The sequence below is a fragment of the Candidatus Neomicrothrix sp. genome, from assembly GCF_035329545.1.
GTDB lineage: Bacteria > Actinomycetota > Acidimicrobiia > Acidimicrobiales > Microtrichaceae > Microthrix > Microthrix subdominans.
Genome location: NZ_DAOLGP010000013.1, coordinates 33,210 through 90,880, shown reverse-complemented (window position 1 = coordinate 90,880; position 57,671 = coordinate 33,210). Strand labels below are relative to the sequence as shown.

General features: G+C 68.8%; 47 protein-coding genes, 2 tRNA genes, 1 other RNA gene and 1 pseudogene (1 of these 51 only partly in view). 34 read left to right on the top strand and 17 right to left on the bottom strand.

Going from position 1 to position 57,671, the window contains the following annotated elements; genetic code table 11:
- Positions 1-1,386: the 3' portion of an ArnT family glycosyltransferase gene (locus tag PKD89_RS09605; protein WP_289010397.1), read on the top strand. 57 nt of this gene lie to the left of the window's left edge; 1,386 of the gene's 1,443 nt are visible here — the last part of the coding sequence; its start codon lies off the left edge, out of view; the stop codon is at positions 1,384-1,386.
- Between the two features lie 36 nt (positions 1,387-1,422).
- Complete coding sequence (locus PKD89_RS09600) at positions 1,423-2,499, top strand: DUF2817 domain-containing protein (RefSeq protein WP_287374065.1); 1,077 nt, start codon at positions 1,423-1,425, stop codon at positions 2,497-2,499.
- Positions 2,500-2,505: 6 nt separating this feature from the next.
- Here PKD89_RS09600 and PKD89_RS09595 read toward each other — a convergent pair whose 3' ends face one another.
- The gene (locus PKD89_RS09595) at positions 2,506-3,447 is read right to left on the bottom strand and encodes a hypothetical protein (RefSeq protein ID WP_287374067.1); all 942 of its coding nucleotides are present in this window, start codon (positions 3,445-3,447) and stop codon (positions 2,506-2,508) included.
- A gap of 91 nt (positions 3,448-3,538) precedes the next feature.
- Between PKD89_RS09595 and PKD89_RS09590 the strand changes: the two genes are divergently transcribed.
- Complete coding sequence (locus tag PKD89_RS09590) at positions 3,539-4,909, top strand: hypothetical protein (protein ID WP_287393395.1); 1,371 nt, start codon at positions 3,539-3,541, stop codon at positions 4,907-4,909.
- Between the two features lie 28 nt (positions 4,910-4,937).
- On the opposite strand, the gene PKD89_RS09585 is transcribed toward PKD89_RS09590, so the two are convergent.
- On the bottom strand, positions 4,938-6,800 hold the full coding sequence (locus tag PKD89_RS09585) for an NAD(P)/FAD-dependent oxidoreductase (RefSeq protein ID WP_287393396.1): 1,863 nt from the start codon (positions 6,798-6,800) through the stop codon (positions 4,938-4,940).
- 98 nt (positions 6,801-6,898) lie between these two features.
- Between PKD89_RS09585 and PKD89_RS09580 the strand changes: the two genes are divergently transcribed.
- Both PKD89_RS09580 and PKD89_RS09575 read left to right on the top strand, forming a co-directional pair.
- Complete coding sequence (locus PKD89_RS09580; RefSeq protein ID WP_289010396.1) at positions 6,899-7,498, top strand: pentapeptide repeat-containing protein; 600 nt, start codon at positions 6,899-6,901, stop codon at positions 7,496-7,498.
- Between the two features lie 135 nt (positions 7,499-7,633).
- Complete coding sequence (locus PKD89_RS09575) at positions 7,634-8,647, top strand: Rho termination factor N-terminal domain-containing protein (RefSeq protein WP_289010395.1); 1,014 nt, start codon at positions 7,634-7,636, stop codon at positions 8,645-8,647.
- A 73-nt stretch (positions 8,648-8,720) separates the two neighbouring features.
- Here PKD89_RS09575 and PKD89_RS09570 read toward each other — a convergent pair.
- Positions 8,721-9,764, bottom strand: a pseudogene (locus PKD89_RS09570) (1-aminocyclopropane-1-carboxylate deaminase).
- 56 nt (positions 9,765-9,820) lie between these two features.
- Here PKD89_RS09570 and PKD89_RS09565 point away from each other — a divergent pair.
- Positions 9,821-10,783, top strand: a complete 963-nt coding sequence (locus tag PKD89_RS09565; protein ID WP_289010394.1) for a sigma-70 family RNA polymerase sigma factor — start codon at positions 9,821-9,823, stop codon at positions 10,781-10,783.
- 18 nt (positions 10,784-10,801) lie between these two features.
- Here PKD89_RS09565 and PKD89_RS09560 read toward each other — a convergent pair whose 3' ends face one another.
- The 6 genes from PKD89_RS09560 to PKD89_RS09535 form a co-directional block, all read right to left on the bottom strand.
- A complete protein-coding gene (locus tag PKD89_RS09560) occupies positions 10,802-11,980 on the bottom strand; it encodes an ABC transporter ATP-binding protein (RefSeq protein ID WP_289010393.1) in 1,179 nt (392 codons plus the stop codon).
- Between the two features lie 9 nt (positions 11,981-11,989).
- Positions 11,990-12,835 carry a carbohydrate ABC transporter permease gene (locus PKD89_RS09555; protein WP_289010392.1) on the bottom strand — a complete coding sequence of 282 codons (846 nt, stop codon included), beginning with the start codon at positions 12,833-12,835 and terminating at the stop codon, positions 11,990-11,992.
- 1 nt (position 12,836) lies between these two features.
- Positions 12,837-13,676, bottom strand: coding sequence for a sugar ABC transporter permease (locus tag PKD89_RS09550; protein ID WP_349257338.1), 840 nt, complete (start codon positions 13,674-13,676; stop codon positions 12,837-12,839).
- Between the two features lie 65 nt (positions 13,677-13,741).
- Positions 13,742-14,998 carry an ABC transporter substrate-binding protein gene (locus PKD89_RS09545; RefSeq protein WP_289010390.1) on the bottom strand — a complete coding sequence of 419 codons (1,257 nt, stop codon included), beginning with the start codon at positions 14,996-14,998 and terminating at the stop codon, positions 13,742-13,744.
- Between the two features lie 167 nt (positions 14,999-15,165).
- A complete protein-coding gene (locus PKD89_RS09540) occupies positions 15,166-16,056 on the bottom strand; it encodes an ABC transporter permease (RefSeq protein ID WP_289010389.1) in 891 nt (296 codons plus the stop codon).
- Complete coding sequence (locus PKD89_RS09535; protein ID WP_289010388.1) at positions 16,053-17,039, bottom strand: ATP-binding cassette domain-containing protein; 987 nt, start codon at positions 17,037-17,039, stop codon at positions 16,053-16,055. Before PKD89_RS09535 ends, PKD89_RS09540 begins: the two co-directional genes overlap by 4 nt.
- A gap of 387 nt (positions 17,040-17,426) precedes the next feature.
- Between PKD89_RS09535 and PKD89_RS09530 the strand changes: the two genes are divergently transcribed.
- From PKD89_RS09530 to PKD89_RS09450, 17 genes are all read left to right on the top strand, one after another.
- Complete coding sequence (locus PKD89_RS09530) at positions 17,427-18,404, top strand: LLM class flavin-dependent oxidoreductase (RefSeq protein ID WP_289010387.1); 978 nt, start codon at positions 17,427-17,429, stop codon at positions 18,402-18,404.
- 126 nt (positions 18,405-18,530) lie between these two features.
- Complete coding sequence (locus PKD89_RS09525) at positions 18,531-19,151, top strand: TetR/AcrR family transcriptional regulator (protein WP_289010386.1); 621 nt, start codon at positions 18,531-18,533, stop codon at positions 19,149-19,151.
- Between the two features lie 43 nt (positions 19,152-19,194).
- A complete protein-coding gene (locus tag PKD89_RS09520) occupies positions 19,195-20,331 on the top strand; it encodes a nitronate monooxygenase (RefSeq protein ID WP_289010385.1) in 1,137 nt (378 codons plus the stop codon).
- Positions 20,328-21,656: a cytochrome P450 gene (locus PKD89_RS09515; RefSeq protein WP_287374096.1), complete on the top strand. Its 1,329-nt coding sequence runs from the start codon at positions 20,328-20,330 to the stop codon at positions 21,654-21,656. Before PKD89_RS09520 ends, PKD89_RS09515 begins: the two co-directional genes overlap by 4 nt.
- Positions 21,657-21,825: 169 nt before the next feature.
- Positions 21,826-21,993 (top strand): hypothetical protein, encoded by a 168-nt coding sequence (locus tag PKD89_RS09510; protein WP_289010384.1) that lies wholly within the window; start codon positions 21,826-21,828, stop codon positions 21,991-21,993.
- Positions 21,990-22,079 (top strand): K(+)-transporting ATPase subunit F, encoded by a 90-nt coding sequence (gene kdpF, locus PKD89_RS09505; protein WP_287374099.1) that lies wholly within the window; start codon positions 21,990-21,992, stop codon positions 22,077-22,079. The genes PKD89_RS09510 and kdpF overlap by 4 nt, the downstream gene beginning before the upstream one ends.
- Positions 22,079-23,827: a potassium-transporting ATPase subunit KdpA gene (kdpA, locus tag PKD89_RS09500; RefSeq protein ID WP_324332406.1), complete on the top strand. Its 1,749-nt coding sequence runs from the start codon at positions 22,079-22,081 to the stop codon at positions 23,825-23,827. The genes kdpF and kdpA overlap by 1 nt, the downstream gene beginning before the upstream one ends.
- Positions 23,824-25,929, top strand: a complete 2,106-nt coding sequence (gene kdpB, locus PKD89_RS09495) for a potassium-transporting ATPase subunit KdpB (RefSeq protein ID WP_324332405.1) — start codon at positions 23,824-23,826, stop codon at positions 25,927-25,929. The genes kdpA and kdpB overlap by 4 nt, the downstream gene beginning before the upstream one ends.
- On the top strand, positions 25,929-26,510 hold the full coding sequence (gene kdpC / locus PKD89_RS09490) for a K(+)-transporting ATPase subunit C (RefSeq protein WP_289012308.1): 582 nt from the start codon (positions 25,929-25,931) through the stop codon (positions 26,508-26,510). The genes kdpB and kdpC overlap by 1 nt, the downstream gene beginning before the upstream one ends.
- A 25-nt stretch (positions 26,511-26,535) precedes the next feature.
- Positions 26,536-29,127 (top strand): sensor histidine kinase, encoded by a 2,592-nt coding sequence (locus tag PKD89_RS09485; protein WP_289012307.1) that lies wholly within the window; start codon positions 26,536-26,538, stop codon positions 29,125-29,127.
- A 46-nt stretch (positions 29,128-29,173) separates the two neighbouring features.
- Entirely contained in the window at positions 29,174-29,869 is a 696-nt protein-coding gene (locus PKD89_RS09480) for a response regulator (RefSeq protein WP_289012306.1), read from the top strand.
- Positions 29,866-30,726, top strand: a complete 861-nt coding sequence (locus PKD89_RS09475; protein ID WP_289012305.1) for a DUF4118 domain-containing protein — start codon at positions 29,866-29,868, stop codon at positions 30,724-30,726. Before PKD89_RS09480 ends, PKD89_RS09475 begins: the two co-directional genes overlap by 4 nt.
- 234 nt (positions 30,727-30,960) lie before the next feature.
- A complete protein-coding gene (locus PKD89_RS09470) occupies positions 30,961-32,370 on the top strand; it encodes an ABC transporter substrate-binding protein (RefSeq protein ID WP_289012303.1) in 1,410 nt (469 codons plus the stop codon).
- Between the two features lie 5 nt (positions 32,371-32,375).
- Positions 32,376-34,688 (top strand): ABC transporter permease, encoded by a 2,313-nt coding sequence (locus tag PKD89_RS09465; protein ID WP_289012302.1) that lies wholly within the window; start codon positions 32,376-32,378, stop codon positions 34,686-34,688.
- The gene (locus PKD89_RS09460; RefSeq protein ID WP_289012301.1) at positions 34,675-35,427 is read left to right on the top strand and encodes an ABC transporter ATP-binding protein; all 753 of its coding nucleotides are present in this window, start codon (positions 34,675-34,677) and stop codon (positions 35,425-35,427) included. The genes PKD89_RS09465 and PKD89_RS09460 overlap by 14 nt, the downstream gene beginning before the upstream one ends.
- Entirely contained in the window at positions 35,424-36,128 is a 705-nt protein-coding gene (locus PKD89_RS09455; RefSeq protein ID WP_287379748.1) for an ABC transporter ATP-binding protein, read from the top strand. Before PKD89_RS09460 ends, PKD89_RS09455 begins: the two co-directional genes overlap by 4 nt.
- 12 nt (positions 36,129-36,140) lie before the next feature.
- Entirely contained in the window at positions 36,141-36,563 is a 423-nt protein-coding gene (locus PKD89_RS09450; protein WP_287379749.1) for a hypothetical protein, read from the top strand.
- Between the two features lie 81 nt (positions 36,564-36,644).
- Here the strand turns inward: PKD89_RS09450 and PKD89_RS09445 are convergent, their stop codons facing one another.
- Together PKD89_RS09445 and PKD89_RS09440 are read right to left on the bottom strand one after the other, a co-directional pair.
- A complete protein-coding gene (locus PKD89_RS09445) occupies positions 36,645-37,502 on the bottom strand; it encodes an META domain-containing protein (RefSeq protein ID WP_287379751.1) in 858 nt (285 codons plus the stop codon).
- A 50-nt stretch (positions 37,503-37,552) separates the two neighbouring features.
- Positions 37,553-38,797, bottom strand: a complete 1,245-nt coding sequence (locus PKD89_RS09440) for a cytochrome P450 (protein WP_287379752.1) — start codon at positions 38,795-38,797, stop codon at positions 37,553-37,555.
- Positions 38,798-39,042: 245 nt separating this feature from the next.
- Between PKD89_RS09440 and PKD89_RS09435 the strand changes: the two genes are divergently transcribed.
- Genes PKD89_RS09435 through PKD89_RS09425 form a run of 3 tightly spaced genes read left to right on the top strand, consistent with a single transcriptional unit; the run spans position 39,043 to position 42,823 of the window.
- Positions 39,043-40,308 carry an amidohydrolase family protein gene (locus tag PKD89_RS09435; RefSeq protein ID WP_289012300.1) on the top strand — a complete coding sequence of 422 codons (1,266 nt, stop codon included), beginning with the start codon at positions 39,043-39,045 and terminating at the stop codon, positions 40,306-40,308.
- The gene (locus PKD89_RS09430; RefSeq protein ID WP_287379754.1) at positions 40,305-41,327 is read left to right on the top strand and encodes an enoyl-CoA hydratase-related protein; all 1,023 of its coding nucleotides are present in this window, start codon (positions 40,305-40,307) and stop codon (positions 41,325-41,327) included. Before PKD89_RS09435 ends, PKD89_RS09430 begins: the two co-directional genes overlap by 4 nt.
- Positions 41,324-42,823, top strand: a complete 1,500-nt coding sequence (locus PKD89_RS09425) for an MDR family MFS transporter (protein WP_287379755.1) — start codon at positions 41,324-41,326, stop codon at positions 42,821-42,823. Before PKD89_RS09430 ends, PKD89_RS09425 begins: the two co-directional genes overlap by 4 nt.
- Here the strand turns inward: PKD89_RS09425 and PKD89_RS09420 are convergent.
- Together PKD89_RS09420 and PKD89_RS09415 are read right to left on the bottom strand one after the other, a co-directional pair.
- A complete protein-coding gene (locus PKD89_RS09420) occupies positions 42,811-43,530 on the bottom strand; it encodes a TetR/AcrR family transcriptional regulator (protein WP_287379756.1) in 720 nt (239 codons plus the stop codon). The two genes, PKD89_RS09425 and PKD89_RS09420, sit on opposite strands and share 13 nt — an antisense overlap.
- Positions 43,523-44,746 (bottom strand): acyl-CoA dehydrogenase family protein, encoded by a 1,224-nt coding sequence (locus PKD89_RS09415; RefSeq protein WP_287379757.1) that lies wholly within the window; start codon positions 44,744-44,746, stop codon positions 43,523-43,525. Before PKD89_RS09415 ends, PKD89_RS09420 begins: the two co-directional genes overlap by 8 nt.
- 273 nt (positions 44,747-45,019) lie before the next feature.
- Here PKD89_RS09415 and PKD89_RS09410 point away from each other — a divergent pair, with 273 nt between their 5' ends.
- The 3 genes from PKD89_RS09410 (at position 45,020) to ilvD (ending at position 48,367) form a co-directional block, all read left to right on the top strand.
- The gene (locus PKD89_RS09410) at positions 45,020-45,736 is read left to right on the top strand and encodes a metalloregulator ArsR/SmtB family transcription factor (protein WP_287393903.1); all 717 of its coding nucleotides are present in this window, start codon (positions 45,020-45,022) and stop codon (positions 45,734-45,736) included.
- Positions 45,733-46,299 (top strand): hypothetical protein, encoded by a 567-nt coding sequence (locus tag PKD89_RS09405; protein WP_287379760.1) that lies wholly within the window; start codon positions 45,733-45,735, stop codon positions 46,297-46,299. The genes PKD89_RS09410 and PKD89_RS09405 overlap by 4 nt, the downstream gene beginning before the upstream one ends.
- Before the next feature lie 361 nt (positions 46,300-46,660).
- The gene (ilvD, locus tag PKD89_RS09400) at positions 46,661-48,367 is read left to right on the top strand and encodes a dihydroxy-acid dehydratase (RefSeq protein ID WP_287393905.1); all 1,707 of its coding nucleotides are present in this window, start codon (positions 46,661-46,663) and stop codon (positions 48,365-48,367) included.
- A 125-nt stretch (positions 48,368-48,492) separates the two neighbouring features.
- Here ilvD and PKD89_RS09395 read toward each other — a convergent pair whose 3' ends face one another.
- From PKD89_RS09395 to PKD89_RS09385, 3 genes are all read right to left on the bottom strand, one after another.
- Positions 48,493-51,330 carry a patatin-like protein gene (locus PKD89_RS09395; RefSeq protein ID WP_287379761.1) on the bottom strand — a complete coding sequence of 946 codons (2,838 nt, stop codon included), beginning with the start codon at positions 51,328-51,330 and terminating at the stop codon, positions 48,493-48,495.
- A 523-nt stretch (positions 51,331-51,853) separates the two neighbouring features.
- Positions 51,854-51,927: transfer RNA gene (locus PKD89_RS09390), tRNA-Arg, on the bottom strand.
- A gap of 151 nt (positions 51,928-52,078) precedes the next feature.
- Positions 52,079-52,450 carry a septal ring lytic transglycosylase RlpA family protein gene (locus tag PKD89_RS09385; RefSeq protein WP_287379762.1) on the bottom strand — a complete coding sequence of 124 codons (372 nt, stop codon included), beginning with the start codon at positions 52,448-52,450 and terminating at the stop codon, positions 52,079-52,081.
- A gap of 277 nt (positions 52,451-52,727) precedes the next feature.
- Here PKD89_RS09385 and PKD89_RS09380 point away from each other — a divergent pair, with 277 nt between their 5' ends.
- A complete protein-coding gene (locus tag PKD89_RS09380) occupies positions 52,728-53,285 on the top strand; it encodes an SRPBCC family protein (RefSeq protein WP_287379763.1) in 558 nt (185 codons plus the stop codon).
- A gap of 221 nt (positions 53,286-53,506) precedes the next feature.
- Here the strand turns inward: PKD89_RS09380 and PKD89_RS09375 are convergent.
- Positions 53,507-53,591, bottom strand: a tRNA-Ser gene (locus PKD89_RS09375).
- 117 nt (positions 53,592-53,708) lie between these two features.
- Here PKD89_RS09375 and ffs point away from each other — a divergent pair.
- From ffs to recR, 4 genes are all read left to right on the top strand, one after another.
- Positions 53,709-53,807: signal recognition particle sRNA small type (gene ffs / locus PKD89_RS09370), an RNA gene on the top strand.
- Between the two features lie 85 nt (positions 53,808-53,892).
- Positions 53,893-56,343 carry a DNA polymerase III subunit gamma/tau gene (gene dnaX, locus PKD89_RS09365; RefSeq protein ID WP_287379764.1) on the top strand — a complete coding sequence of 817 codons (2,451 nt, stop codon included), beginning with the start codon at positions 53,893-53,895 and terminating at the stop codon, positions 56,341-56,343.
- A gap of 109 nt (positions 56,344-56,452) precedes the next feature.
- The gene (locus PKD89_RS09360) at positions 56,453-56,920 is read left to right on the top strand and encodes a YbaB/EbfC family nucleoid-associated protein (RefSeq protein ID WP_287379765.1); all 468 of its coding nucleotides are present in this window, start codon (positions 56,453-56,455) and stop codon (positions 56,918-56,920) included.
- Between the two features lie 4 nt (positions 56,921-56,924).
- Positions 56,925-57,578, top strand: coding sequence for a recombination mediator RecR (gene recR, locus PKD89_RS09355; RefSeq protein WP_287393910.1), 654 nt, complete (start codon positions 56,925-56,927; stop codon positions 57,576-57,578).
- Positions 57,579-57,671: the final 93 nt, after the last annotated feature.

Below are 57,671 nucleotides of genomic sequence, written 5' to 3'. Positions count from 1 at the left end.
CTGCCCGATGTCGAGGTTGCTGATGCACGGGCCCGTGCGACCACCGAAGCGACGGTCCCCGCAGGCTGGACCCGCCGATTTGTAGTCGGGTTGGCCCTGATCGGTCTGGTGGGGTTGGGCGTGCGCGTGGCCTACATCCTCGTGGCCAAGAGCGACGGCGACGCCTGCGGCCAGAAGGTATGCGGCGATGCCTACTACTACAGCCTGCAAGCCGAGGTGATTGCCCAGGGGGACGGCTTCGAACGGCCCTTCACGGGTGGGGAGGCCGCGGACCACCCACCCCTGACCGCGCTGGTCGCCACCCCCGCAGCCATGCTCGCCGGCGAAAACACCATGGCCCAACGGTTGACGATGGCGCTCGTGGGCACCGGCGCAGTGGTGATGATCGGGCTGCTCGGACGGGCCGTGGCCGGCGACCGGGCCGGCCTGATCGCAGCGGGCATCGCGGCGCTGTACCCCAACATGTGGATGAACGACGGGGTCGCGATGAGCGAGTCGCTCACCGCACTGGGCATGGCGACGTGCCTGTGGTTGACCTACCGGCTGATCCGCTCCCCAAGCGTGATCACGACGGCCTGGCTTGGCGCAGCGGTCGGCCTCAGCGTGCTCGCCCGGGCCGAACTGGCGCTGTATCTGCCGTTGGTCGTCGTACCGGTGGTGCTGTGGCGACTCGACATCGACCTGCGGGCGAGGCTGGTGCGGCTGGTCGTCGCCGGTGCGGCAACGTTGGCTGTGCTCGCACCGTGGACGATCTACAACGCCACCCGCTTCGAACGGCCGGTGCTCGTGTCGACCAACGACGGGCTCACGTTGATCGGCGCCAACTGCGACGGCGTGTACTCAGGTTCCCGCATCGGGCTGTGGGACGCCTTCTGTGCCGAGGATGTCCCCGCTGGCGGCGATCAATCGCGGGCCTCGGCCGCCTACCGAAGCGCAGCGGTCGACTACATCGGCGACCACCTCGACCGCGTGCCGGCGGTGGTCGCAGCACGGGTCGGGCGGGTGTGGAGCGTGTTTCAGCCCGTCCAGATGGCCGACTACAGCGTGGCAGAGGGCCGCGAGCGTGCGCTCAGCCTGATCGGCACCTTCGTCTACTACCCGCTGGTCGTCGCCGCAGTGGCGGGCGCGGTGGTGCTCATCCGGCGACGGACGCCCCTCTGGCCGCTGGCGGCCACCTTTGTGATGGTCACCATCACTGCGATGGTGCTCTACGGGCTGACCCGCTTTCGGGTGCCCGCCGAGGTGGCGATCGTCGTGCTGGCGGCGGTGCTGGTCGATCATCTCCTCCCGGGCGGCGAGACGGTGCCGCGTGACGCCTCGCCGGAGGCGGATGGTGTGGATCGGGATGCTGGGTTTGCCCCTGCCATGCCGCAGGAGGCTGGCTAGAGGCAAACCCCGCGATCGAGATGGCAGGATCGGGCGATGGCCCTGCCCTTGTTGCCGCTGACCTATGACGAGATGCGGGCCCGTTTTCGTCTGGCGGTTCACCGAGCTGGGCTGAGCATCGAGGTGCATCCGATCGACGCCAGCGGCCCGGAGGGGCAGGAGCTCACCGTCGACGTGGCCGCCTTCGGTCCCGGCGATGCCCCCAACGCTCTGATCGTGTTGTCGGGCGTGCACGGGGTCGAAGCCCCGGTCGCGTCGGCGCTGCAATGCGACCTTGTGGACCGCTTGGACGAGCTGTCACCACCGGACAACCTGCGGATCGTGCTGGTGCACGGCGTCAACCCGTGGGGCATGGCGTGGTGGCGGCGGGCCAACGAGAACAACGTCGACCTCAACCGCAACTGGAACCGGGATCACGTCGACCCGCCGGTCAACGAGGGGTACCAACTCGTCCACCCGCTGCTGTGTCCGGACACCGCAACCGTTCCCACGCTCGAGGAGTTTCGAGAGCAGATGATGGCGCTGGTCACCGAGCATGGCCGCACCTGGATGCGCGACGTGATCAGCGTCGGCCAATTCACCCATGCCGATGGCTTCTACTTTGGAGGTGATCGCACCGAGCAGTCCACCCGCATCCTTGCCCACGTCGTCGCCCGGCACGCCGCTGCTGCCGTCCGGTCGCTGAGCGTCGACGTGCACACCGGCCATGGCCCGCACGGCACCCACACGCTGCTCACCGGCGCACGCGTCGGCACCCCCAACGACCGCTGGATTCGCCACCGCTTCACCGCCGACGAGATCTCGGGCCGGGCCAGGTCCAGCCCCGAAGGCCCTCGCGGCCACCTCGGCGCCGGCCTGGCAGACGTGCTCACCGACAGCGAGCACCGCTCGGTGGTCCTCGAGTTCGGCACGCGCTCCACCGATCATCAGGTCGTCACCACCCGGCTGGAGAACTGGGTGCACCACCACGGCGATCGGGGGACGCCTGAGGGGGTCGACATCATCGTGAGGAACCGTCGCAACTACACGCCCGACGACCCGGAGTGGGCCACCAACGCGCTCGATCAGGGCCGTGCGGTGCTCGACGACGCGCTGCGGGCCTTTGAGGGCTGAACGGCGTCAGCGGCGCTCGGCCACCGCGATCGCCCGGCGGCGAACCGCCTCGACGAATCTGGCCGGCGAGTCGGGGTCGGTATCGAGGAAGAACGACGGCTCGAACAGCTCGGCCTCGAGCAGCGCCTCGGTGCCGTCGTTGAGCGACACCAGGTCGTAGCGGCCGTACAGGAGCGGCTCGTCATCGCTCAGCCACCGCTTGTGCGCAGCGATCGAGGCGACGACGTCGACGGCCGCCATCGTCGCCTCCCGTTGAGCGGGGGTGGGGTCGGCAGCGGTGATCGCCTCCCGGTAGCTGCCGCCCAGGAGCGTTCCACCGACGTCGAGGATCGGGGCCTTGACGATGGCGTGGGAGATCTCGCCGTCGAACACGATTACGCCCACCTCGCCGCGCTCGGCCACCGAAGCGATCGCCGGCTGAATCATCACCGTGCCACCGGCACCGAGGATCAGCTCTGCCAGGGCTCGTGCGGCGGGGTCGTCGACGGCGAAGCGCCCGGTGTTGCGGCTGCCCGCCGAGATGGTCGGCTTGACCACCACCTCGCCCGAGCTGCCGCCGGGCCGTGAACGGTCGGCCTGGGCGCCGAGCAGGGCATCGACCCGGCGCAACGAGTCGGCAAACCCGGTGGGCACCGTCGGCACACCAGCGTGGTCGAGCTCCGCCAGGTAGCGCTTGTCGAGGTTCCAGCTGATCAGCGGTGCCGGGTTCATCAGCGTGGGTAGGTGCTCGACCGAACGCAACCAGGCCAGGAAGTCCACCGTCCTTTCCGGGTAGTCCCAGGGTGAGCGGATCACCACCAGGTCGTAGGCATCCCAGTCGGCGGCCATGGTCCAGCTGCGGTACTCCAGGTCGATGTCGGCAGCTGCGAAGGCCCGCTCGTGGGCCGGGCGATCGACGTCCTCGTCGGTGACGCTCGGGTCATCGGTGGTGACGAAGGCGACTCGCATCGACCCAGCGTAGGAGAGGTCGACGGCGCCGGTCACCGGTCGGTCACCCAAACGGTGGGCGCCGACTCGGCGGCGGTGGGAACATGGGGTCATGTCCGGTTCCGTCGAGAGCGCCGTTGCGACGATCACCAAGCGAGATCCCGGCCTTGGCCCCTACGCGGAGCTTGCGGCCGACATGCTCACCGCCGGCGAGGAGATCGACGTGCTCAGCCAGGCGTACCTGCAGGACACCCTGTGGTGGCGGGTACCCAAGCGGCTCGATCCGGAGGATTGGGACGATGCGGTGGCCGGCACGGCGGCGTTGCTTGGCGAGCTCGGCCTCGACCGGTACGCCCAGATCGCCCGCTCCGACACGACCACCCGGATCCTCGACGCCTGGCGGGAGGGACCAGCGGTTGGTAGCGGTGCTGCCGCGGCCGCTCGCGAGGCCAGCGGTCTGGTTGCCCCCGACACCGATGCGCTCGCCTGGGGATCGATCATGGGTGGCGAGGAGGCGACCGCCCTCGATGCGATCGAGCGAGCGCTGGAGGATCGCCTGGTGAGGAGCGGGGTCGACCCGGAGGGCCGCTCGTGGAAGCGGGCCGCCCAGGAGACCACCGAGGCGACCCTCGACGCCTCGCTCGAGTTTCCACCAGGCCAGTCGTTGTTCACGATGATCGTCACCGAGCGGGTGGAGAGCTGGATCGATGGGGTTCGCGAGCCCCGGGTGGCGGCCTGGCGGGGGGCGGTGGCCAACCGACTGCTCAGCCCGATCGATCCGCCTGACGGGGCCGAGGCGATGGTGGCGCCGATGACGTGGGTGCTCGAACAGGCGGCCGATGGCCTGCGGCTCACCCAGAGCCATTACCTTCCGCCGGCGGTGGTGCGCGAGGGCGTCGAACGCTTCGACTGGTGGCCCTTCGATCGTCCTCCCCGTTCCGAGGCCGACGTCCCCCAGCTGCTTGACCTCCGCGAGGTTGCCACCGACTTGCGCCTCGTTCGCCGGACCGGCCGAGACCTGAAGCTGACCAAGTCCGGCGTCGCGGCGCTGACCAACCCGGCCGTGTTGTGGCGACGACTGGTCGACACGATCGGCGGCTCGAGCGAGTTCGAGGGCATCGTTGCCGAGCTGCTGGCCCTCAGCCTGTTGCACGGCGATGCGGTCGACGACGAACTCGAGCGGGAGCTGGCCTCGGTGCTCGCTGCTCTGGGGTGGCGTCGAACCGACGGCGAGATCTCCCCGAGGGACGTGGGTGAAGCGCTGTGGGAGCGGTTGCGCGTGTGGGTTGCGCTGAACATCGTCGATCACCACTGGTCCGTGTGGGATTCCGCCACCCAAGAGGAGCTGGAACCCAGCCGGGTGGCGTTGACCGACGCCGGCGTCACGACGGTGCTGGCCTACCTGCGCCGGCGGGCGCTGGCGCCCCGCCACGACGTCGGCCACCCGGACGACTTCGACGACCTGGACGACCTGGACGACTGAGGGAACAGCCTCCCCTACGGGGCGCTGATCAACCGGGCTCGTGGGCTGTGGTGGCGCCGCCCCCGAGCGGTGCGGAACCCGGGGCACGAAACGCCAGGCCGTCGAAGCTGCCGCTGGTGCGCCAGCGGTCGATCAGCGCGAAGAAGGCCACCGGGCCGTCCGGGTAGCCGCTGGCGTTGAGGCGCTGCGCCGGAGTCGGTTCGGCGCCCTCGTTGTTGTAGTAGCCGGGGGTGCAGTCCGGGTTGCCGAGAAACCCCCGGGTGGAACTCTCGAACTGGGCCACCCAGGCTTGCTCGGCCTCGGCGGTGGCCTCCACCTCCAATGCGCCGATGGTGAGCGCGTGGGCGACGACCGCGGCGATCGACGTGGCGGCCTCGGTGAGGTTGTGGGTGACGTTGGAGATCAGGTTGGCGCCCTGGTTGAGCCCGACGATGAACAGGTTGGGGAACCCGGCAACATGGGTGCCGTGCAGGCTGCACATGCCGTCGACCCAGTGCTCGGACAGCGAGAGACCGTCTCGGCCGGTGGTCTCATAGGTGGCCGAATGGGCCAGGTGCACGTCGAACCCCGAGGCGAAGATGAGGCAGTCGAGCGGGTAGTGCTCGCCGGCGGCCCACATCCCGGCGGCGTCGATCGCCTCCACTCCCTGCCCGTCGGTGTCGACCAGGTGGGTGTTGGGCCGGTTGTAGGCCTGCAGGTACTCGTCGTGGAAGCAGGGCCGCTTGCACAGCTGGCGATACCACGGCTTGAGTGCCTCGGCGGCGCTCTCGTCGGCGACGATCGTGTCCACCCGGGCCCGGATTTCGGTCATCTTTTCATCGTCGGAGTCCTCATAGGCGCGGGCGACCAACTCGGGGGTGAACGCCTCCCCGGTGGAGGTCATCTCGAGGACCACCCGGTCGCGGATGCGCTTGGCGATGTCGGTCCAGCCGTCCATCACCAGGTCCTCGTCGGTGAACCCGCCGGTCTGCAGGGTGGCGAAGTTGTCCAGCCAGCGCCGTTGCCAGCCCGCTTCCAGCGCATCGAACTCGGCGGGGTCGGTCGGCCGGTTGTTGCGGACGTCGATCGAGGACGGCGTGCGCTGAAACACGAACAGTTCGCCCGAGTCCCGGGCCAGGTGCGGGATCGCCTGCACCGCCGTCGCTCCGGTGCCGATGATGCCCACCCGCTTGTCGGCCAGCCGGTCCATCGGCTCGCCCGACGGACTGCCACCGGTGTAGGGGTAGTCCCACCGGCTGGTGTGAAAGCAATGCCCTTCGAAGGTGTCGAGCCCGGGGATGCCCGGCAGCTTGGGGCGGTGCATCGGGCCGGTGCCCATCGCCACGAAGCGGGCCCGGATGGCGTCGCCGCGGTCGGTGCCGATCAGCCAGCGCGACGTCGCCTCGTCCCACTCGAGCGAGGTGACCTCGGTCGAGAACAAGGCCCGTTGGTACAGGCCGTAGTGGGTGGCGATGCGCTGGGCGTGGGCGAAGTTCTCGTGGCCCATCGTGTACTTCTGGGTGGGCATGTGCCCGGTCTCCTCGAGCAGCGGCAGGTAGACCATCGCCGCCGTGTCGCACATGGCGCCCGGGTAGCGGTTCCAGTACCAGGCGCCGCCGACGTCGCCGCCGCCTTCGATCAGTCGCACGTCGGTGACGCCCGCCTCGGCCAGGCGAGCCCCGGTGGTCAGGCCGGCGAACCCGCCGCCGATGATCGCCACGGTTACCTCGTCGGTCACCGGGTCCCGCTCGACCCGCTCGGTGAAGGTGTCCTCGCGAAAGTGGGCGAAGCGGCCGGTCGGTTCGATGTATTGGTCCGAGCCGTCGCTGCGCAGGCGCTTGTCGCGTTCGGCCCGGTAGCGCGCCCGCAGTGCTGTGCGATCCGGCGGCTCGACGGCGTTGGTCGTGTTCATCTTGCACCCCCTGGCGGCGACGATGGAACGTCGACCGCCCGATCGTAGGAACCAGCGCCCGGGTCGTCGACCCGCTACGTCGGGGGTACGGTCAACCGATGGTCGCTCTCACCACCGCCGCGGACGGCGAGGAGTACGTCGAGTTCACCTACGACGCAACCGATGCCGCCGACGTGGTGCTGGCATCGGTCAGCTTCGAGGACTGTGTCTTCGAGGGCCTGGCACTCGAGTCGACCCGGCTTGTGCACTGCTCCTTCGTCGATTGCGTGTTCAGGGACTGCGACCTGGGGGTGCTGCTGGCCGACGACTGCGTCTGGCGCGACGTCGCCTTCGAGCGATGCCGCATACAGGGCGTCGACTGGCGTGCCCCGAAGGGAGCGGGATTGGGCAACCAGCTTCGCTTCGACGGGTGCTTCCTCCGCTACGGGGTGTTTATGGCGGCGCACCTCCCCCGGGTGGAGTTTGCCAACAGCGACCTGCGGGAGACCGAGTTCAGCGATGCCGACCTGACCGGGGCGAGCTTTGCCGGCTGTGACCTGTCGGGAGCACGCTTCCACAACGCACGGCTGACCGAGGCCGATTTTCGTGGTGCGCAGGGCTACGACCTCGACGTCACGACCAAGCTGATCAAGGGCGCAACGTTCTCGATGCCCGAGGCGGTTCGGCTGCTCAACGGGCTCGACATCACCGTCGAGTAGCGGGCAGTGCTGGCAGACGTGACATGTGACAACCGCTGCGTTTTATGTAAAAGCAGGGCGGGCACTGAACAATGTATGAAGAGGTCCGTGCCGACGGGCCGCATCGACGAGCGATTTGCTCGAAAGCGAGATGACATGACTGCATCAACCGAGACCACAAACGCCTTGGAAGAGCGCCTCGATCGTTTGGAAGAGCGTCTTCCCGCGCTGCCGGCCAGCCTGGTCGCGTTGCAGCGCTCGCTGGTGTGCGCCACGGCACGCACCGCGTACTCGGGTGTCGAGCTGTTCGTTGACGCCGCTCGTACGGTGCTGAAGACCGGGAGCGACGCCGCCACCACCGCCAAGGGACAGACGGTCCGTGCGGTCGAGGACACCGTCGAGACCGCCAAGGACGCAGCCCGCACCGCATCCGGGCAGGTTCGCAGCGCGGCGGAGGACACCGTCGAGACCGCCACCGATGCCGCCCGCACGGTTGCTGGTCAGGCTCGGAGCGCCGCGGAGGACACCGTCGAGACCGCTACCGATGCCGCCCGCACGGTTGCTGGTCAGGCTCGGAGCGCCGCGGAGGACACCGTCGGGACCGCCACCGACGCCGCCCACACCGTCGCCGATCAGGCTCGGAGCGCCGCGGAGGACACCATCGAGACCGCCACCGACGCCGCCCACACCGTCGCCGACCAGACCCGTAGCGCTGTGAAGAGCGTGAGCGACGAAGCATCGACGCAGGCGAAGACCGTGGTCGACCAGGCGCAACGCGCCGCCAAGGACACGAAGGCGACCGCCAAGACCGACGCCAAGACGGCCTCCGGCCAGGTGCGTGCCCAGGCCAAGCGCGTGGGTGACACGGCAGAGACACAAGCCAAGACCGCGTCCGGTCAGACCAAGGCCCAGGCCAAGCGGGTGAAGGACACCGCAACGACCGAGGCCAAGAAGCTGCGCGACGCCGCTTCAGACGCCGCCGACGACGCCACCAAGACGGCGACCGCAGCCACCCAGGATGTCACCGACCGGGTCGAGGGCATCTCACCGGACCGCGGCTACGAGACCTGGAGCCGGGCCGAGCTGTACGAGCGTGCCCAGGAACTCAAGATCAAGGGCCGCACCGGCATGAAGAAGCACGACTTGATCGAAGCGCTGCGCAACAGCTGAGGGGCCACCCCGACAGCATGATTTTCCGAGAGGCCGGCGTCGTTGACGCCGGCCTTCTCGCGTAGCGGGTGGGTCAGTGGAACAGCTCGCGAACCGGCGAGCCGAGGCCGGGAAACCCGGCGTAGGCGGGCAGCGCCGGCTGGCCACCAAGGTGGCAGTAGAGCACCTTCGAACCGGCGGGGATCTCGCCAGAGCGGATCAAGCCGATCAGCCCGGCCATCGACTTCCCCTCGTACACCGGGTCGGTCAGCATGCCCTCGGTGCGGGCGGCCAGGTGGATCGCCTCGACCGTCTGGGCGTCCGGCACGCCGTAGGCCGGCCCCTCGTAACCGGGCACGACCGTGATCTCGTCGTGGCGCAGCGGCCGGCCGAGTTCGATCCTCTCGGCGGTGCTGTTGGCGATGCGGGTGACCTGCTCGGTGGTCTGGTCGAGCGTGGCCGAGGCGTCGACGCCGATCACCCGCCGCCCGGCCCGGTCGGACAACCCAAACCCGGCGACCATGCCGGCATGGCTCGATCCGGTCACCGTGCACACGATGATCGTGTCGAAGAACGTGTTGTGCTCTGCCTCCTGGGCCTCCACCTCGACCGCCCAGTTGGCGAACCCAAGCCCGCCGAGGGGATGGTCGGAGGCGCCGGCGGGGATGGCGTAGGGCGTGCCGCCGGCGTCGACCACCAACTGCAACGCCCGCTTTCAGCTGTCCCGGACGCCGATGTCGAACCCGGCCGGATCGATCCGTACGTCGCCGCCCATGATGCGGGTCAGCTGGATGTTGCCCACCTTGTCGTAGGCCATGTCGTTGTAGTCCACCCACCCTTCCTGGACGGTGACGGCGCCGAGGCCCAGGTGGCGGGCCACGCCGGTGACCGCACGGGTGTGGTTGGACTGGATCCCGCCGATCGAGACCAGCGTGTCGCAGCCCTGCTCCAACGCGTCGGCCACCAGGTACTCCAGCTTTCGCACCTTGTTGCCGCCAAAGGCGATACCCGAGTTGCAGTCCTCCCGCTTGGCCCAGATCTCCACCTGGCCCCCGAGCGCTTCGCTCAGCCGCGGCAGGGGATGGATGGGCGAAGGTCCAAAGAGCAAGGAGGTGCGAGGAAAGTCGGCCGGCAACATTGAGCCAGTCAACCGCGCGGCTCGACATCGCCGCTCATCGTCGTAGTGTTCACCCCATGGAGACGGCGACGCTCGACCTGACCGCCGAGTTCGACCTGCGGCGGCGCGAACTCACCGGCTACTGCTACCGCATGCTGGGCTCGGGTGCGGAGGCCGAGGATGCGGTTCAGGAGACGATCCTGCGCGCCTGGAAGGCGGCCGACCGCTTCGAGGGCCGTTCCTCGGTGCGCACTTGGTTGTACCGGATCGCCTCCAACGTGTGCATCGACATGGGGCGTGCGCCCCAGCGGCGGGCCCGCCCGATGGACCTGGGTGGTCCGTCGACGCTGGCGACCGCCCAGCTGGTGCCGCTGCCCGAGTCGACGTTTGTGCAGCCGATCGCCGACCGTCGGGTGATCGACGTCGACGGCGATCCCGCCGAGGTGGCCGTCGCCCGAGACTCGATCCGGCTGGCATTCGTGGCTGCCCTCCAGCACCTGGCGCCCCGCCAGCGGGCGGTGCTCATCCTGTGCGAGGTACTCAAGTGGCAGGCGTCCGAGGTGGCCACGCTGCTCGACACCAGCGTGGCCTCGGTTAACAGCGCCTTGCAGCGGGCGCGCGCGACGCTGGCGAGCCTCGATATCGAGGCGCTCGACCCGACGCTCGATCCCGAGCACGAGGCGTTGCTCGGGCGCTACGTCGACGCCTTCGAGCGCTACGACATGGGCGCCCTGGCCGAGCTGTTGCGCTCCGACGCGGTGATCTCCATGCCGCCCCACGACCTGTGGCTGAGGGGCGCCGACCAGGTCACCGGGTGGATGTCCGGCCCCGGGCACGGTTGCGAGGGCTCCAAGCTGATCCGTGTCGACGCCAACGGCACGGCGGCGTTCGGGAGCTACCGACCGGCCGGCGACCGCCGGTGGGAGCCGTTTGCGCTGCAGGTGATCGACGTGGTCGACGGTGAGATCACCGGCCACCACAACTTCCTCTACCCGGAGCTTTTCGCCGACTTCGGCCTGCCGCCGTTTCTCACCGACTGACGGGCACCGCCGGCGCGATCAGTCGCGCTGGTCGTCGACGAACAGGTTGGCGCCGGTCTCGGCGTCGAAGAGCACCACCCGGTCGGAGTCGACCACCATCTCCAGCTCCTCACCCTCGGCGGCCTTCGAGTTGGCATCGAGACGGGCCACCATCTCGGCCCGGTCCCCGGCCCCCAACGCGGGCTGATCGAGCTCCTCGGCCAGCTCCTCGAGCTCGTCGGACTGGGCGCCCTCGGTCTGAAAGTGGGCGTAGAGCTCCGAACCCATCCACTCGACCACGTCGATCGTGGCGGTGAAGCGCAGGTGGTCGTCGCGGTCCTCGACCAGCGATGCGTCCTCGATGTGTTCCGGACGGATCCCGACGATGATGCGATCCGATGCGCCGTCGAGCGTCTCGCGCAGCGACTCGGGAACGGTGACCGTGCCGATCGGCAGCTCGATCGTTCCCGCGTCGCCCCGCTCGCCGGCGAGGAAGTTCATCGACGGCGAACCGATGAACCCGGCGACGAACAGGTTGTCCGGCCGGTTGTACAGGGTGCGCGGCGAGTCGACCTGCTGGACGATGCCCCGCCGCAGCACCGCCACCCGGTCACCGAGGGTCATCGCCTCGACCTGATCGTGGGTGACGTACACCGTCGTCGTGCCCAGGCGCTGCTGGATGCGGGAGATCTCGGTGCGCATCTGCACCCGCAGCTTGGCATCGAGGTTGGACAACGGCTCGTCCATCAGGAATGCCTGGGGCTCCCGGACGATTGCCCGGCCCATCGCCACCCGTTGCCGCTGACCGCCCGACAGTGCTGCCGGCTTGCGGTCGAGCAGCTCGGTGAGCTCCAGGGATTCGGCGGCCTCCTCCACCCGACGGGTGATCTCGTCGGAGTCAACCTTGGCCAGCTCGAGGGGGAACCCCATGTTCCGCCGGACGGTCATGTGTGGGTAGATGGCATAGGACTGAAACACCATCGCCATGTCCCGGTCCTTGGGGTCGACGTCGTTGACCTCCTTGCCGTCCACCCGCAGGGTGCCCTCCGAGATGTCCTCGAGGCCGACGATCATGTTGAGCAGGGTCGACTTTCCACAACCGGAGGGCCCGACGAGGATGAAGAACTCGCCGTCCTCGATCGTGAAGTTGGCCTTGTCGACGGCGACGGTGCCGTCGGCAAACCGCTTGGTGACGTTGTCGAGCTGGATCTCTCCCACTGGGGGCTCCTATCCCTTGACGGCGCCGGAGGTCAGCCCGGACACGATGCGGCGCTGGAAGATCAGCACCATGATGATGATCGGGACGGTCACCACCACCGATGCGGCGGCGATCGATCCCGTTGGTTGTTCAAACTGGCTGCTGCCGGTGAAGAAGGCGATCGCCGCCGGCACTGTCCGGGCCTTGTTGGTCGACGTGAGCGACGTGGCGAAGAGGAAGTCGTTCCAGGCGAAGATGAACACGAGGATCGCCGAGGTGAACACGCCCGGAGCGGCCAGCGGTGCGATCACTTTGCGGAAGGCCTGAAACGGGGTGGCCCCGTCGACCCGCGCCGCCCGGTCGAGGTCCCAGGGGATCTCCCGGAAGAACGCCGACAGTGTCCAGATGGCCAAGGGCAACGTGAAGGTCATGTAGGGGATGATCAGGCCCGCCCAGGTGTCGAACAGGTGCAGCGTTCGCCACATGTTGAACAGCGGACCGATCACCGACACCGGGGGGAACATGGCGATGGCGAGAGCGCCGGCCAGCACCAACTTGCGGCCCGGGAAGTCCAGCCGCACGATGGCATAGGCAGCGAACATCGCCAGCGTCACCGCCAGGACGGTCGAGATCAACGCGATGCCGATCGAGTTGCGCAGCGCCGAGGGAAACTGGGAGTCCTCGAAGATGGCCCGGTAGTTCTCGAGCGTCGTTGAGCGGGGAAGGAACTGTCCATCGGTCAACTGGGAGCTCGGCTTCAGCGACAACGAGACGATCCAGGCCACCGGGATGAGGGCGTAGAAGATCACCGCCGCCAGGCCGACGGCCCAGAGCACCCGCTCCTTCGCCGTTCGCTCCTTCACATCGCTGGCCATGTCACACCTCTCCTTGCTGCTGGTCGAGGTTGGCGCCAAACCCCTTGACGAACAGGCCGGCGATGAGCAGTACGGCGATGAACACCAGCACCGAGACCGCCGACCCCAGGCCCAGGTTGAGGCGGGTGATCAGCGTCTTGTAGCCGGTGATCGACACGGTCTCGGTGCCCTCGGCGCCACGGGTCTGCACGTACACCGAGTCGAACACCCGGAAGGCGTCCAGCGTGCGGAACAGCAGGGCCACCAGGATGGCCGGCTTCATCAGCGGCAGCGTCACCCTGGTGAAGCGCTGAAAGGCGGACGCCCCGTCAACCCGTGCGGCCTGCAGCAGGTCGTTGGGCACCAGGGTCAGCCCGGCGAGCAACAGCAGGGCCATGAACGGCGTGGTCTTCCATATCTCGGTGAGGATGATGACGAAGAACGACGACCATCGTGCACCGAACCACGCCGTGTCGGTGCCGAGCAGCCCGTTGACGAACCCGGTGGTCGGGTCGAAGGCGAACTTCCAGGCCAGCGCAGCGACGACGGTGATGATGCCGTAGGGGATCAGGGTCGATGCCCGCACCAGGCCGCGCCCGAAGATGGCGCGGTGCATCACCCAGGCCAGGGTGAAGCCGAGCACCAGCTCGATGATGACCGAGAAGACGGTGATGATCACCGTGCTCAGCACCGAGTCCCACCACTGCGAGGACGACAGCACCGAGGCGTAGTTGGCCAGGCCGATGAACTCGCGGTCGTCGGGAAAGCGCAGGTCGTAACGCTGCAGGCTGAGCCAGACCGCGTAGGCGATCGGGTAGGCGGTGACCACCAACATGACGGTGACCGCCGGAGCGCACAGCATCCACCCCAGGCGGCGTTCGGCGTTGGCGCGGGCGCTGCGGCCCTCGTGTGCCGTCTCGGTTGAGCTCACAGCAACCCCTCCCCGTTGAGCGCCCGGGTGACGGCGTCGCGCAGCTTGTCCACGTCGGCCTCCGGGTCGATGTCCTCCAGCGGATGCAGCGTTCCCGACACCGCCAGGGACACGTCGTTGTACAGCGGCGTCTGGGGCCGGAGCGTCGCCTCCTTGAACGTCGCCACCAGATCGTCGGCGAACGGGTAGGTCTCCCGCACCTTGTCATCGGAGTAGAGCGACTCGATCGTCGGGGGCAGTCCGCCGTTGGTGGCGGCGTAGATCTGATTGTCCTCGTTGGCCAGGCACGCCGCCGCCTCGAAGGCCTCGTCGGGATGCTTCGACATGGCGCCGACGCCGATGTTGACCCCGCCGAGCGTGACGTGGGCCGGCTCGTCGGCCGTCACCCGGGGGAACATCGCCCAGCCCAGGTTCTTGAACACCTCCGGGGCGTTGGCCTCGGCGCTTGGATAGACGAAGGGATAGTTCAACATGAACGCCGACTCGCCCGCCTCGAAGCTCAGCCGGTTGTCGTCCTCGATCGACGTGGACAGCGTGTCGGGTGCCGCATCGGAGCGGGCGTACTTGGACAGCACCTCCAGCGCTGTGCGCGTGGGCTCCTCCTCGAGCGACACCTTGGTGGCGTCGTCGTTGAGGATGCTGCCGCCCGACGACGCCAACACGGTGTTGAACAGCACGGTCAGCCCCTCGTAGCGCTGGCCCTGCGTCTGGATCAGGTGGGGCTTGCCCTCCTGCTCGAGCTTCGCCGACATGTCGAGCATCTCGTCCCAGGTTGTGGGTGGGGTCTTGACCAGGTCCTTGCGGTACCACAGCAGCTGGGTGTTCGAGGTGAAGGGAACGCCGTACACCTCGTCCTCGTAGGTGGCGCTCTCGACGGCGGCCTCCAACTTGCCCTTGGTCGCCGCTTCGGCCGCCTTGCCCTCCAACGGCAGGATCCACTCGGCGCCGGCAAACTCGGCGGTCCAGATGACGTCCATGCCGATCAGGTCGATCGACGTGTCGCCGGCGGCCAGGCGACGCACCAGCTGCTCTCGCTGCTGGTCGGCGTCCGCCGGCAGCACCTGCACCTTGATGTCATAGCCCTCGGTCGAGCAGTTCTTGGCGGCGTTGGTGAACGAGCCGCCGGGCTCATCGAAGACGTACCAGTTGAGCGTCGACGCCCCGCCCTCGTCGCCACCACAAGCGGACAGGCTCAGACCGAGCGTGACCAGCGCCAGGATCGCAGTGCACAGCGGACGTCCCCGGGGACTCATCGCATGGTTTCCTTGAGTTGGACAGTGAGTGACAGTGGGCACAGCCGGGGGGAGCTGACGAATACCTACCCCACTGTCGCAACGTCCAAACAACAAACCCGATCGTTGTGACTCGGAGGCGCCGACAACCGGCACCTCCATACCCCTCGCCTCTCACGGGCGTGTGGTCAGGAGTCGATCGAGCGCTGGTAGGCGAGCACCGCCAACGGCGCGCAGATGACGACGATGGCGACGATCCAGATCCACGAGTACGCAACCGGGTGGACGAGCGACCACGGTGCGCCCGGCTCGGTCGGGGTGTTCGGGTTGCCGAACAGGGTCCGCAGGGCGTCGGCCACGGTTGTGATCGGGTTCCACGACGCGACCGTGCGCAGCGGGCCGGGCATCGACGAGATCGGCACGAACGTCGAAGCGACGAAGGTCAACGGGAACAGCGCCACGAATGCGATCCCGCCCACCCCTTCCGGGGTGGCGACGAGGCTCCCCAACAGCACGCCGATCCAGATCATGGCGAACGCAAACGCCACCATCAGGGCGTAGGCGCTGAGCGTGTCGAACAGGCTGCCGCGGATCCGCCAGCCGATGACGTAGCCGGTGATCGACATGAGTGCGATCGGCAACAGGGCCTTGATGACGTTGGCGACCGCGTGGCCGCCCAGCACCGCACCGCGGGCGATCGGCAGCGCCCGAAACCGGTCCACCGCCTGGTTCTTGCGATCGTTGGCGATGCTGAGGGCCACGCCGAACGCGGTGAACACCAGGGTCTGGGCCATGATCCCGCCCATCAGAAACTCGCGATAGCGCTGTGGGGTGGACTCACCGCCGCCGGGAACGACGATGGCGCCGCCGAACACGTAGGCGAACATGATGACGAACATGATCGGCTGGATCGTGGCGTCGCTGAGCTGTTCGGGTTGACGACGCATGTGAATGAGGCCGCGCCGTGCGATCACCCACACGTCGTGGGTCACCCCGCGGGGCTTCGGTAGCGCCTCGCCGCCTTCTCGGCTCGCGGCGTGGCGGCCGTTCGATTCGATTGGATTGGTGATGGCGGTCATCGGTGGGCCTCCTCGGCCTCGTCAGATGGTTGGTCGGCCTCGGCGGGAGCACCGGTCAGGGTGAGGAACACCTCGTCGAGGGTGGGCTGGCGCAGGCTGAGGTCCTCGACGGCGACCCGGTTGTCGGCCAGCGCGTTGGCCACCGAGGCGAGGGCGGCGACGCCCTCGGTCGTGGGTGAGGTGGCGGTGCGTGCAGGGCGGTCGACCACCGGACGGGTGCCGGTGACTCGGGCCAGGATGGCGGCCACCTCATCGAGTTGCGACGGATCGTTGATCGTCACGCCGATGTTGTCGCCACCCACCTGGCGCTTGAGGCTGCGCGCATCACCGCGTGCGATCACCCGACCATGGTCGACGACGAGGATGTCGTCGGCCAGCCGGTCGGCCTCGTCCAGGTACTGGGTGGTCAACAGGATCGAGGTGCCGTCGCCGACCAGCGTCTCGAGCACGCCCCACAGCTCGGTGCGGGCCCGGGGGTCCAGCCCGGTGGTCGGCTCGTCGAGGAACAGCACCGACGGGCGGCCGACCAGCGTCGCCGCCAGGTCCAAGCGCCGGCGCATGCCGCCCGAGTAGCCGGAGCTCACGCGGTCGCCGGCATCGGCGAGTGAGAACTGTTCCAGTAGTTCCCGGGACCGCGCCTTGGCGGCCCGGCCTGATAGCTGGTGCAACTCACCGTTCATCACCAGGTTCTCGTGGCCGGTGAGCAGCGGGTCCACCGTGGCGTCCTGGGCGGCGAGACCGATGCGGCGGCGCACCTCGGTCGGGTGGCGGGCGACGTCGAATCCGGCCACCATCGCCGTTCCGGCGGTGGCCTGGGCCAGCGTGGTGAGGATCCGCACCACCGTCGTCTTGCCGGCCCCGTTGGGGCCGAGCACGCCGGTGACGGTGCCCGTGGGCACCTCGATGTCCACCCCGGAAAGGGCGACCGTCTCGCCGTAGTGCTTGACGAGGCCGGTGGCCTCGACCGCTAAGAAAGATGTCATGAGGGCGACTCCACGATCACGTCCCGTCGCCACGTGCGAACGGGACTGGAAAATGCTGGCATGGGTAACCGACGACGCGCGACCGCTTTTCTCATCGCGGCCGCTTCTCTCGGCACGGGCGAGGTCGTCGGGGTTGGTGGCCGGAGCCTCCGCGCAGAAGCCTGACCGCCGACTTGTGCATGACCACCATGCATAAGTCGGCGGTCAGAGTTTTGCACGATGGGACAGCAGCACCGGGAGCTGCGTCATCCCCGTCTCCAACCGTGATCGCCGTGTCCGCCGTGATCGTCGTGACGTCGGCAGGTTCTCCCGCCTGCCTGGTCGGTGACCAGGGAGACGGTGCCCGTTTGAGCGCGCCGCCTTGCAGTTCTTGCGATGATGGACCTCATGACCTTCATCGCCCTTCGCTACGACATGCGGACCACCCCGACCGGGGCGGACCACGAGGCGCTCTACCAAACGGCCATGGATCAGATCCGCTGGGCCGATCAGCTCGGGCTGGACGCGGTGGTGTTGTCGGAGCACCACGTCAGCGAGGAGGGCTACCTGCCCTCGCCGCTGGTGATGGCCGGTGCGGTGGCCGGGGCGACCGATCGCATCACGATCATGCTCGCCGCGCTGGTTGCCGGCCTGCAGCACCCGATCCGCCTGGCTGAGGACCTGGCGGTGCTCGACCACCTGGCGAGTGGCCGGGTGCTGGCCGTGCTCGGCATCGGCTATCGCCCAATCGAGTTCGAGGTGTTCGGCGCCGACCGCAGCCGTCGCGGACCGCTGCTCGAGGAGCTGGTGGGCGTGCTGCGCCAGGCCTGGGCGGGGGAGCCGTTCGAGTTCCGAGGTGCGACGATCGTGGTACGGCCCTTGCCGCTCACCCCGGGCGGGCCGATGCTGGCGGTCGGCGGATCGGTGGCGGCGTCGGCGAAGCGGGCGGCGCGGTTGGGGCTGCCGCTGTTCGCCGGTCACAACGACCCGGAGCTGGGCGAGATCTATCAGGCCGAGTGCGCCCGGCTGGGCCACGAGGGCGGCTGGACGATGATCCCGTCCGGTCCGATGTTCGTGCACGTCAGCGACGACCCCGAGCGGGACTGGGCCCGGATCGGTCCCATCGCCCTCGACGACGCCGCCATCATGGCCTCGTGGCAGACCGCCGGCAACCGCTCGCTGGTCGATTCCGCAGCGACCACGCTTCATGATCTGCGCTTGGAGGGCACGTACCGGGTGCTCACCCCCGACGAGTGCGTCGCGTTGTGTCGGGAGGTGCACACCCTGACGCTGCACCCGCTGATGGGCGGCCTCGACCCCGACCTGTCGTGGGCCAGCCTCGAACTGTTTGAGTCCGACGTGCTCCCTCGTCTGCGCGCCAACTGATCGCCTCGAACGGGCGTAACTCGTGAGGGCTCATCGGCCCCGAGCACCTCGGGCGGCCACACCGAGCAGTCGCAGATATATCAAGCGGTCGACATACGTAGTGTTCATTATGTAACCTGCCCGACCGTGGGCCGCACCCAGGAAGCACGACGCGCCGAGACCCGTCGCCGGTTGCTCGACGCCGCCACCGACCTGTTTGCCCGGCAGGGTTATCACGCCACCTCGGTCGAGGCGGTCGCCGCCGCGGCAGACCGCACCACCGGAGCGCTGTACAACCACTTCGGCGGCAAGTCCGGCCTGTTGGTCGCCCTGCTCGAGGACTGGATCGCCCAGACGGTCGCCGGCCTCACCGCCGGGCTGCGGGGAGTGCCCGACCTCAACGGCCGGTTGGCGGGGATGTGGACCGGCCTGATCTCCCACGACGGCGAGAGCGGTGACGTCTGGCTGCTGCTCGAGTTTGAGCTGTGGCTGCACGCCGTCCGCGACCCCGAGATCGGCCAGATCGGCGCCGAGCGTTTCCGTCAAATGCGCAACGGTCTGGCCGGGGCGCTGGAGGACTGGGCAATCGAGTTCGGCTTCCACCTTCCCGGCCCGAGCGACGAGGTGGCGTCGCAGCTGATCGCCCTGCTGACCGGCATGGCGTTTCAGCACCGGCTCGACCCGGTTGCGATCTCGACCGGGGCGGTTCTCGCCGGGCTGCGCCGGCTTCTCGAATTGACCCCCGAGCCGGCCCGTCTGACCACCTGATCACCCGTCCACACCCGACACATCACCATCCAGGAGCCATCCCATGCAGACCGAACTGGCCAAGCGCCTCGGTATCGAGTTTCCCATCTTCGCCTTCACCCACTGTCGTGATGTGGTGGTCGCCGTCAGCAAGGCAGGTGGCTTCGGCGTGCTCGGGGCGGTCGGGTTCACCCCCGAGCAGCTCGAGACCGAGCTGACCTGGATCGACGAGCACATCGGCGAGTTGCCCTACGGCGTCGACATCGTCATCCCCGGCAAGTACGAGGGCATGGGCGAGGGCGATGCCGAGAAGCTCGAGCAGGAGCTGAAGGACCTGATCCCCGAGCAGCACCGCAAGTTCGTCGATGACATCCTGCATGACCACGGCGTGCCGGACATCCCCGACGAGGACAAGATGCAAGAGCTGCTCGGCTGGACCGAGGCGACCGCCGGCCCGCAGGTGCAGGTTGCGCTGTCGCACCCCAAGGTGAAGTTGCTCGCCAACGCCCTGGGTACGCCGCCGCCGGACGTGATCGACGAGATCCACGAGTCCGGCCGCCTGGTCGCCGCCCTGTGCGGCACGGCCTCGCAGGCCACCCGCCACGCCAACGCCGGCGTCGACATCGTGATCGCCCAAGGCACCGAGGGTGGCGGCCACACCGGCGACGTCGCCTCGCTGGTGCTGTGGCCCGAGGTGATCGACGCCATCGGCGACACGCCGATGCTGGCGGCGGGAGGCATCGGCAGCGGCCGCCAGATGGCGGCGGCGCTGGCCCTGGGTGCCCAGGGCGTGTGGACGGGGTCGCTGTGGCTCACCGTCGACGAGGCCGACGTGCCACCGGCGCAGATGAAGACGCTGCTCGAGGCGACCAGCCGCGACACGGTGCGCTCGCGGTCGTGGACCGGCAAGCCGTGCCGCATGCTGCGCAACGAGTGGACCGAGGCCTGGGAGGCCGAGGGCAACCCCAAACCGCTCGGCATGCCGATGCAGTTCATGGTCACCTCCAACGCGGTGCAGCGGGGCCACCTCTATCCCGAGCAGGCCAAAGACGTGAACTTCAACCCGGTCGGCCAGATCGTCGGCAGGATGAACAAGATGCGGCCGACACGCGAGGTGGTGTTCGACCTGGTGAGCGAGTGCATCGATGCCACCGAGCGCCTCCAGGGCCTCATGAACTCGACCACGGAGGCGTCGGCATGACCGCCACGACGAGCCCCGATTCCCGCGACGAGGGGATCGGTTCGCCCGCGACCGGCGGCTGTCCTTTCACGGGCGCGGTCGCCCGTGGGCCGATCGAACCGGTCGCCGTCGAGCCGGGCTTCGACTTCACCGACCCCGATCTGATCGCCGACCGCATCCCGCTCGAGGAGCTGGCAGCGCTACGCCAAAGCGCCCCGATCTTCTGGAACCCCCAGACCCGCGAGGAGTCGTCCTTTGACGACGGCGGCTTCTGGATGGTCACCCGGCACGCCGACGTGAGGGCGATCTCCGGCGCCCGGGACGGCTGGTCGTCCGAGGAGAACACGGCGGTCGTCCGCTTCGACGGTGCGACTGTCGGCCCCGACGAGCGGGCGATGCAGCGGGAGATGATCCTCAACATGGATGCGCCCCGGCACACCAAGCTGCGGGGCATCATCGGCCGGGGCAGCTTCACCCCCCGGGCGATCGGCCGGATCGAGGGAGCGCTCGACCAGCGGGCGCGCCAGATCGTGTCCGACGCCGTGGCCAAGGGCAGCGGCGACCTGGTGGCCGATGTGTCGTGTGAGCTGCCGCTTCAGGCGATCGCCGACCTGGTCGGGTTCCCCCAGGAGGACCGCAAGAGGATCTTCGACTGGTCCAACCAGATGGTGGCCTACGACGACCCGGAGTACGAGGTGGAACCGGCCGTCGCCGCCGCCGAGATCCTCGGCTACGCCATGGGGCTGGGCGAGGCCCGCAAGGCGGACCCGCAGGGCGACATCGCCACCCGGTTGCTCACCGCCGACCTCGACGGCGAGCTGCTGACCTCCGAGGAGTTCGCCTTCTTCTGTTTGATTCTGGCGGTCGCCGGCAACGAGACCACCCGCAACGCGATCAGCCACGGTATGCAGGCGTTCTTCGAGAACCCCGACCAGTGGGAGCTGTTCAAGCGAGAACGGCCCGAGACGACCGCTGATGAGATCGTGCGTTGGGCCAGCCCGATCGTGATTTTCCAGCGCACCGCCACGACCGACCACGAGATCCACGGCACGAAGATCAAGGCCGGTCAGCGGGTGGGGTTGTCCTACAGCTCGGCCAACTTCGACGAGACCGTGTTCGACGAGCCGCACCGCTTCGACATCACCCGTAGTCCCAACCATCACGTGGGCTTCGGCGGGGGCGGAGCGCACTACTGCATCGGAGCCAACCTGGCCCGCATGGAGATCAACCTGATGTTCAACGCCATCGCCGACCTGGCACCCGACATCGAGCCGCTGGGCGACCCCCGCCGGCTGCGCAGCGCCTGGATCAACGGCATCAAGGGCCTTCCGGTGCGCTACGCCTGAGGCGGTGCGCCTTTGGGACGATTGGAGGTCACCTGTTGGCCCGTCATCATCCCAAAGGTCGGCATCCACGCTGGGTGAGCGCGAACACGACGCCAAGATGTGGCGATTGGCCGTGAAGAAGGCGTGAAGGCCATTCCCAGCAGGACGAGGGGCGCCTAGACCTCTTCGCATGACAGATGTTCTACTTCTGATCCTGCTGATCGGTGCCTTCGCCGTCTTCGCCGGCTATGTGCGCGTGTGCGACCGCATCGTCGGTCCGGACGACGATGTCGACGTGACGTCGCCACCGACGCCCTCGGCGTCGGTGGCAACCCCGAACGCGGGGGAGCGCCTGTGAACCTCGAGAGCATCGCAGGCCTGGTGATCGCCGCCGGGCTGTTCGTCTACCTCGTCGTCACCCTGATCTGGCCGGAGCGCTTCTGATGTCCGCCGCAGCCATTTTCCAAATCGTGGTTCTGTTGGTGTTGCTCGGCGTCACCGTGCCCCCGCTCGGGCGCTACCTGGCGGGGGTGTTTGGCGACCCAGAACTGGGCGCCGAGCCCGAGCCCACCCCCGGCGAGCGGGTGTTTGGCCCCATCGAGCGCGTGATCTACCGGGCCTGTCGCATCGACCCCGGATCACAGCAGCGCTGGACCGGGTACGCCATGTCGCTCCTGGCGTTCAGCCTCGCATCGGTTGTGGGGTTGTACGCCCTGCTCCGATTGCAAGGGGTGCTGCCCCTGAACCCCGATGGCTTCCCGGCCGTCGGCCCGACGGTGGCGTTCAACACGGCCGTCTCGTTCCTCACCAACACCAACTGGCAGGCCTACGGCGGCGAGACCACGATGAGCCACCTCAGCCAGATGGTGGGGCTGACCGTTCAGAACTTCGTGTCGGCGGCTGCCGGCATGGCGGTGATCGTGGCGATCATCCGTGGCATCACCCGGCGCGGATCGTCCACGCTCGGCAACTTCTGGGTGGACCTCACCCGGATCGTGGTGCGGGTGCTCGTGCCGATGGCGTTCATCGCTGCGATCTTCCTGGTCAGCCAGGGCGTCATCCAGAACTTCTCGGGGACTCAAACGGTCTCGGGCGTTGCCGGCGCCTCCCAGTCGGTCCCCGGTGGCCCGGCGGCCTCGCAGGTGGCGATCAAGCACCTGGGCACCAACGGCGGCGGGTTCTTCAACGCCAACTCGACCCACCCCTTCGAGAATCCCAACGGCTGGACCAACCTGCTGCAGATCTGGTTGATCCTGTCGCTGCCCCTGGCCATCCCGCTCGCCTACGGGCGGATGGTGAAGGACCGCAAACAGGGCAACGTCTTGCTCGGCGTGATGATGGTGCTGTGGCTCGGGTCGGTGCTGCTGGCCAGCACTGCCGAGACCGCCGGTAACCCGATGCTGACCGATCGAGGCGCCGACCAGGCGGTGGCCGCCCAGCAGTCGGGCGGCAACATGGAGGGCAAGGAGACCCGGTTTGGCCCGGGGACCTGTGGGCTCTTTGCCGGCACCACCACCGGAACCTCCACCGGCGCGGTCAACTGCATGCACGACTCGATGACCGGCGCCGGCGGCGGCGTCACCATGGTCAACATGCTGCTCGGGGAGGTGAGCCCGGGCGGCGTCGGAGTGGGGTTGATGGGGCTCCTGATCTACGCCCTGCTGGCGGTGTTCATCGCCGGGCTGATGGTTGGGCGAACACCCGAGTACCTCGGTAAAAAGATACAAGCGACCGAGATGAAGCTGGTGGTGCTCTTCATCGTGGTCATGCCCCTCACCGTGTTGGGCCTGAGCGCGGTGAGCATCCGGTTGGGCACCGTGCTCGACCAGTCGATCCAGGATCCGGGGGCGCACGGCCTGAGCGAGGTGCTCTACGCCTTCACCTCGGCGACCAACAACAACGGCTCGGCGTTCGCCGGGCTCGACGCCAGCACCAACTGGATGACGATCACCCAGGGCATCGCCATGTTGCTCGGCCGTTTCGGGTTGATCATCCCGGCCCTGGCGATTGCCGGATCGTTGGCCCGCAAGCAAAGGGTGCCGGTCACCGCCGGCACGTTCCCCACCGATACCCCGCTGTTCGGCGGCCTCGTGACCGGCGTCGTGCTGATCGTCGCCGGACTCACTTTCTTTCCCGTACTTGCGCTCGGCCCGGTGGTCGAGGCGCTGGCTATGCGGTGGGGAGCCGCATGACCGCCGCCGCTATTCCACCCCCCCAATCCCCCGACGAGCCGGTAGCCCACGATCCGGGCGACACCCGGCGCCCGGCCAAGGCCTCGGTGCTCGATCGATCGATCATCGGTCCCGCTCTCCGCGACAGCGTGCGCAAGCTCGACCCGCGGGCGATGGCCAAGAACCCGGTGATGTTCATCGTCGAGGTGGGCGCTGCGCTCTCCACCGTGTTGTTGTTCACCGGCATGGGCAGCTCGTCTGCGTCGGAGAACGTCTTCAACGTCATCGTCACCGTCGTGCTGTGGTTCACCGTGCTGTTCGCCAACTTCGCAGAGGCGATGGCCGAAGGCCGCGGCAAGGCGCAGGCGGCCAGCCTGCGAGCCACCCGCCAGGAGACCTCGGCTCGCCGACGCAACGCCGACGGCAGCTTCTCCGACGTGGCCTCGACCGAACTCGACATCGGCGACGAGGTGGTGGTCGTCGCCGGTGAGGTGATCCCCGGCGACGGTGACATCGTCGAGGGCATCGCCACCGTCGACGAGTCGGCGATCACCGGCGAGTCGGCACCGGTGGTACGCGAGTCGGGCGGCGACCGTTCGGCGGTCACCGGCGGCACCAAGGTGTTGTCCGACGAGATCGTCGTGCGCATCTCGACCCGCCCCGGCGAGTCGTTTCTCGACCGGATGATTGCTTTGGTCGAGGGCGCCGAACGCCAGAAGACGCCCAACGAGATAGCGCTCGGCATCCTGTTGTCCGGCCTGACGATCATCTTCCTGCTGGCAGTGGTCACCCTGCAGCCGTTCGCCACCTACTCGGGGGACGGGCAGTCGCTGATCGTGCTCACGGCGCTGTTGGTGTGCCTGATCCCAACCACGATCGGCGGCCTGTTGTCATCGATCGGCATCGCCGGCATGGACCGGCTGGTGCAGCGCAACGTGTTGGCGATGTCCGGCCGGGCGGTCGAGGCCGCCGGCGACGTGTCCACCCTGCTGTTGGACAAGACCGGCACGATCACCTTCGGCAACCGCCGGGCGAGCGAGTTCGTGCCGGTGCACGGCGTCGGCGATGCCGAGCTTGCCGAGGCGGCGCTGGTGACCAGCCTGGCCGACGAGACCCCGGAGGGCCGCTCGATCGTCGACCTGGCCGCGGAGCAGTTCTCCCTGTCCGCCGAGCTGGAGGCGGGCGCCGAGCTGGTGCCCTTCACCGCCCAGACCCGCATGAGTGGGGTCAACCTCGGCGATGGGCGCCAGCTGCGCAAGGGCGCTGCCGACTCGGTGCGTCGATGGGTGGAGGAGCTCGGCGGGTCGACGCCCCCGGAGCTGCTCACCCATGTGGCCGACATCTCCAACTCCGGCGGCACACCGCTGGTCGTGGCCGACGGCACCCGGGTGCTTGGCGTGGTGCACCTCAAGGACGTCGTGAAGCCCGGCATGCGCGAGCGCTTCGACGAGCTGCGGGCGCTCGGCATCCGCACGGTGATGATCACCGGCGATAACCCCCTGACCGCCAAGGCGATCGCAGCCGAAGCGGGGGTCGACGACTACCTGGCGGAGGCGACCCCGGAGCAGAAGATGGAGCTGATCCGCGCCGAGCAGGCCGGCGGCCGCCTGGTGGCGATGACCGGTGACGGCACCAACGATGCGCCGGCGCTGGCCGCAGCCGACGTGGGCGTGGCGATGAACACCGGCACCCAGGCCGCCAAAGAGGCCGGCAACATGGTCGACCTGGACTCCAACCCCACCAAGCTGATCGAGATCGTCGAGATCGGCAAGCAGCTGCTGATCACCCGGGGTTCGCTCACCACCTTCTCGATCGCCAACGACGTCGCCAAGTACTTCGCCATCATCCCGGCAATGTTCCTGGTCGCCTACCCGGAACTCGATGCCCTCAACGTCATGGGTCTGGGCTCCGCTCGATCGGCGATCCTGTCGGCGGTCATCTTCAACGCCCTGATCATCGTGGCGCTCATCCCGCTGGCGCTGCGCGGCGTGCAATTCCGGGCGGTCGGCGCCGCCGAAGTGCTGCGACGCAACATGGCGATCTACGGGCTGGGCGGGCTGATCGCCCCGTTCATCGGAATCAAAGCGATCGACCTGATCATCACCACCCTGGGAGTCTCCTGATGCGTCGCCAACTGCTGACCGGCCTGACCATGTTTGCCATGATGACCGTGCTCGTCGGCGTCATCTACCCGCTGGCGGTCACCGGGGTCGCCCAGCTGGCCTTCGGTGACCGCGCCAACGGCTCGATCATCGAAACGGAGGGTCAACCGGTGGCCTCATCCCTGATCGGCCAGAACTTCGAGGGCCCGGAATGGTTCCACCCTCGGCCCTCTGCGGCCGGTGACGACGGCTACGACGGCGCCGCCAGCGCAGCGTCCAACCTGGGCCCGACCAGCGAGGAGCTGGCAGACCTGGTCGGCGAACGCGTCGAGGCCTACCGGGCCGAGAACGGTCTCGACGACCGTGTCCGGGTGCCGGTTGACGCAGTTACCGCCTCCGGGTCGGGCCTTGACCCGCACATCTCGGTGGCCAACGCCCAGATGCAGGCCCCCCGGGTGGCGGCGGACCGCGGCCTCGACGACGAGGTCGTCGCCGGTCTGATCGACGACGCCACGCAGCGCCGCCCCCTCGGCGTGCTCGGCGACGACGGCGTCAACGTCGTCGAACTCAACCTGGCGCTCGAGGGTCGCGGAGGTCGCTGATGGCGGCGCTTCGTAGACTTCGCTCGTGAGCCGAGGTCGCCTCCGCATCTACCTGGGCGCTGCGCCCGGGGTGGGCAAGACCTATGCCATGTTGGGCGAGGGGCGCCGCCGCCTCGACCGGGGTACCGACGTGGTGGTCGGCTTTGTCGAAACCCACGGCCGCCGCGACACCGCCGATCGCCTCGAGGGGCTCGAGGTGGCGCCACGGCGCAGCCTCGATCACCGAGGCGCCGAGCTGGAGGAGATGGACCTCGACGCGCTGCTCGCCCGCTGCCCCGAGGTGGCGCTCGTCGACGAGCTGGCCCACACCAATGCCCCCGGGTCGCGCCACGCCAAGCGCTGGCAGGACGTGGAGGAGTTGCTCGACGCCGGCATCGACGTGGTCTCCACCGTCAACGTCCAACACCTGGAGTCGCTCAACGACGTCGTCGAGGCGATCACCGGCGTGCGCCAGCGCGAGACCGTGCCCGACCGGGTGGTGCGCGACGCCGAGCAGGTGGAGCTGGTCGACATGACGCCCGAGGCCCTGCGCCGCCGCATGGCTCACGGCCACATCTACGCGCACGACAAGGTGGACGCCGCCCTCGCCAACTACTTCCGCCCGGGCAACCTGGGCGCGCTGCGCGAGCTGGCCCTCTTGTGGCTGGCCGACAAGGTCGACGAGGCCATGCGGCGCTACCTGCACGACGAGCGGATCGTGGGCACTTGGGAAACCCGGGAGCGGGTGGTGGTGGCCATCACCGGCGCCCCGAGCGGCGACCACCTGATCCGCCGGGCCGCCCGCATGGCGCGCCGCAGCCACGGCGACCTGATCGGGGTGCACATCCGTCCGGGCACCGGGCTGCGGGAGGGCCCCAACGAGGCGTTGCTTGCGCACCGAGCGCTGCTCGCCGACCTGGGCGGCACCTACCACGAGACGACCAGCGACGACGTCGCCGAGGGGCTGGTTGCGTTCGCCGAGTCGGTGCGCGCCACCCAGATCGTGCTCGGCGCCTCCCACCGCAATCGACTGTCCGAGCTGGTGCGGGGCTCGGTGATCAACCGCGTGATCCGAGCTGCGGGCGAGATCGACGTCCACGTGATCTCCCGCAACGGTGGCGCAGAACGGGCGCCGCTGCCGTCGGCGCACCGGCGCCGCAGGTCCCCGCTGTCGCGCAGGCGGCGGGCTGCCGGCTGGGCGCTGGCGGTGGTCGGCCTCCCGCTCCTGACCGTCATCCTCGACGCCGCTCGCAACTCGATCGGGCTGCCCTCGGTCCTGGTGATCTACCTGCTGTACGTCTGCATTGTGGCGGCGATCGGTGGTTTCGGCCCTGCCTTCGTCACCGCACTCGCGTCGACCGCAGCGGCCAACTGGTACTTCACCCAGCCCCTCTACACGTTGCGGATCAAAGACCCAGAGCACCTGATTGCGGTGGCGGCCTTCGTGTCGGCCGGTGGGCTCGTCAGCCTGCTCGTCGCCCGGACCGCCCGACGCACGGCCGACGCTGCCCGGGCGCGGGCGGAGACGGAGGCCCTCGTCGACGTGGTCGGGGCCGATGCCGGCGAGAACGATCCGGTGGCGGTGCTGCTCAGCCACCTGCGCATCACGTTTGGCCAACAGGCGGCGGCGGTCTTCGTCCGCGGCGACGAACGCAGCTGGAGCGTCGTCGCCGTCGACGGACCCGACCCGACAGCGGATCCCGCCGATGGCGAGCGCCTGGAGCTGGGGGAGCACCACCTGCTCACGCTGACGCCGGGCGGTCTGACCGCCGCCGATCGACGTGTGCTGGGGGCGTTCGCCACCCGGTTGGTCGAGGCGCTGCAACGGCGGGTGTTGGAGGCGGCGGCCGGCGACCGAGCCGCATTGGCCCGGGCCGACGAGCTGCGCACGGCGATCCTGCGGGCGGTGTCACACGATCTGCGCTCGCCGCTGGCGTCGATCAAGGCGTCGTCGACCAGCCTTCTTCAGGACGACGTGGACTGGAACGCCGAGCAGCGCACCGAGTTTGCCCGCACGATCGACGAGGAGGCGGACCGGCTGGACGAGCTGATCGGCAACCTGCTCGACATGAGCCGCATCGAGGCCGGCGCAGTCGAGATCATCGTCCGGCCCGTCGGGCTCGACGACGCCATCGCGGCGGCGCTCGCCAGCCTGTCCGAGGCCACCGAACGGGTCGTGATCGAGCTCGACGACGATGCCCCGGCGGCGCTGGCCGACGCGGGGCTCTTCGAGCGGGTGCTGGCCAACATCGTGTCCAACGCGCTCAACCATTCGCCCGCCGACCGCAAGGTCGTCGTTCAGGCGACCAGCCACGACGGCTCGGCGGTGACGAGGATCATCGATCACGGTCCGGGCGTGTCGCCCGAGGCACGCGCCACCATGTTTCAGCCCTTCCAACGCTTCGGGGACGACACGAGCGGGGGAGTGGGCCTGGGGCTGGCGGTGGCCCGGGGCTTCATGACCGCCATGCACGGCGTGCTCAGCGCCGAGGAAACGCCCGGCGGCGGTCTGACCGTGACGCTGTCGCTGCCCCTCGCCGAGCGGAGCGATGCCATGCCGCCGCTCGGCCCCGACCCGGGAGCTCCGGTGTCCGCTGGGCGCACCGCCGGTCGATCGCCACTCGAGGCGACGCCGTGACCAACGTTCTGGTGGTCGGCGCTGTTTCCCGGGCGGGGGTGGCCTCGTGACCACCGTGCTGGTCGTCGACGATGAGCCGCAGATCCGGCGAGCGTTGGCCACCAACCTGCGGGCCCGCGAGTTCGAGGTGGTGCTGGCCGAGTCCGGGCGTGGAGCGCTTCAACTGGCGGCGGATCGTCACCCCGACCTCGTGCTGTTGGACATCGGGCTTCCCGACCTGACCGGGATCGAAGTGATCCACGGCCTGCGCGGGTGGACCGAGGTGCCGATCATCATGTTGACCGTGCGCAGCGAGGAGGCCGACAAGGTGGAGGCGCTCGACGCGGGGGCCGATGATTTCGTCACCAAGCCGTTCGGCATGAACGAGCTGCTCGCCCGCATGCGCGCTGCGCTGCGGCGCACGGCCTCCGGGGGCGAGGCCGTCCCGGTCGTGGCCGTCGGCCAGCTGCGGATCGACCTGGCCGACAAGCGGGTGGAGCGCGCCGGCGAGGCCGTGCACCTCACGCCCACCGAGTGGGAACTGGTCGAACACCTGGTGCGTCACAGCGACCGCCTGGTCACCCAACGTCAGTTGCTGACCGCCGTGTGGGGTCCGAACTTCGACGACGAGTCCGGCTATCTGCGGGTCCACATGGCCAACGTGCGCCGCAAGCTCGAAGCAGACCCCTCCCACCCCCGACACTTCAAGACCGAACCGGGGATGGGCTACCGATTCCTCACCGACGGAGATGACCAGCGATGAACCGCTTCGATCGATTTCTTCAACGCATTCTCGCGTCGATCAGCGCCACCGACTCGAGGCGGGTCGGTCACGGCCGGTTCGAGACGGTGGAGCCGGCCGAGGGCCAGCCGCTCGTGCGGGCCCGGCTGATCGCCGGATACGTCCTGGCCGTCGCCCTGCCGGCGGTCACCGCTGCTGCGACGATTCCGCTGCGCGGCTCCCACACCGGCGCAGCGGCCGTGGTGCTCGTGCTGGCGGTCGTCGTGGTCGCGGCGATCGGCACGACGGGCCCGGCGCTGCTGGCGGCGGTGTGGGCCGGGGTGATCTTCGATCTCCTCCTCACCAAGCCGTATTACCGGCTGGCCATTTACGACGGCGACGACCTGTCCGCTGCGATCTCACTGGTCGTCGTCGGCGTCATCGTCGGGGTGCTCAGCAGCAGGCTGGCCAGCCTGGCCGCCCGCAACATCGCACGGCGCAAGGAACTTCACCAGCTGGTCAAGTTCATCCAGGCTGCCGATGTGGCCTCGTCGATCGACGAGCTCAGCGAGGTGTTGCAGGCCGAGCTGACCGATCTGCTCGGTTTGGCCAGCTGCGACTGGTCGCCCGACGGCCAGGGTGGCGACGGCCCCTGGTTGCTGTCGACCGGCTCGGTGATGGGCCCCTTGGCGGCGATGAACCCCGACCGGGCCGTGCTCCCCGAGGGCCTCGACCTGCCCGTCGAGGTCGGGCCCACCCGGCTGGGCCACCTGACCCTGTCGCCCCAGCCCGGCCGCCGCACCTCGGTCGAGGAGCGGCTGACCGCAGCAACGATGGCCACCGTGTTCGCCGGTGCCGTCGCTCGCCTCCGGGCATCGAGCCTCGAACCGGAGACCTGATTGGCAGCCGCGTGACCTGAAAAGCGACGAAGTGGGGAATGGAAACGACCGCCAGGCGGTCGTTTCCACTCCCCACTTCGGAGTTTTCGAAAGCGTGCGCGAGAACATGTTCTCGCGAGTACGGTGGCGTTCGTCACAGATCCGGGGGGATGCGACATGGAAGTTGGGGGACGACGCAGGTCGGCCGGATTCGGGTCGGGACTTCGCAGGCGGACATCGGCTGCCGTCATCGTGGTGGCCGTGCTGGCCGGCGGCTGCACCCGTGGTGCCGACGAGGTCGAGACCGGCGCGGCCGCACCGGTCGCCGCCGACGGTGCAACCGCCGCCGACGGCAGCACCTCGGGCAACGGTGGAACGCAGGCCCCGGGCGAACAGGCTCCGGCAGCAGGTGACTTTGGCGATCTCAAGGGCGTATGCGGTCCAGGTGACGCCTCGGGAGCGACGGCCCAGGGGGTCACCGACGACGCCATCCAGGTGGGCACGATCGCCGACCCCGGCTTCATCGGCCGCCCCGGGCTGAACCAGGAGATCTTCGACGCAGCCGAGGTGTTCACCTCGTGGTGCAACGACGCCGGCGGCATCAACGGTCGCAAGATCGAGGACGTGGAACGCGACGCCAAGCTGACCGAATACAAGCAGCGCATCACCGAGTCCTGCCAGGAGGACTTCATGCTCGTCGGCAGCGGCGGCGTGTTCGACGAGACCGGACAGGAGGAGCGCCTCCGTTGCATGCTCCCCGAGATCCCCGGATTTCAGGTTTCGCCCGAAGCGCGAGCCTCCGAGCTGTCGGTGTCACCGATTCCAGCCGCGATCGACGAGTTGCAGGTTGGGCTGTTCCGCTACCTGGAGGACGAGTTTCCCGGGTCGACCGACCGGGTGGGCTTCCTGACCGGCAATATCGGATCGTTGGTGTTCGTCGACGCCCAGGCCCAGGATGCCGCCAAGGAACTGGGATGGACCTCGGTGTACCAAGCCCAGTACAACTCGACGGGCGAGGCCAGTTGGACGCCCTTCGCCGAGGCGCTGTCGAGCGACAAGGTGGAGGGCGTGGTCTACACGGGCGAGCCCGAGAACCTGGCCAAGCTGCTTCAGGCGATGGCCGACATCGGCTACGAACCAAAGTGGGTGCTCGCCGGCACCAACGTGATCGATCAGGGCTTCATCGAGGTGGGCGGCGCCGCGGTGAACAACGTCTACGCCGTGGCCTCGATCGTGCCGCCGTTCCTCGCCGCCGACAACCCGGCGACACAGCAGTACATGGACCTGTTCGCCGAGTACCTCCCCGACGGCAAGGACCAGGCCCTGCTCGGCTACCAGGCCTTCTCGGGCTGGTTGCTCTTCGCCACAGCGGTGAAGGAGTGCGGCTCCGATGTGACCCGCACATGCGTGTACGAAGCGGCGCGGGGGATCACCGACTGGACCGGGGGCGGGCTGAACGCAGCGACCAACCCGGGCAAGAACGAGGGCCCCGACTGCATGATGGTCGTTGAGGCCACGCCAAAGGGCTTCGTCGTCCCCGATGACTTCAAACCGACCGATGGGCTGTTCTCCTGCTCGAAGGACAACATCATCAAGCTGACCGGCGACTACGGGTCGGGCACCACCCTCGAGTCGGTCGGCAAGTCGATCGACGATCTCGAGTGACGTGAATGGAAAAGTTTCTGATCTTCACGATCGTCGGCCTCAGCCTGTCGGCGATCTACGCCATCATCTCCAGCGGGTTGGTGCTCACCTATACGACAACCGGCATCTTCAACTTCGCCCACGGCGCCATCGGCATGCTGGCCGCCTTCACCTACTGGCAGATCCGCTTCCAGTGGGGCTGGCCCACCCCGCTGGCCCTGCTTCTGGTGATCGGTGTGGTGGCTCCGCTCTTTGGCTTGGTGCTCGAACGGGTGATCATGTCGGGCCTGGCCGGCACGAGTGAGGCGACCAAGCTGGTCGTCTCGATCAGCCTGCTCGTCGGACTGATCGGCCTGGCCAACCTGATCTGGACGCCGGGCCAGAGTCGACCGATGAGCACCTTCTTCCAGGGACGCAGTCTGGACCTTGGGGTCACGTCGATCACGTATCACCAGGCGATCACCATCGGCGTGGCGATTGCGGTAGCCATCGGCCTGCGCTGGTTGCTGTACCGCACCCGCATCGGCGTCTCGATGCGGGCCAACGTCGACGACAGGTCGCTGGCGCTGCTCAACGGCGCCCGACCCGACCGGATCGCCCTGATCAGCTGGGCGGTCGGCGTCGGGCTGGCGGCGGTCGGCGGCATCCTCATTGCACCGGCGCTGTCGCTCGAGGCCGGGTCGCTCTCGCTGTTGATCGTCAACGCCTACGCCGCGGCGATCTTTGGCCGCCTGCGCTCGCTGCCGCTGACCTTCGTCGGGGCGATGGCGATCGGCCTGACCGAGGGCTACCTGGCCGGGTACCTCCCGGGCGACAACCGGTACCTGGCCGGAATGCGCCCGGCCGCAGCGGTGATCATCCTGTTTCTGGCGCTGCTGTTCGTGCCCAACCCCCGCCTGCGCACCCGCACCCAGCTGCGCGAGTTCTTCCCGTCGCCGTCCCGCTCGGGCACGTTCGTGCTGGCCGGCGTCGTGATCGCCGTCGGGGTCGTGATGGTCACCACCCTCGACTCGGGCAGCCTGATCTCCTACGGGCCGGTGTTTTCGTTGGGGATCGTCGCCCTGTCGTTGGTGCCGCTGGTCGGATTCGCCGGGCAGATCTCGCTCGCCCAGCTGACCTTCGGCGGTATCGGCGCTATCGCCGTCGCCCATCACGGCGGCGGCGGGTCGCCGCTCGGCCTCGTGCTGGCGATGGTGTTCGCCGCCGCGGTCGGGGCGCTGATCGCCCTGCCGGTGATGCGGCTCTCGGGCATCTACCTGGCGCTGGCCACCGCTGCATTCGGCGTGGCGATGGACCGTTGGATCTTCAACCTGCCCGACTTCGACCTGGGTCCGGTCCGCGTCAGCTTGTTCAACGTCAACAGCACGAGCATCGACGCGCTGTCGCTGTTCGGCTACCGCTTCGACACGCCCGGCCGGCAGCTGATGCTGTCGGCAGTCGCCTTTGCCGTCGTGGCGATGCTGGTCGCCGCGCTGCGCTGGAGTCGCTGGGGCCGCCAGCTGGTGGCGATGCGCGACAGCGAGGTGGCCTGTGCCACGTTCGGGCTGGACCTGCGCTGGCCGAGGGTTGGCGTCTTTACCCTGTCGGCGGCCATCGCCGGGCTGGGCGGTGCGCTCTACGGCATGCAGCTGGGCACGGTGTCACCATCGCGCTACGACCTGCTCACCGGCCTGCCGATCTTCATCCTGGTCGTCGTCGGCGGAGCCGGGCTGATCGGCGGCGCCCTGTTTGCCGGCATCAGCCTGTTTGGTCTCATCCCGCTGACCTCCGGCCTGGGGCCGTTGTTCGCCAAGATCAACACGATCACCCCGGGCCTCGCCGGTATCGGCCTGGGCCGCAGCCCCAGCGGGGTGGTGCCGCTGATGTCGGACGGGGTGGCCCCGTTGCGTCGGGATCGTCCGGCGCTGATCGCCATGGTGGCGGCGATGATCGGCGCCTACGCGCTGCGCCTGGCCGGCGTGATCGGCAACTGGCCCTTCGCCGCCTTGGTGGCCGCAGCATTCCTGGTTGCCGGCGCGTTGGCCACCGCACGGGCGTCGCTGGCGGCTGGCCGGGAGCGCGAGGCGGCGCCGCAGCGCAAACTCGCCGATGCGGGCATCGAGTGGGCGGGCATTGCGCGGGCCTGGTCGGCCGCCGACCTGGCGGCGATGAACGAGGAGCTGTCCTTCGACGGGACCGGCAAGGAGGGAGCGGCGTTCGTCCCGGCCCGCACGGGCGGGCCCGAACCCAGAGGTTTGGGGTCGCTCGATGACGGGCCGGGGGTCCGATCGACTGGGAGCGCCGGCGGTGGCAGCCAGGCGGGGCGAAGCGACGAGGAGGTGGTCGGTGGGCGTGCTTGAGGCGACCGATGTCGTCGTGGCCTTCGGGGGAAACCGGGCGCTCGATTCGGCGTCGCTCGTCGCCCCCGAGGGGCAGATCACCGGGCTGATCGGGCCCAACGGAGCGGGCAAGACCACCCTGTTCAACGCCATCACCGGGCTGGTGACACCGTCGTCGGGTCGGATCACCCTCGACGGCGTCGACATCACCCGCAAGTCGATGCACCGGCGTGCGCGGGCCGGCCTGGCCCGCACGTTTCAACAGCTCGAGCTGTTCACGATGCTGTCGGTGCGCGAGAACATCCGGGTGGCGGCCGACATCCATCACCGGTGGGCCCGCCATGCGGGCGACCCGGCTGCGTTCACCGAGCGGGTCCTCGATCGCGTCGGCCTGCGCGACGTGGCCGACGAACGGGTCACCACGCTGTCGACGGGCCATGGCCGGCTGGTCGAGCTGGGCCGTGCGCTCGCCTGCGAGCCGAGCGTGCTGCTCCTCGACGAACCGGCGTCGGGCCAGAACGATGCCGAGACCGCCCGCTTCGGGCAGCTCCTCGTCGAGCTGGCCGGCGATGGCACGACGATCGTGCTGGTCGAACACGACATGTCACTGGTGATGGAGGTCTGCGACACGGTCAACGTATTGAACCTGGGCCGCATGCTCATCAGCGGACCCCCCGCCCAGGTGCAGGCCGACCCGGCAGTGCTCGAGGCCTACCTTGGCGCTCCTCAGCCGGATCAGCCCAAAGCGGGTGCTCGATGAGTGGGAGTCCGCTGGTGGAGCTGCGCGGCATCCACGCCGGCTACGACGGGATCGATGTGCTGCATGGGGTGGACCTGGTGGTCGGCGCCGGCGAGGTGATGGCGATCCTCGGGCCCAACGGCGCCGGCAAGTCGACCACCCTCAAGGTGCTCGCCGGCCTGCTGCCGGCGTCTGCTGGCGACATCAACATCGCCGGGCGCCGGGTCAACGGCGCCAGGGCCGACGACCTGGCCCGGCGCGGCCTGTGCCTCATCCCCGAAGGTCGGGGCATCTTCCCCAACCTCACGGTGCGGGAGAACCTGTGGATGATGACCCACCGGGGCCAGGACCGTGCCCGCATCGAGGAGCGCTCGATCGCCCGGTTCCCGCAGCTGGCCAAGCGGATCGATCAGACCAGCGGCACCCTCTCCGGCGGCCAACAGCAGATGCTTGCCATGGCTCGCGGGCTGGCGACCGACCCGGCCCTGTTGGTGCTCGACGAGCTGTCGATGGGGCTGGCGCCGATCATCGTCGACGAGCTCTACGCCACCGTCGCCCAGGTGGCCGCCCAGGGCACCTCGGTGCTGCTCGTCGAGCAGTTTGCCCGCATCGTCATCGACGTGGCCCACAGGGCCGCAGTGATGGTGCAGGGCCGCGTCGTTGAAACCGGACGGCCCCACGACATCGAAGAACGCCTCTCCCAGGCCTACCTGGGTGGATGAAGGAGAAGCCCTGTGCCCGAGAACCCTGTGCCCGAGAACCCTGTGCCCGAGAACCCTGTGACTGCCGAGAACCCCGAAACGGGCGAGGGTATCAACCGGGTGGAACAGTTCAGCGCCGAGATCGCCGACATGGCGCTGCCCGGCACCGCCAGCGGTCGCGACCGTGCGCTGCTGTGGGTCGGCGCGGCGCTGATGATCGTGGCGGTCGTCATGGTCATCGTCGCCTACTTCATCGGTCACAGCACCACCAACCCGCTGCAGCAGCGCGACGCCATCGTCAGCGCCCTGATCGGGCTCACGCTGGCCGTCGTCGGCGCGGCGCTGTTCGTCCGCTACTCCCTCGCCCAGTTTCTGCGGTTCTGGATGGCCCGCCTGTCGTTCGACTCCGCCACCGCCACCGACCGGCTGGTCGACGCGCTCCGTGAACGGGACTGAGTTGGACGAGCGGGACTGAGTTGGGCGAACGTCCAGTCCGAACCAACGGGACTGACGCCATGGCCGTGACGCGGCGGCGGACTATCCCTCTGCAGCCCGGTCGGCCACGATCAGGATTTCGCCCTTGTCGTTGAAGATCGTCAGCTGCTCGCTGATCTCCACCCGGGCCGCAGCGTTGAGCGCCGCTCCCAGCGCATCCTCCTGCTCCATCAACCCCTCCGGGTCCTCGCAGGCCATCAAGGTGCGCTGCCCGTCGCCGATCGACAGGGTTGAACCGTCGAGCTCCCAGGTGCTCCCGATCTTGTTGCAGCCGGCGTCTGCGCTGAGTGTGCCGTCGTCGGCGAATTCGATCGTCGGGGTGGTGCCCTCGAGCGGGGTGGCCAGCGCGTCGTCGGTGGCCAGGTTGACGATCTCCCAGGTTCCCACCAGCGCGGTGGCGAGGTCCTGGGTATCGAAGACCAGGTCGACGTCGTCACCATTGGTCAGGGTCAGCCGGTCGCCATCGACGGCGACGCTGTCCACCTGCTCGAGCGCCGTGAGGAAGGCGGTCTCAGCCTCGTTGGTCGCCGGGTCGCAGGCCATCCTGGTCGTGGCGATCGGTCCCAGCGCAACCCGGTCGCCGTCGATGGTGAACTCGGCGTTGTAGGTGTTGCACGGGGCCCGACCCGACATCCGGCCCGACTCGACGGCGAGTGTGACGCTGCTGCCCCCGGGGATCGGCGGAGTGCTTCCAGCGCCGTCGAGGACCCAGGTTCGTTCGTCGAGCGCTTCGCTCAGGTCTCCCGCCCCGCCGGCCTTGTCCGGGGTGGGATCGTCGTCGGAACCGCCGCAGGCGGCGAGCGCCCCAGCGGCGAGCATCAGGGCGAGGGCCAGGCCCAGCGGGCGGCGCGCCGCCGTTCTGATTGGGAGGAGTCTCTGGGAGGTCGGGCGTGAGGCCATTCCCGGGACGCTAGCGACCGAGGGCCGCTCCGGGGTTCCGGGTGACCGGCCTACGTCGGGTCGACGAAGTGGACCGGCAGGTGTTTGATGCCGCCGATCCAGTTGGAGCGAAGCGGATCGGGTGGGCCGAGGGCCTCGATGCGCGGCGCCCGGCGGACCAGCTCCTCGAACAGCACCCGGATCTCCATCTTCGCCAGCTGGGCGCCCAGGCAGAAGTGGGGGCCGCCGCCGCCGAAGGCGACGTGCGGGTTGGGGTCGCGGGTGATGTCGAAGCGGAACGGATCGTCAAAGACCTCCTCGTCCCGGTTGGCCGAGACGTACCACAGCGAGATCTTGTCGCCCGCCTTGATCGTCTTGCCCCGCAGTTCGAAGTCGGCGGTGGCGTTTCGGCGGAAGTACATCACCGGCGTCGCCCAGCGGAGGATCTCCTCGACCGCCCCGGCGATGTAGCGGTCCGGGTCGGACACGAGCAGCGCCCATTGGTCGGGGTTTTGAAGGAACGCGTTGAGCCCATGGGAGATGGCGTTGCGGGTCGTCTCGTTGCCGGCGACCGACAACAGCACGAAGAACATGTTGAAGTCGGTCTCCGAGAGCGACTCGCCGTCGATCTCGGCGTTCAACAGCGCGTCGATGATGTCGTCGCCCGGGTTGGTGCGGTGGGCCTCGGCCAGCTTCTGGGCATAGAGGAACATCTCCACCTGGGCCTCGGCCAGGCGGTCCTCGCTCACCTTGTACTCCTCGTCGTCGCCGCCGGCGACCAGCCGGTTGCTCCAGTCGAAGATCTTGTGGCGGTCCTCCCGGGGCACCCCGATCAGTTCGGCGATCACCTTGAGGGGCAACTCGGCGGCGACGTCGACCACAAAGTCGACCTCGCCCCGGGGGAGCGTCTCGTCGAGGTTTTCAGCCGTCAGGTCCCGGATGTGACCCTCCATCTTGGCGATCATCCTGGGCGTAAAGCCCCGGTTGACCAGGCGGCGGTAACGGGTGTGGCCCGGCGGGTCCATGTACAGCAACAGGCTGCCGGTCACCTCGCTGTGGTCCTCCTCGTCGGGGCCCGGCTCGGGCAGGCCGACCACGCCGCCCAGGGCTGCAGCGGAGGAGAACGTGGCGAAGTCTCGGCTACACGTGATCACGTCCTCGAGCTTGGTGATCACCCAGAACCCCGGGCCATCGGGCTCGGCGTGATGATGCACCGGGTCGTTGGCCCGCAGCCAGGTGAACCAATCGTGCGGGACGCCGTCGGCGAAGCGATCCAGGTTGAGCAGGTCGATCTCGGGGGCGTCGAGCTCGGTCACGGTCGCATCCTTCCCTCAGCGCAACACTCGGTGGGGCGCAACGCTGTTGGTCGATCAAAGTAGAACGGATTCTATCTGAACGGTCTCTAGATGTGGTGTGTCTCTGTTCACCCGCTGGGTCGGCAGGGGGAACGCGATCGCTGGCGAAGGGCGCGAGAACGTGTTCTACTTGAAGCGACGTTGGTGGGCGCCAGCCCATCGCCGCAGGCCGTCATCGCAGCCCAGCTCCACGGAAGGTTGGCCCCATGACACTCACCGAACCGGTACCCACCGAGACAGCCGATCGAGAAGCCAGCGCCGCTGCGCCGTACACGATCATCTCGGCCGACTGCCACGCCGGCGGCAGCCACCAGGCCTATCGGGAGTACCTCGACCCCGAGTTCGTTCCCGACTTCGACGCCTGGCGCGGCGAGTACAAGAACCCGTACAAGGATCTGGGCGACAAGCGGAAGCTGCGCAACTGGGACAACGAGATGCGCAACTCCCAGCAGGAGGCCGACGGCATCGCCGCCGAGGTGGTGTTCCCCAACACCGTCCCGCCGTTCTTCCCCAGCTTCGTGCTGTTCGCCAAGCCGCCGACCGACGAGGAGTATCGCCACCGCCATGCCGGGGTGACGGCCCACAACCGATGGCTGGTCGACTGGTGCAACGAGTATCCGGAGCGCCGGGCAGGCGTGGGCCAGATCTTCCTCAACGATGTGGACGACGCCATCGCCGACGTGCGCTGGATCAAGGAGAACGGCCTGCGCGGGGGCATCCTGCTGCCCAACATCGCCCCGGACGTCAAGTGGGTGAAGCCGCTGTACGACCGCTGCTACGACCCGCTGTGGCAGGTGTTGCAGGACCTCGAGGTGCCGATCAACATCCACAGCGGTTCGGGCAACCCGGACTACGGCCCCTACCCGGTGTCGATGCTGCTCTACATCAATGAGGTGCCGTTCTACACCGAACGCCCGCTGGTGCAGCTGATCCTTTCGGGCGTGTTCGAACGGTTCCCCCGCCTCAAGGTGGTGCTGACCGAGGCCGGGTGTGCCTGGGTGCCGCCGCTGCTCGAACGCCTCGACACGAACATCCGCAGCATCCGTGACACCGGGGCCACCGGCGAGATTCGCTACGGGGCCGACCACATCCTGCCCAAGGACGCCACCGAGCACTTCCACCAGAACGTGTGGATGGGGGTCAGCCAGCCCCGACAGGCCGACGCCGACGCCCGCCACATCATCGGCCTCGACAAGTTCATGTGGGGCAGCGACTACCCCCACGACGAGGGCACCTACCCCTACACCCGGGAGAACCTGCGGGCCCGCTTCAGCGACGCCCCCGAGGCGGAGATGCGCAAGATCCTCGCCGGTAACGCCGCTGAGATGTACGGCTTCGACCTGGACGCCCTCGCCCCGCTGGCGGCGCGCATCGGGCCGACGGTCGAGGAGGTTGCGCGGCCGATCGGCGGGGTGCCCGACAAATCGCTCGAGCGGATCTCCGGTGACATGGATGCGAGCGCAATCAAGTGAGCGACGCCACCGACAACGAGGTCGCAAGGTCCGCCGCCGGGTCGCCGTCCGGCGCTGAGTCCCCGTCCGGCACTGAGTCCCCGTCCGGCGCTGAGTCCCCGTCCGGCGCTGAGTCCCCGTACGGCGCTGAGTCGACGTACGGCACGGTGGCGCCGCAGGCCGAGAGCGGGGGCAACGTCCCGGCGCTCGGCTCGGCCCCCGAAGTGCTGATCGTCGACGATCCGGCGCCACACGTGCGTCGCCTCACCCTCAACCGGCCCGAGAAGCGCAACGCGCTCAGCCACCAGCTGCGCGCCGAGATCATGCATGCCCTGCAACAGGCCGACCAGGACCCCGAGGTGCGGGTGATGATCGTGCGCGGTGCGGGCACCTGCTTCTCCGCCGGCTACGACCTGGGCGGCGGCAACGAGGGCGTCGACATGCCCCACTTCACCGCCGAGGGCGAAGGCCAGTGGCCCCGCCACGTCACCGAAACCTGGATGAGCATCTGGGACCTGGCCAAGCCGGTGATCGCTCAGGTGCACGGCTACTGCCTGGCCGGCGGCAGCGAGCTGGCCACCGGGTGCGACCTGGTCTACGTCGCCCACGACGCCAAGATGGGCTACCCGGCGGTGCGTTTCGGCGTGCCCGACATGCACTTCCACGCCTGGATGCTGGGCATGCGCGCCGCCATGGAGATGATGGTCACGGGCGACTCGATCTCCGGCGACGAGGCGGTGCGCCTCGGCTGGGCCAACCGGGCCTTCGACGAGGCCGACCTGGACGACGAGGTGCTCGCCGTCGCCGGGCGCGTCGCCAACATCCCCACCGACATCGTGTCGCTCAACAAGCGCGCCGTGCACCGGGGCATGGACACGATGGGCATGCGCACCGCCATCCGCCAGGGCACCGAGCTGTGTGCGATGGGCACCAAGGCGGCCACGTTCACCGAGTTCATCGACAAGATGCGCGACGAGGGCCTCACCCAAGCGCTGGCCGAACGGGACGCACCCTTCGGCGACTACCGCACCGGCGGGTGAACGCCGGGGCCGAGTGGCCCGCCCGGCCGCCCGACCCGCCGTCCGTCGCTTCGCCCCCTTCGCCGCCCACCACGACGGGGCCGGTCGCCGGGGTGCTGGCGATCTTCGTCGGCGTGCAGCTGGCCCAGATCCTGGGTGCGCTCGACGGCACGATCGTGGCGACGGCGCTGCCCACCATCTCAAGCGACCTGGGCGGCTTTTCGCGGATCACCTGGGTGATCACGGCTTATGCCCTGGCCACGGCGGCGTCGATGCCGATCTACGGCAAGCTCGGCGACCTGTACGGCCGCAAGCGCATGCTGGTGCAGGCGATCGGGGTGTTTCTGGTCGCCTCGCTGCTGTGCGGGGCGGCCCAGAGCCTCAACCAGTTGCTGCTCGCCCGGTTCGTGCAGGGCCTGGGCGCCGGCGGGTTGGGGACGCTGTCGATGGCCGTGCTCGCCGACGTGATCCCGGCCCGTCAGCTTGGACGGTGGATGGGCTACCAGGGGGTTGCCTTCGCCGTGTCCAGCGTTGCCGGACCGCTGGTTGGCGGCCTGTTCGTCGACCACCTCAGCTGGCGCTGTGCGTTTTTCGTCAACCTGCCGGTCGGGCTGATCTCGGCGGTGATCGTGGCGACCAAGGTGCCGAGCAGCCGGCACCGGGTGGTTCACTCGATCGACTGGGCGGGCTCGCTGCTGCTCGCCGCCGCCCTGAGCGCGCTGATGCTGGTGGCGACGCTCGGCGGAGAGACGTTTGGGTGGACGTCGCCGCAGCTGATCGCGCTTGCGATCGCCGTGCCGGTGCTTGGCTTCGCGTTCGTTCGGCGCCAACTCGTCGCCCCAGAGCCGGTCCTGCCCCTCAGGCTGTTCGGCGACCGGCTGATGCGGGCCAGCATCGGTGTGAACTTTGCCAGCGGCGTGCTGATCTGGGGCGGCATCTTCTTCGTGCCGCTGTTCGTTCAGGAGGTGAACGGTGTCAGCCCCACCGCCGCCGGGTTCACGCTGATGCCGTTGATGTTCGGGGCCGCCGCCGGAACCTTGGTGGCCGGTCGGGCGGTCGAACGGTCGGGCCGGATCCGGTCCTGGCCCATCGGTGGTTCGGTGCTGATGGTGATCGGTATCGCGTTGCTGGCCACGATCGGGCTCGCCACCCCGACGGCGGTAGTCGGGGCGTGGGCGCTCGTGCTCGGCCTCGGCATCGGGTTCGTCATGCAGCCGTCGCTGCTGGCGGCACAGAACGCGGCGCCGGTGGGCGACCTGGGTACGGCGACCTCGGCGGTGCTGTTGTGCAGGTCGCTCGGCTCGACGATCGGTATTCCGATCTTCGGTGGGATCCTCAATGCAGGCCTGGCTGCCAGGGGCATGGGCTCCGCCGGGTTTGCCCACGCGGTGCCGCTGGTCTTTCTGGCCGGCGTGCCGGTGGCACTCGCCTCGGTCGTGCTGGCCCTGCGCCTGGAGGACCGTCCCCTCCGTACCGAAACGGTGATCGCCGAGCGGGCCGCCCCTCAGGGGTCGTAGGGGGAGATCAGCACCCGACAGGCGCGGTGGAGTTCCTCGGTCACTGTGGCGAAGTCGGTCCGTCCGTTGGCCCACGTGATCAGGGCGGAGTACCAGACATGGCCGAGCACGGCCAGGATGTCGGCGCGGGTGTCGGGGTCGAGGTGGGCCAGGATCGGGTCGCCGACATCGGCGATCGACGAGCGCACCGCCCCGCCGCTGCTGCGCACCCCGGCGTCGGGCGAGGCCATCGCCCGCACCAGCGCCTTGGACAGCTTCGGTTGGCGTTCCATGGTGGCGCACGCCCGATCGAGCACGTCGATCATTTGCTCGGTCGGGGTGTCGCCCCGGGGCGGGCGCTGGGCCACGCGATCGCGTAGGCGTCCGGTCCACTCCGACGTCGCTGCGGCCAGCAGGTGATCCTTCGACGAGAAGTTGCGGTAAATGGTGGCGAGGGCGACGTTGGCGGTGGCGGCCACATCGCGCATGTGCACGGCGTCGTAGCCGCCCGCGGCACCCAGCTCGAAGGCGGCGTCGATCAGGCGTCGGCGGCGCTCCTGTTGCTCGGGTGTGTACCCCTGCGCATCGTTCGCCTGGCCATCTCCGGCCGGGTGGCCGGGCGGCCCCTTGTGGTCGGAATTGCGACCGTCACCTTCGGAGGCGCCCTCATCGGAGCCACGGGCGTCCCCGTCGGAGCCGGTCGACGAGCCGACAGCGACGTCAGCCACGATTGGCCGATGTGGGAACGTCGCGGAAGGGCACGTGTTTATCCTGGCGTGCCTCGGGCGGCAGGCCTAAGACCCGCTCGCCCATGATGTTGCGCTGGATTTCGTCGCTGCCGCCGGCGATGCGGATCGACGGGGCCGACAGGAAGTACTGCTGCCATTGGCCTCCCTCCGGTGCCGACGCGGCGGCCAGCATCCCCGCGGCACCCTCGATCGCCAACGCCAGGTCGGCGTTGCGCTTGCGGTGCTGGGCGGCCATCAGCTTCAGCGCCGAGGTGCCCGGCCCGGGCGGTTGGCCCTTCGCTGCAGCGGTCCGGGCCTGCATGCCCAGGTAGTTCATGATCTGCGCCCGGGAGTGGGCGGCCGCGAGCCCCTGTCGCACCCGCGGCTCGGCTGTGGCGCCGCTTCGCCGGGCCAGACCGAACAGGTCGGCCAGCCCCGGGCCGCCGCCGTGCCCGCCCATAAACGTGCGCTCGTTGGCCAGCGTGGTCATCGCTGCCGCCCAGCCGCCACCGACCCCGCCGAGCACGGCGTCGTTGGGCACCCGGGCTCCGGTCAGGAACACCTCCGAGAAGTGCGATGCGCCGGTGATCTGTCGCAGCGGGCGAATCTCGACGCCGGGCTGGTGCATGTCGATGAGGAAGTAGGTGATGCCCCGGTGCTTGGGCACGTTGGGGTCGGTGCGGGCGAGCAGGATGCCGTAGTCGCTGTAGTGGGCGCCCGAGGTCCATACCTTCTGGCCGTCGATGACCCACTCGTTTCCGTCGCGCACCGCCCGGGTCGCCAGGCCGGCCAGGTCGGATCCGGCGCCGGTTTCGCTGAACAGCTGGCACCACACCTCGTCGCCCCGCAGCATCGGAGGCAGGTAGCGGGCCAACTGATCGGCGTTGCCGTGGGTGATGATCGTCGGTCCGGCCATGCCCGTGCCCACCACGAAAGGACTGGTTGGTAGCGACCGCTTGGCCGCCTCTTCGCTGAAGATGGCGGCGTAGGCGGGCGGGGCGCCCCGCCCTCCGTAGGTCTCGGGCCAGGTGATGGCGGCCCAACCGTGGTCGGCCAGCAATGCCTGCCACGGACGGGCCCGCTCGACGAAGGCTGCGTCGTCCTCGCCCGGCCGGCGTCGAACCCGCAGGGCCTCGGGGCTCGACCGGTGCTCATCCAGCCAGGCCACCGCCTCGGCACGAAAGCCCGCTTCGTCCGGTGACTCGTCGAAGTCCATCCAACTCCCTCATGGCGTCGATCCGCTGCGCCGGCCCTACCCGGTGTGCTTCACCCGCATCGGCGCGAGAACGTGTTCTACCACTCGTCTGGCCGCGTTTCACGATGTTCCACGTGAACCCATTCTGCGAGCATCCCCTCCGAGGTCCCAGCATGTGCGGTGCCCTTCTGGTGTCGTTCGTTCGCTGCCATGGAGGGGTGGACCTGGCCAGCTACGATGTCATGTTCCAAGGAACATTGGATTAATGGTGCTGAGGAAAGGAAAGGTTCCGGGATGGCTGTCGCAGTGAGGGCCGACATCGACGGCCAAACCGACGGCACCGAGCGGCGCGCCGAGTTCTTCAGCCGGCTGGCGGTGGTCGGCAAGGCCTTCGCCAGCGCCAAGCGCCTGGAGTTGGTCGACCTGCTGGCCCAAGGCGAGCGGGCGGTCGACTCGCTGGCTCGCCAGGCGGGCATGGGTATCACGACCACCTCGTCCCACCTGCAGATTCTGAAGATGGCCCACGTCGTGTCCACCCGTCGGGCCGGCACCCGCGTGTACTACCGGCTCAGCGGGGACGACGTGGCGACGCTGTATGCGTCGCTCGGGCGGGTGGCCCGCGCCCACTCCGCCGATGTGGAGCGGGCGCTCGAGGCCTACCTGGGCACCGGTTCGCTCGACGACGTCGAGCTGATCCGGCGGGACGATCTGATGCGGCGCATCGAGGATGGCGACGTGCAGGTGGTCGACGTGCGCCCGGCCGAGGAGTTCGACGCCGGACACATCCCCGGGGCGCGCTCGCTGCCCTTCGGCGAGCTGACCGAGCTGACCGAGCGGCTCGAGTCGCTCGACCCCAACCTCGACCTGGTCGCCTACTGCCGTGGTGCCCATTGCGTGATGGCCCACGACGCAGTCCGCCTGCTCGAAGCCGAGGGTCGTCATGCGGCTCGTCTGGAGGACGGCATGCTCGAGTGGCGGCTGTCCGGTCTGCCGGTGGAGGTCGACGTATGAGGCGCGTCATCGAAGCGTTCACCGCTCTGCTCGCATGGCCCGCCCGTCGTTGGGCGACGGCGGTCGGGGCCGGCGTCGCGTTCGCGCTCGTCATCGCCATCCCCACCGCCCTGATCAAGAACCCGATCTTCGGTCGGCAGATCCCACCGACGTGGTGGTCGTGGCCGTCCCTTATCGTCAGCTCGGTGCTCGGCGGCCTGCTGGTCGCCACCTACGTGCGCGACCCGGCGGTCAACCCGCCGTCGCAGGTAGCCGGCGATTCGGTCGCCGCCGAGGGCGAGTACGACGACGATGAGGACCGGGTCAATCGTCGGCGTGGCACCATCGGTGGGGTGCTCACCTTCTTCGCGGTCGGGTGCCCGGTGTGTAACAAGCTGGTGCTGATCGCGCTGGGCAGCGCCGGTGCCATCACCTGGTTCGAGCCGATTCAGCCGGTTTTGCAAGCGGTTGCCGTCGCCCTGCTCGGCTGGGCGCTGTTCGCCCGCCTCGAGGGCGAGCGGTTCTGTCCGGTCACCCCCGCAGCCGAGTCGGTCGGCACCCGTTCGGGCGACGACCTCAGCTGAGCGTCACCGGCGCCGAGCGCCACCGTGGCGGGGAACACCCATCCGGGTACCCGTCCCACCCAATCGAGCACGCGATGGCTCACCGACACCTCGAGGCCGCTGGTGTCGCCCAGGCCGATCGCCGAGGTGAACCCCACCATGGCATCGAAGCGGATGAACAGCACGCCGATCACGATGAACAGCAGGCCGGAGACCAGCGATGTCGTGTGGGTGCGGATCGGGCCGAGCTCGATGCCTCGGCCCCACAGCCACCGGCGATCCCAAGGCTTCTCCCCGCCGTCGGCCGCACGTCACCCCGGTCCGATCGATCCCAATCATCCGTTCTGGCGGAACGGCCACGCTCCTGAGGTACCGTCGTTCCATGGCAGATACGGGTGAGACAGCGGTCGATCTGAAGCCCCACAGCAGGGACGTCACCGACGGGTTCCAAAAGGCACCGTCACGGGCGATGCTGCGAGCGGTCGGCATGGGCGACGAGGACTGGGACAAGCCCCAGATCGGCATCGCCTCGTCGTGGAACGAGATCACCCCCTGCAACATGACGCTGTCCAAGCTGGCCGGCCACGCCAAGACCGGCGTCAGCCAGGCCGGGGGCTATCCGCTCGAGTTCGGGACGATCACCGTCTCGGACGGCATCTCGATGGGCCACGAGGGCATGCGCGCCTCGCTGGTCAGCCGAGAGGTGATCTGCGACTCGGTCGAGACGGTCATCTTCGCCGAGCGCCTCGACGGGGTGGTCGGCCTGGCCGGCTGCGACAAGTCGATCCCGGGCATGTTGATGGCCGCCGCCCGGCTCGATGTGGCCAGCGCCATGATCTACAACGGGTCGACGATGCCCGGCGAACACAACGGCGAGGCGACCGACATCACCAGCGTGTTCGAGGGCGTCGGGGCCTGTGCGCTGGGCGCCATCACCCCCGAGGAGCTCGACGAGATCGAGCGGACAGCGTGTCCGGGTGAGGGCGCGTGCGGCGGCATGTTCACCGCCAACACGATGAGCTCGATCGGCGAGGCCCTCGGCATGTCGATCCCCGGGTCGGCGTCGCCGCCGGCCATCGACGGTCGGCGCGACGAGGACGCCCGCCGAGCCGGTGAAGCGGTGGTCACCCAGCTCCGCGCCGGCATCACCGCCCGCACGATCCTCACCAAGAAGGCGTTCGAGAACGCCATCGCCCTCACCTCGGCGCTCGGCGGGTCGACCAACGCCGTGCTGCACCTGTTGGCGATCGCCAACGAGGCCGAGGTCGACCTCGAGCTCGACGACTTCAACCGCATCGCCGCTCAGGTGCCCCACGTCGCCGATATGAAGCCGGGCGGCCGGTTCCACATGACCGACCTGGATCGGGTTGGCGGCGTGCCGATGGTGATGAAGATGCTGCTCGACGCCGGGCACCTGCACGGCGACGCGCTGACGATCACCGGCAAGACCGTCGCCGAGAACCTGGCCGACATCGACCCGCCCGGCCCCGACGGCACGGTCGTGCATCCCCTCGATGCGCCGATCCACTCTGAGGGCGGCATCAACATCCTCACCGGTTCGCTGGCACCCAAGGGGTCGGTGGTCAAGGTCGCCGGGCTGACCAAGGAGCAGATGCTCTTCGACGGTGTCGCTCGGGCCTTCGACGGCGAGGACGCCGCGATGACGGCGATCCTCGACGGCACGATCGAACCGGGAACGGTGCTGGTGATCCGCAACGAAGGTCCCAAGGGCGGGCCCGGCATGCGGGAGATGCTGGCGATCACCGGGGCGCTCAAGGGTGCCGGCCGGGGCAGCGACTGCGCGCTGGTCACCGACGGCCGCTTCAGCGGCGGCACTTGGGGGTTCTGCATCGGCCACGTGGCGCCCGAAGCGGTCGATGGCGGCCCGATCGGCCTGGTGGCCGACGGCGACCGCATCCTGATCGACGTCCACGAGCTCAAGCTGGACCTGCTCGTTGACGACGCCGAACTGGAGAAGCGCCGCCAGGCGTACGCACCGCTCGAGCCCGTTTACACCCGCGGCGTGCTCGCCAAGTTTGCCAAGCTGGTGCAGGGCGCCGAGACCGGGGCGATCACCAACCCCCGCTAGCGATTTCGCTGGGTGACGAGTTCGACCGCTCTGAGGAGCGCAGCTCCTCGGAGTCGGCCGGAGGGTCGATATGGGGCGTGGTGCGCCACATCAGGCAGAGGAAGGTCACCGTCAGGCCAGGCCGATCACTTCACCCGCCGGAACCGAGCCTTCAACCAGCCGAGCATCCCATGCGACGCCGTGTCGGTGGACGCTGCTTTTTTGGGTCGGGTGAACCAGCGCGCCGCCACCTTGCCGATCCAAGCGGCTGGTCCGGCGACCCACCTCATCGGACCGGGGAATTCGCTGCGGAGCACGTTGGCGGCGACGGTTACCAACTGGCCTGCCGTGGCTTGAATTTCGCTGCTTCCCGGGTCGTTCAAGGTGTCCAACCCAACACGCCACGTGCGCTTGTCGACGGCCGGAAGCGTTTCGGCGATGATCTGATTCTGTCGGATGGCGATGAGTGCGTTTCGAACATCGTTCTCGGATTCTGCGCTCGGGTCCTGGCCGCCCTGGACCTCGACTTCCTTGTTCGCAGCCCTCAGCTCGGCGAGGTAGTCGCGCACGGCGGTCTCTTGGTCAGGGGTCAGGTCATCCAGAAGGATCTGGATGCCCGTCGACGCGCTGTCGAGGCGGCCCCACATCCAGTCGTTCTCGCGCCAGCGCTGATCGAGAAATGCCGAGAAGTTGCCGAGTTCGTTGCCGGCCAGCTTGACTTGGGGACGAAGAAAGTTGGGGCAACCGGTCCATCCGTCCGGCTTTTCTTCGCCGATTTTGTCCGACTTGGTCTTGAGAAGCTCGAACTCGCCGGCGAGTGGTGTGATGGCTGCGGCCGAGAGGCGACGAAACTCGATTTCGGTACCTCCCGGCCGGCCGCTGAGATACTCGGGCATGCACAGGATCTCCAGATCGGCAAGCGCATGCTTCGTCGTCTCTGGTCCCCGAATCACCAGGTCCAGCAGCTCGGCGGGGTGGCCGTCAGGGAGTTTCACGGTGCTGATCCTGCGGACCTCGTCGACCTGCTTGACGATCCTCTCGAGGATCAGTTCCCGAAGACCCGTGCCTCCTTCGCCGGGGTCGGCGCCGCCGTCCGAGTCGACCAGCGCTTGCAGAACCGCATACGTGCCCGCAAGGTACGGCCCGGAGTCGTTCTCGTCGAGCAAGGTGTTGGACACCTCGCCGGACACGCAGAGGAGGCCGTCGAGAGTCGCCAGCGATTCGGTGCACCAGCCGTCCATCGACCCGGCGGGCACGTATCCCCTGCGTCGGGCGAGGGTCACCCAGCCGATGCGTCTCGTGCGCTCCAGCAGGCTCACCACATCTTTCAGCCGGTACATCTCCAACTTGGCATCACCGATGGCGTCGATGGCCTCGGCGTCTTCGGCGGATGATTCGACCGCACGGGTCCATTCCAGTGTCAGGGCGAGCGTTCGGCGCAGCACCGCAATGCCGGCGCCAAACAGGGCGTCGACATGATTTTCCGGCACCTTGCCCACCTGCTGGGGGACGTCCGGGCCCCCGCCCACCTGCTGTTGGAAGGCGGCGCTGAGAACGCAGTCCAGGTTGTTCAGGTCGGAGTCGATCCAGTCCCCCAGTGGGGCGCGCCAAGAGGACTCGTCGTCCACGACCGGAAACGGGTCCTCGCCCAGCGCAATCACCGGCTGGTCGAGCAGCCGACGCAGCCGAACGGCGTCCGCCGTGGCCCGCTGCATGGCGTAATCCTCCCAACGTGAGGCGTCCAGCTGGAACGTGGTTGCGCCCGTTTCGGCTTGGTGCCTTTTGAATCGGGCGAGGGTCGCCGCGCGAAGCAGTTGGGCCATGCGGATCGACCGGTTGTGGCGATCGAGTTGCTCGAGGTCGCCGTCGATGGACTCGTGCTGAAACTTCGCAGTGAGGGCACCCTTCGCCACGGCCTTCACCTGGCGGCGCTTTTGTTGGGCGGCGTCGGGGGTGTCAGGTGTTTGGGCAGCCTTCCCGCCATCGCCCGCCACGACCTCGGTCGGTTGCCCGCCGTCAGGGCATGGCCCCGCCGGCCCCGCTGGTGGCGGTGGCCCGGTGGGGTGGAGGTACACCAGCACCCGGCGGGTTGGGCCGTCCGCAGCGGCCGCAACGATGGCGTCGAGTGCGCGCCCCAGCGGGATGTTGTCGACGATGCCGCCGTCCGTGACGACGAAGTCGTCATCTCGCTGGGGCGCTCGCGCCCCGATGGGCTCACCGCGGCTGTCGCCAAACACGCCGCGACAGTCGACCCGCCGATGATCATCTCTGGTCCAGCGCTCGGCGTCGGGGGTGACCGGTTCTCCAAACTTGCAAGGACGTGTCGATCGAACGACCGCAGCCTCGAATGCGACGGGAAACGAGGAGGTGGCTCGTCCGGCGAGTGCGAGGCGGGCCACGGCTTCGGGACCGACGAGATCGTCCCGGCCGTTGACGTCGTTGGGCGAGCAGCGGAAGTGAAAGAGCGCCGAGGAGCGTGAACGTTTGATCTGTTCATCGCTCAGATGGTGGCTCGGGATCTGGAGTGGCTCGACCATCGTCGCGGTCAGCTGAAGGTCGACGAATGGTCTTGGTTCCGATGGGGTGTCGACGAGAATCAGTTCGCGGAGTCGTTTGTAGAGCTCGTCGAGGAATTTGCCGTCGCCGTCGAACAGGGAACTCCACGGAGGCTCACAGCGCCGGATCTCGTTGATGGAGGCGACTTGACTCCAGGTCGGCAACAGCTCGCGCATCGGGTATCCGTGGCGGATGGCCCCGGCGAACAGCACCCCGTTCAGGCCGCCGGCACTCGTGCCTGCGAGCACGTCGACGACGACGTTGCTGTACCCGCACGCTTCGACAAGACCGCTCCAGAAGGGATCCCCATCTGGGGGTGTCGAGCGTCGAAGCTCGTCGATCTCCGCGCAGGCGCCACCCGACCACACGGCCAGGCTGACGCCGCCGCGCATGCCGAGGGCCAAGCGAAGTTCGCGTTGCACGTTCATGGTTGTTCCTCAAGTCTGGGATCGACCCAGTAGCCGTTGTGTTCATCCGTCTGTCAGAGCGCGTCGGTTCCGGCGTCGTCCGACATGCCGAGGACGGAGGCCGCTGTCGGCCCGCCTATGCCATGGACCCGGATCTGCATGGCAGCCGTCCCTTCCCCTAGCAGGACAATGACACCTGAGCATCCACATAGCAACGAGGAATCAGCCCGCACCGGTGTGCTGGTGACGTCGGCGAAGCTGGGTTGCGTGAACGGGGTTTCGCCGCACTTGAATCATGTTGTCGGGACGGCCTCGGGTAGGCGCTGGTCGCCTGGGTCGGACGTCGTCTCCCGGTAGCGGCAGGAGATGGGAGCTCGGGGCGGTGGTTGGTTTGCTCGTGATCGTCCGCCGTCCGGTCACCCTCGACCCCAAGGAAGGGTCGGCTGCGAGGTCTGGCGAGCACTCGCCACGCTTCAAAAATGACAAGGCCCCAACCCCGGTTGGGAGGTTCGGGCCTCGTAGATGTCGGGAGACATCACAGCAGTGCGCTCGGAGGGACTCGAACCCCCAACCTCCTGATCCGTAGTCAGGTGCTCTATCCAATTGAGCTACGAGCGCCGGTGTAAGCGGGCAACTCTACGCGCTGCGCTGCAGTGCGCCAAACGATCTCCTCGTGGACCGGTCTGCACGCGACGGTGCCCCGGGCTTTCGCTCCGGGGCACCGCTCACGAAATCGGCACGCACGGTTGAGACGTGCGTCGGCCTCGACCTAGTAGCGGATCTCGACGCCACGCAGGACGCCGGCCGAGATCGGTCCCAGCTGACGGAACTGCTTCGGCTGAAGGTCGACGATGCGGCCACCGGCATACGGGCCCCGGTCGTTGACGACGCAAGTGGCGGTGTTGCCGCCACGGCGGAGGTGCAGCACGGTGCCGGCGGCAGCGGTGCGGTGGGCGCAGCCGTTGGAGGTGCGCACTCGGGGGAAGGCGACTGGGCCGCCGGCCTGGGTGTAGTACGAGGCCGCTCCCGACTGGTAGCGGCTGGTGCCACCGCTGCCCGGAGCTGCGACGCAGCCGGTCGCTGCGATGAGCAGGACGGCTGCCGCTGCGAATGAGCGTCGAAGGTTAAAGGGGTTGGTCATGGGAGTTGCCTCCAGGGTTGAGCCATCGGATGACGGCAGGACCGATCCCTCACACGCCCGCCCTCGGTCAGCAACACTGCTGAAGTGAGGGCGGCACGTCAGGGCCGGCGGGGGGATGGTTAACGAGTCGTTACTTTACGGTCTGGTTACGATAATGCAACCCTTTGTAACAGTGGCGTCGGTCACTTGCAGCGTAAGGTCAATGAAATAGAGGATTTTTCGACGACCCGACGGCGATACGATCTGGTTTCATGGCCGACCAGCAGGGGAGATGTGCGTGTCCGACAACGACCTGATCGAGTGCGAACGGGTGAATCTCGACTACTTCAACCGGGCTCCCGTGCGGGTCGAGGCCGCCGAGGTGATAGCGGCCAGCCCGAAGCGCATCTTCGATGTGTTTCTCGATGCCGACTCGTGGTCGCGGTGGGCGTGGCCGATCACCGGGGTCGACTGGACCTCGCCGATGCCCCTTGAGGTCGGGTCGACCCGGACGGTGTGGATGCGCGGGCCCATGGTGGGTTATGAGGAGTTCATCGCCTGGGAGCCGGGCCGACGGATGGCGTTTCGATTCAACCAGACGATCAAGGGCGGGCCGTCGGCCTTCGCCGAGGACTACCTGGTCACCGACCTGCGGGATGGCCGTTCGCTGGTGGAGTGGACGATGGCGATGACCCTCACCGGCGTTTCGGCGCGGTTCGCCCGATTTACCGGCCCTGCGATGGGGCCGGCGAACCGGGCGATGCTGCGCAGGTTCCGCACGTACGTCGAGTCCAACCCGATGCTCGCCGATGAGGCCTCGAACTCGTCGACGAACGCGTCGCCGACCCGCCGGTAGCCCAGCGAGCGGTTGATGCCAGGGGACGTGACGACGGCAGCTGGGTCGCCGTCGTAGCTGGCGTCGACGTCAGCGTGCGAACTCTGCCGCTATCGCGTTGCTCTACGACGCGATAGCGGCAGAGCTCGAGACAGTTCCCAGAAACAGGCCTGGTTGCGGCGAGTCCGGTCGGCTGGCGGAACAACTCCTGCCAACCAGACCGGCTCGTCGCGACCGCCGAGCGGAGAGGGTGGGATTTGAACCCACGGAGGGTTGCCCCTCACACGCTTTCCAAGCGTGCCGATTCGGCCGCTCTCGCACCTCTCCTCTTGTGACCGAGCGACCCTAGCCGGAGCCGGTGTCGCCGTCGGTGCTGAGACACGATATCGTGTGGCCCTCGCCGATCCCTCACCCGTGAGGTGGAGGCGGGTCTCGACGTGGGACGACCGGGTCCTGTGCGACCGAACCCCGTGAACCGGGTCAGGGCCGGAAGGCAGCAGCCCTCAGCGGAGCGTTCGGAGTGCCGCAGACCACCTGGTCGTCCCTCGCCGAGACCCTTGAGCGGCGAGGGTCTGCAGGGCTGTTCGGCTCGGTCGGTGGGTGGCGACGGCCTTGTATCCTCGATGCGGTGAGCTATCAGTCCCTGTATCGCCGCTTCCGCCCCAGCCGGTTCGCCGAGGTTCGGGGGCAGGACCACATCACGGTCGCCCTCCGCAACGCCGTCCGGACCGACACGGTGGGCCACGCCTATATGTTCAGCGGCCCGCGGGGCTGCGGGAAAACCTCGAGCGCTCGCATCCTGGCCCGGGCGCTGAACTGCACCAACCTGGCCGACGGCGAGCCGTGCGGGGTGTGCGACAGCTGCGTGGCGATGGAGTCCGGCACGTCGATGGACCTCCACGAGCTGGATGCGGCCTCCAACAACGGCGTTGACGCCATGCGGGACCTGGTCAGCCGGGCCGCCCTTGGCACCGCCGGCCGCAACAAGGTGTACATCCTCGACGAGGTGCACATGTTGACCGGTGCGGCCTCCAATGCCTTGCTGAAAACGCTGGAGGAGCCCCCGCCGCACGTCACCTTCGTGCTGGCGACCACCGACCCCCAGAAGGTGCTGCCCACGATCAAGAGCCGCACCCAGCACTTCAACTTCGAGCTGCTCTCGCCCCACGAGCTGGAGAACTACGTCCGCTGGGTGATCGCCGAGGCCGAGTTGACCGTTGACGACGAGGCGATTGCCTACGTCGTGCGCCAAGGGCGGGGTTCGGCACGCGACACGCTCTCATCGCTCGATCAGGTGGTGGCAGGCGGCGGCGTCGTGCCCCGCGAGGAGCCCTCGGCCAACCTGGTGAGTGCCCTGACCGAGCGTGACACCGGCGCCGCCCTGACCGCCGTGGCCGATGCACTGGGGATGGGCAGCGACCCGCGGGTGCTGGCCGAGGCGCTGGTTGCCGACCTACGCGACCTGTTTCTGCTGACGATGGGGGTCGAGGGGGCCAACGTCGCCGACGCCGATCGCGAGGAGCTGACCGACCGGGCCCGCCGTTTCGGTCCCGCCCGGCTGACTCGCGCGCTGGAGCAGCTCGGGTCGGCGCTGGTCGACATGCGCCAGGCCTCCGACCCGCGGGTGCCCCTTGAGGTGGCTCTCGTGCGTCTGACAGCGCCGACCGCCGACCTGTCGATCGAGGCGCTGGCCGAACGGGTGGAGGCGTTGGAGCGGGCACTGGCCGGAGGCGCCGTCTCGGTGGCGCACACGACGCCTCCGGCCGCCCGAGCGGCCGTCGAGGCCGCCTCGTCCGCGACCGCAGCGTCGACGCCGGGGTCTACCACTGTCCCGGAAGCAGGGCCGCCCCCACCAGCGGGCGGTGCGGTGCCCGCAACACCTCCCGGAACACCCGCTGCTACCGCCCCGGCGACCGGCGGATCGGGTGTACCCGCAGCACCGGCTGCCTCCGCTCCGGCGACCGGCGGATCGACCACACCCTCGCCGCAACCGTCGCCGGCCGACCCCGGTGGGACAAGCCAGGCCGCCTCGCCCGACACGTCGTCTGCGCGAGCAAGCAATGCCGCAGCTCCGTCAGCGCCCGCCGCCGACCGGCCCGGTGTGAGCGGCGAGGGCAGCCACCGGTCGGTGGTCGAAGAGGCCCGAGCGATGCTGCGGGCCAAGACGGGCAAGGAGGCGCCGCCGGCCGAGCCGATCCACGTGTCGACGGCGGAGGAGCCGCCGCCCCCGCCTCGTCGCCGGCGCCCAAAGCCGCCAGAGGGGAGCCCGGCGGCCCCGGTGCAGCAACCGAGCGATGCCGGGCCCGACCCGGCGCGCCCACTTGTCGATCAGAGCCAGTCCTCCGATGCCGAAGCGCCGCCCGCACCGGAGCAGGACCGGGCGCGCCCACTGGTCGACCAGAGCCCGTACTCCGACGCCGGGGCGACACCCGCACCGGAGCAGGATCCGGCGCGCCCGCTGGCTGATCCCGACGCCGTCGGTCAGGCGCCCGTCAGCCGTGCCCCGACACAGGCACCGCCGAGCGTTCCCGAAGGCGCCGCTCCTCAGGCGCCCGCCCCGCCGTCACCGGCCCCGCCACCGGCTGCGCCGGTCACACCCGTGGCTTCGGCCGCAGGCGCCGAACGGCTCAACGGCCTGCTCGACAGCGTGCTCGGCAAGCTGAAGCCGGTGACCCGGGCGCTGTTCGTCGGCCACTTCGACGACGAGGGCGGGACGCTCGAGTTTCGCCTGGACAACCCCGCCATCCTCGATCGAGCCCAAGCTCGGCAGGGTGAGTTCGGCGAGGTGCTCTCCGGTGCGGCGGGCCAGCCGGTTTCGTTCAAGCTGGTCGCCGGCTCGGGCGCCGGGGCAGCGGGCGGAGTGGGGGCCGGGCGCGACGCGTCGGGTCGACATGGCCGCACCGCACACGATGGCGGCCCGGCCCCTCGGGGCGGGGATGATTCCGACGAGGCTGAATGGGCCAGCGGCGGCGACTATGACGATCTCGCCGACCTCGAGGACGCCGACCCACCGCTGAGCGCAGCACAACGCCTGATCGAGGCGTTCCCGGGCGCCGAGCTGATCACCCCGGAGCCCTGACCGCTCACCATCGACGTGCCCACCGAGCCGGCTCCACCGCAGCGTGGCCCGGCGCACGTAGCTTGGACTGCCCGCACCCCCGGCGGGCGACGACCCCACGGAGTACGACGTGACCTCACCCGAGAACACCAGCCCCGATGATCCAACGCCGGAGCAGGTTCCATCGGCCGACGCCGACCCGATGGCCGCCATGCTCGGTGGCCTCGACCTCGGCTCGTTGATGGAGACCGCCCAGCAGATGCAACAGCAGATGGCCGACGCCCAGTCGCAGCTGGCCGCCACGCGGGTGGAAGGCAGCGCCGGCGGCGGCAAGGTGAGGGTGACGATCACCGGCGACCTGCAGCCGGTTGGCGTAAAGCTCGACCCCGAGGTGGTCGACCCCGACGACACCCAGTGGCTCGAGGAGCTGATCCTGGCGGCGTGGCGTAATGCCGTGGCCGAGGTGGGTCGCGCCGAGCAGTCGGGGGACCCGATGGGTGGCCTTGACCTGTCGTCGATGGGCATCGACCCCGCCTCCTTCGGCATCGGCCCCGCCTCGGACGACGAGTCGGACGGGTCGTCCGAGATCGAGGGCTGATCGGGTGCCCACCTACGCCGCCCCCATCCAGGAGCTGATCGACTCGCTGGGGCGCCTGCCCGGCATCGGCCCCAAGTCGGCGCAGCGCATCGCCTTCTACCTGCTCGACGCCGACCGAGAGGAGGCCACGCGCCTCAGCCGGGCGATCATCGAGGTGAAGGACAAGGTCCGGTTCTGCGACCGTTGCTTCAACGTGTCGGAGGGCGAGCTGTGTACCGTGTGCGACGACGACCGCCGCGACGGCAGCGTCCTGTGCGTCGTCGAGGAGCCCAAGGACGTGGTGGCGGTGGAGCGCACCGGCACCTACGAGGGGCGCTACCACGTGCTCGGTGGAGCGATCGACCACCTGCGGGGCATCGGGCCCGACCGGCTCAAAGTGCGCGAGCTGGTCGAGCGCATCGGCGCCGAGAACGTCACCGAGGTGATCCTGTGCACCAACCCCAACCTGGAGGGTGAGGCGACCGCGCTGTACCTCAGCCGCCTGCTCGACCTGCCCGGCCTGGAGGTGAGCCGCATCGCCAGCGGCCTGCCGGTGGGCGGCGATTTGGAGTATGCCGACGAGCTGACATTGGGCCGTGCGCTCGAGGGCCGCACCCACGTGGGAGGGTCGCCGGCCGTCCCTGCGCCGGCGGAGGCTGACGCCACACCGGCCGGATAACCGGAAGGGGCAGGCCGCCTGAACAGCGGTCGGGCAGACCTCGCCTCGCCTCGCCTCGCCTCGCCTCGCCTCGCCTCGCCTCGCCTCGCCTCG

Excerpts from the sequence above, each read along its gene's own strand:
- PKD89_RS09580 (WP_289010396.1), top strand. The coding sequence starts at position 6,899 with ATGGTCGCTCTCACCACCGCCGCGGACGGCGAGGAGTACGTCGAGTTC.
- PKD89_RS09455 (WP_287379748.1), top strand. The coding sequence starts at position 35,424 with ATGAGTGGGAGTCCGCTGGTGGAGCTGCGCGGCATCCACGCCGGCTAC.
- PKD89_RS09415 (WP_287379757.1), bottom strand. The coding sequence starts at position 44,746 with ATGGACTTCGACGAGTCACCGGACGAAGCGGGCTTTCGTGCCGAGGCG.
- PKD89_RS09475 (WP_289012305.1), top strand. The coding sequence starts at position 29,866 with ATGAACCGCTTCGATCGATTTCTTCAACGCATTCTCGCGTCGATCAGC.
- PKD89_RS09530 (WP_289010387.1), top strand. The coding sequence starts at position 17,427 with ATGACCTTCATCGCCCTTCGCTACGACATGCGGACCACCCCGACCGGG.
- PKD89_RS09435 (WP_289012300.1), top strand. The coding sequence starts at position 39,043 with ATGACACTCACCGAACCGGTACCCACCGAGACAGCCGATCGAGAAGCC.
- PKD89_RS09545 (WP_289010390.1), bottom strand. The coding sequence starts at position 14,998 with ATGAGTCCCCGGGGACGTCCGCTGTGCACTGCGATCCTGGCGCTGGTC.
- ilvD (WP_287393905.1), top strand. The coding sequence starts at position 46,661 with ATGGCAGATACGGGTGAGACAGCGGTCGATCTGAAGCCCCACAGCAGG.
- PKD89_RS09520 (WP_289010385.1), top strand. The coding sequence starts at position 19,195 with ATGCAGACCGAACTGGCCAAGCGCCTCGGTATCGAGTTTCCCATCTTC.
- PKD89_RS09445 (WP_287379751.1), bottom strand. The coding sequence starts at position 37,502 with ATGGCCTCACGCCCGACCTCCCAGAGACTCCTCCCAATCAGAACGGCG.
- PKD89_RS09565 (WP_289010394.1), top strand. The coding sequence starts at position 9,821 with ATGGAGACGGCGACGCTCGACCTGACCGCCGAGTTCGACCTGCGGCGG.
- PKD89_RS09555 (WP_289010392.1), bottom strand. The coding sequence starts at position 12,835 with ATGGCCAGCGATGTGAAGGAGCGAACGGCGAAGGAGCGGGTGCTCTGG.
- PKD89_RS09535 (WP_289010388.1), bottom strand. The coding sequence starts at position 17,039 with ATGACATCTTTCTTAGCGGTCGAGGCCACCGGCCTCGTCAAGCACTAC.
- kdpB (WP_324332405.1), top strand. The coding sequence starts at position 23,824 with ATGACCGCCGCCGCTATTCCACCCCCCCAATCCCCCGACGAGCCGGTA.
- PKD89_RS09510 (WP_289010384.1), top strand. The coding sequence starts at position 21,826 with ATGACAGATGTTCTACTTCTGATCCTGCTGATCGGTGCCTTCGCCGTC.
- kdpC (WP_289012308.1), top strand. The coding sequence starts at position 25,929 with ATGCGTCGCCAACTGCTGACCGGCCTGACCATGTTTGCCATGATGACC.
- PKD89_RS09585 (WP_287393396.1), bottom strand. The coding sequence starts at position 6,800 with ATGAACACGACCAACGCCGTCGAGCCGCCGGATCGCACAGCACTGCGG.
- PKD89_RS09410 (WP_287393903.1), top strand. The coding sequence starts at position 45,020 with ATGGCTGTCGCAGTGAGGGCCGACATCGACGGCCAAACCGACGGCACC.
- PKD89_RS09595 (WP_287374067.1), bottom strand. The coding sequence starts at position 3,447 with ATGCGAGTCGCCTTCGTCACCACCGATGACCCGAGCGTCACCGACGAG.
- PKD89_RS09540 (WP_289010389.1), bottom strand. The coding sequence starts at position 16,056 with ATGACCGCCATCACCAATCCAATCGAATCGAACGGCCGCCACGCCGCG.
- PKD89_RS09395 (WP_287379761.1), bottom strand. The coding sequence starts at position 51,330 with ATGAACGTGCAACGCGAACTTCGCTTGGCCCTCGGCATGCGCGGCGGC.
- PKD89_RS09575 (WP_289010395.1), top strand. The coding sequence starts at position 7,634 with ATGACTGCATCAACCGAGACCACAAACGCCTTGGAAGAGCGCCTCGAT.
- PKD89_RS09405 (WP_287379760.1), top strand. The coding sequence starts at position 45,733 with ATGAGGCGCGTCATCGAAGCGTTCACCGCTCTGCTCGCATGGCCCGCC.
- PKD89_RS09515 (WP_287374096.1), top strand. The coding sequence starts at position 20,328 with ATGACCGCCACGACGAGCCCCGATTCCCGCGACGAGGGGATCGGTTCG.
- PKD89_RS09385 (WP_287379762.1), bottom strand. The coding sequence starts at position 52,450 with ATGACCAACCCCTTTAACCTTCGACGCTCATTCGCAGCGGCAGCCGTC.
- PKD89_RS09465 (WP_289012302.1), top strand. The coding sequence starts at position 32,376 with ATGGAAAAGTTTCTGATCTTCACGATCGTCGGCCTCAGCCTGTCGGCG.
- kdpA (WP_324332406.1), top strand. The coding sequence starts at position 22,079 with ATGTCCGCCGCAGCCATTTTCCAAATCGTGGTTCTGTTGGTGTTGCTC.
- PKD89_RS09600 (WP_287374065.1), top strand. The coding sequence starts at position 1,423 with ATGGCCCTGCCCTTGTTGCCGCTGACCTATGACGAGATGCGGGCCCGT.
- PKD89_RS09550 (WP_349257338.1), bottom strand. The coding sequence starts at position 13,676 with ATGCTGTGCGCTCCGGCGGTCACCGTCATGTTGGTGGTCACCGCCTAC.
- PKD89_RS09590 (WP_287393395.1), top strand. The coding sequence starts at position 3,539 with ATGTCCGGTTCCGTCGAGAGCGCCGTTGCGACGATCACCAAGCGAGAT.